Below are 56,361 nucleotides of genomic sequence, written 5' to 3' on the forward strand. Positions count from 1 at the left end.
CTCGTAGAATGAGATTGGCGCGGTCCCGGTGGGAGCGAGCAAGCTCGCTCCCACCGGGTTATTCGTGAAGCCAACCTAGAGGTACGTGGTGGTCAGGCGGATATCCGCCTCGGCCAGGTCCTTGGGTGGCGGGGTCGGTTCGATCCCGCACAGCCGGGCAATGTTGTTGCCCAGGTAATCCTCAAGGTGATCTTCATCGATCCCCAACCCCTGCGGCGCCGGTGAGCACAGCACCTCGAGTTCACGCAGCCACATGCCCGGTTCGTTCGGCGGCGAGTCGGTGCCGAACACGATCTTGTTGCGCGGCAGGTCCTTGGCGAACTCGACGATGCGCGACTGGAAACACCAGCCGGATTCGCAGTACACGTTTGGCGTGTCCATGGCCATCCAGAACGCCTCGAACGAGTAGTTGCCACCGGTCTGGATACCGAAGTGACCGATGATGAAATTGACCATCGGGAATTCGCGAATGATCGGGTAGAACATTGTCGGAATGGTGTACGGGCCGTCTCCGGTATGGATCAGCACCACAATGTTGTACTTGGCACAGACCTTCATCGCGGGGCGCAACCAGTCCAGTGCGCGGTCTGGGCGGTAGCCGTGCATGTTGGCGTGCAGCTTGAGCATCTTGAAACCGTATTCCTTGATATGGAATTCCAGCTCCGCCGCACCGTTTTCCGGTCCCCAGCGCGGGTTGAAGTTGAAGTTGCCGATGAAGCGGTCCGGGTATTTCACGCACAGTTCGGCGACATAGGACATGTAATCGCGCACGCCTTCACGGCCCCGGCGGTTGCCGTCGCGATAACCGGTATTTCCCGGTGGCGGCTGGATGAAGCCCATGTCGATGCGGCGTGGTTTGCCGTTGATCATGTACGGGCCGTCCATCAGCTTGAGCATGCGCTCGCCGGTGAACGGTTCGCCGGTGTGGCGCCACGCCTCGTCGACCAGGTTGGTGGGGTGCAGATGGGTATCGATAATCATCGGTTCAGCTCCTGGCCAGTTGGGTGGTGACGGGGCGCTTGAGTTGCGCCTCTGCTTCGGAAACGGAACGCGGTGGCGGCGTGGGTTTGAGGCCGATCATCCGTGCGGTGTTGTTGCCCAGGTACTCTTCGAGGGTGTCTTCGTCGAGGTTCAGGCCCTGTGGCGGCTCGTGGCAGAGCACTTCGAGCAGGCGCAGCCACATGCCCGGTTCGTTCGGCGGGGTGTCGGTGCCGAAGAGGATTTTGTGGGTCGGCAGGACCTTGGCGAATTCGACGATCCGCGATTGCAGGCACCAGCCCGATTCGCAGTAGACGTTGGGCAGCTCCATCGCCCACTGCATCGGTTCGAACACATACACGCCGCCGGTCTGTACGCCGAAGTGCGCCATGATGAAGTCGACGTTGGGGAATTCCTTGATCATCGGCACCCATTCCGAGGGGATGCTGTATGGCCCGTCGCCGGTGTGCAGCTTGACCGGGATGCCCAGCTCGGCGCATTTCTCGAAGCACGGACGTACCCAGTCCAGTGCGCGGTCAGGACGGTAGGCATGCATGTTGGCTTGCATTTGCACCATCTTGAAGCCGTGTTCCTTGACGTAGCGCTCGATCGCCTCGACGCCGTTTTCCACGCCGCAGCGCGGGTTGTAAACGAAGCAGCCGATGAAGCGGTCCGGGTAGGTCTGGACCATTTTCAGGGTGTAGGCCATGTAGGCGTCGATGGACTCGCGGCCGGTGAGGTCGCCGTCGGTCCAGGTGTAAATGGTGTTGCCTTGCGGTGGCTGGATGAAGGCTTTGTCGATGCGGCGAGGTTTGCCGTTGACCATGTACGGGCCATCCATCATCTCCAGCAGACGCTCGCCGGTGAACGGGTCACCGTCATGCCTCCAGGCGAGGTCCACCAGGTCGGTGGGATAGCAACTGATATCGATGATCATTGAAGTCGATCTCCTGATAGCGGGGAAGGGAACCTTGCGGTTCACAGCAGTCGCATCCCGGGCAATCGGCCATTTCTATGCGCAAAGACTCGCGCATTCCCTCGCCTGTTTGCATCCGGCCCGGGTGGGTGGCTGCTGGGGGGAAGTATTGGAAGGGGGGATCGGGTTCGTACAATATTAATTGGGCGAGGGGGTGATATGCGTTCGATATGGGGAGGTGGGCGGTGGATGTGCCGGCCCCTTCGCGAGCAAGCCCGCTCCCACATTCGATCGCGTTTCTCCAATTGGAATGCGGTCAAAATGTGGGAGCGGGCTTGCTCTCGAAGGCGTCAGGCCTGTGTACGCAAAGCCAACTGTTTGACCGCCTCAACCACCGGCGCCACCCGCTCGGCTTGCCCCGGTGGCCATACGGCATACAGGTTGTAATGTGCTGCAATCTGCGCTTCGTTCAACACCACCAGACGCCCGCTGCGCAACGCGTCCGCCGCCAACAACCCACGCACCAGTCCTGCACCGACACCCGCTTCCGCGGCGGCAATCAGATTGGCCGCATTGTCGAACACTACCCGCGCCGGTGGCTCGTTCGGAGGCAAACCCGCCGCATCCAGCCATGGAATCCACGACCGCCGCGTATAGCCCAGCAGCGGCAGTTCGAGGATTTGCGCCGGACTCAGCGGCCTCTGCAATGCATGCCGCTCAAGCAAGTCGGGAGAAGCCACCGCCATCACCCGATCCCCGCAAATCTGCGTCATCTCGCAGTCTTCCCAATCGCCATAACCGTAGCGCAAGGCCAGGTCGACGCGTTCGAACGCACTGCGGTCCGAGCGTGGCATCGACAGCAACACCACCTCATGCTCTGGCAACAGATCCAGCAACTGCGGCAGGCGCGGATTGAGCCAGCTCTGGGCCAGCTCACTGTCGACATCCAGGGTCAGCCTCTGCGCCACGCTGCGGTTTTTCACCGAGGACAGCGCGCGATCAATCTGCGCCAGACCGTCGGACAGCACACTGGCAAACAGCTGCCCGGCATCGGTCAGGTTGCTGCCGCCGCCTTCGCGCACGAACAGCGGTTGGCCGATGAAGTCTTCCAGGGCGCGGATCTGCTGGCTGATAGCGCTGTGGGTCAGGTCGAGTTTGCGCGCGGCGCTGGAGAAGCTGCCGCTGCGGGCCGCCTGGATAAATGCGCTCATGGACTGCACCGACGGGTATCGCTTGTACATGCTGTTAGTCCTCCTTACACAGGATGGCAGAAATCGTCGCTGGCCCGATTTTCTCAAGGCTCCCAATAATCGATCACCAGGCCTGCACAAAGACGGGCCGCTCTCTTGGAGCCTGACAATGATCGAATTCACGGTAAACGGCGAACGACGCGAGCTGGCAGAGACATCGCCCTCCATGCCCTTGTTATGGGTGTTGCGTGAACATCTGAAACTCACCGGCACCAAGTTCGGTTGTGGCATGGGGTTGTGCGGTGCCTGCACCGTGCACCTGGACGGCGTCGCGGTGCGTTCCTGCCAGCTGCCGGTCGCGGCGGTGGCGGGACATGCCATCACCACCATCGAAGGCTTGTCACCGACCGAACAGCATCCCTTGCAACTGGCGTGGGTTGCCGAAGATGTCCCGCAATGCGGTTACTGTCAATCCGGGCAGATTATGTCCGCCGCCGCGTTGCTCAATACCGGCGCGGCAGTCACCGACGATTCGATCCGCAATGCAATGTCGGGGAATCTGTGCCGTTGCGGCACTTACGGTCGCATCAATAAAGCCATCAAACGTGCGGCGAATGCGCCGAAGGAGGCGTGATGAGCCTTGATCAAATCGAACTGTCGCGCCGAGTCTTTCTCAAGCAGGCAGCGACCGTTACCGGTGGGTTGGCCGTGGCGTTTTACCTGCCGCCGGGTATGACCGCGACCGACCCCAAGGCGCCGGCGCCCGCCGCAGAATTCGAACCCAATGCGTGGGTGCGTATCCTGCCCGACGGCACCGTGAAACTGGTGGTGCACAAACACGACTCCGGCACCGGCACCCAGACAGCCCTGGCCGCGTGCGTGGCCGAGGAGTTGGACGTCAACCCGATGACGGTGCAGGTGATCACCCCGGAAAATCCGTTTTTTGATACCTACATTCATCCGGTCTGGAAAGTCTTCTCAACGGGTGGCAGCACCAGCGTTTCCCTGGAGTACGACCGTTTGCGCATGGCCGGTGCGACGGCGCGTGCATTGCTGATGACGGCGGCTGCCAAACAGTGGAAAGTCAGCCCGGACAGTTGCACCACCGAAGAGGGGCGCGTCGTGCACGTGGCCAGTAAACGTCATTTGGCATACGGCGAGTTGGTGAGCGTTGCCGCGCACTTGCCAGCCCCGGCCAAGGTCACGCTCAAGGACCCGGCGCAGTTCAAATACATCGGCAAGCTGCGACACAAACGCGACGCGGCCGCCAAGGTGTGCGGGCGCTTCAAGTACAGCATCGACGTGGTGCTGCCGCAGATGCTGGTGGCCGTGATTCAACGGGCGCCGGTGATTGGCGCAACCGTGTTATCGGTGGATTCGAATGCGGCGCTGCAAGTGCCGGGCGTGCGCAAAGTGATCCGCGTGCCAGGTCGGCCAGATGTGCTCGGCGGCAACGTCGAAGGCGTGGCCGTGCTGGCTGATAACTACTGGGCCGCCCATCAGGGCCGCGATCAGCTCCAGGTTCAATGGAGCGAATCGGCGCTATCAGGGTTCGACAGCGATCAACTGGCCGGCGCCCAAGCGGCGGCTATCGAGGACAAGCAAGCACAACGCGTCACCGCGATGGCGGCAGGTGATGTCGGTGCGCAATGGGCAACGGCTGCAAAGGTGCTCGAAGCCGACTATCGCATGCCCTACAAAGTGCAAAACCCGCTGGAGCCGATTTGCATCACCGCGCAGGTCAAAGACAACGCCATCACCTATTGGGGCGGTGTGCAGGTGCCGTCCTCGGCGCTGGAAGCCGCGCAAGCGGTGTGCAAGATCAGCCAGGACCACGTCACTATCAATGAACTCGTTTCCGGTGGCAGTTTTGGTGCGCGAGAGGCCAAGTACTGGCTGTTCGAAGTGGCGTATTTGGCGCAACAGGCCAAGGTCCCGGTGAAGTTGATGAACAGCCGTGAAGACGAAATGCGTGCGTTGTTCATGCATCCGGCCACCTTGCACCGGGCCAAAGGTGCACTGGACGCGCAAGGGCGACTGAGTGCGCTGCAACTTCAGGCTGTGTCACCGGCGTCGCCAGAACAATGGGAGCCGGGTTACTTCGAACGTCCCGACAAGATGGATTACAGCACCACCGAGGCCATTACCGCGTGGGACTTTGCTTATCGCCCGGCGAATCTGGACCTGGTCTGGGTCAAGCACGAAAGCAACGTCCCCAGCGGTTGGTATCGATCGGTCAGCTTCATTCCCAATGTGTTCGCCGTGGAAAGCTTCATGGATGAAATGGCGCATGCCGCCGGACAGGACCCGTTGGCGTTTCGCCTCGCCCACATGCAGGACCGGCCAAGGCATGTCGCGGTGCTGAAAAGTGCTGCCGAACGCGCCGGTTGGGGCCAGCCATTGCCGCCGGGTACGGCGCTGGGGATCGCTACCCATCAGGGTTACACCAGTTTTATCGCCGTGGTGGCGCAGGTGTCGAAAAAGGACGGTGTGACCACGGTCGATAAGCTCACCTGCGTGGTCGATTGTGGCCTGGCGGTATCGCCCGGTGGCGTCGAAGAACAACTCTACGGTGGCCTGATGTGGGGCTTGGGGCATGCCTTGTTTGATCGGCTGGACATCAAACAGGGCCGGGTGGTGCAAAGCAATTTTCATGATTACCGGGTGACACGCATGTCCGATATGCCGGCCGTGGACATCCTGGTGGTCGACGGCGAGCCGGGTAAACCGGGGGGCGTCGGTGAACTGGGCAGCCCCTCCGTGGCGCCGGCCATAGCCAATGCGCTGTTCAACCTGACGGGCGTGCGCCAGCGTTCGACACCGCTGACCCTGGGGTAACGGCCATGGACTTGCGTTTGCTGCGCTACTTCATGGCGCTGGCCGAGGAGCTGCATTTCGGCCGGGCGGCCGCGCGTTTACACATTTGCCAACCGCCGCTGAGCCAGCAGATTCGTCTGCTGGAGGAAGAACTCGGCACGCCGTTGTTCGAGCGCAGCCATCATCGGGTTGAACTGACAGCGGCGGGGCGGATGCTCAAGGAGCAGGCACCGCTGGTGTTTGAACAACTGAACCGCGCTCTGGACCTGACACGTCAGACCGGTCGCGGCCAGTTGGGGGAACTTGAAATCGGCATGATCAGTTCGGTGATGGTCGGCGTCTTGCCACGGGCCTTGCACCTGTTCCGCGAGCGCTATCCGCAGGTCAATTGGCGTCTGCATGAAATGACCCCGGCGGCGCAAGTTCAGGCACTCAAGGAAAAGCGCATCGATGCCTGCGTGTTCCGCGTCGGTTATGACGATCCGCAGTTGCGCAACGAACTGTTGATCTACGAGCCGATCCGGGTGGTTATGCCGGCGGAACATCCGCTGGCCAGACGCGAAACCCTGGCGCCAGCGGACCTGGCCAATGAGCCGTTTGTGGCGCTTGAACTCAAGCAGTCGCGGTTTGCTGATTTTCTCTACCAGTGTTGCGTCAAGGCCGGGTTTATCCCGCAGATTCGTCAGCAGGTGATCGAGGTGCAAACCTTGCTCAGCCTGGTGCGTGCCGGGTTTGGCGTGTCGCTGCTGCCGGCGTCCATCGAGCAGATGGCGCCCCCCGGCTTGGTGTTTCGCCGATTGACCCCGGCATTGCCGGAAGTGCCGCTGTACGCCACCTACCGCGCGGACGATGACTCGCCAGTGCTCAAACTTTTTCTCGATACCCTGCGCGAACTGGTCCTACAAAACGCCAACTGAACGCCAGACCCGCTGTCACAGGTCATCCGCACGATCCAATTCCTGCGCGGTCGTACTCTTCATATGAGCGCAACACTGTGGGGAACCCATGAGCCAGGACGTCCTGAGCACCGAAACCAATCGTCGTCAGTTGCAGCAGATTATTGCGGGCTTGTCCGACGGCGTGATTTTGCTGGAACCCGATCAGACGATCCTCTGGGCCAATGACGCGGCACTGGCCATGCATGGCGTCAGCCGGATAGGTGATCTGGGCGCCAATGCCCGGGAGTACGCCAAGCGCTTCAACTTGCGTTATCGCAATAATCATCCGGTGCCAAAGGAAAATTATCCGATCAGCCGCGTCGCCCAAGGTGAAACCTTCAGCGATGTGCTGGTTGAGGTGAGTCCGACCGACGATGAAGAGCGCCTGTGGGTGCACCGGGTGCGCAGCATGGTGCTGGCCGACAGCGCCGGTGAGCCGGAGTCGCTGGTGCTGATCATGGACGACGTCACCGAATGGGCCAGCGCCGAGCAGCGTTTCGAAAAGACCTTCAACGCCAACCCGGCTCCGGCCGTGATCTGTCGCCTCAGTGATTTGCGTTACATCAAGGTCAACGGCGGTTTTCTGGAGATGACCGGTTTTACCCGCGATCAGGTGATCGGGGTGTCGACCTATGAACTGGACATTCTTGAAGGTGCCGAAAAGAAAGACCTGGCCATCGAGCGTCTGCGCGAGCACGCCACGATTCCACAAATGCAGGCCGAGTTGCGCTTGGCTGACGGTAGCAGCAAACAAGTAATTGTTGCGGGTCAGCCGCTGGAATTGAACGAAGAAGACTGCATGCTTTTTTCGTTCGTCGACATGGAGCCCCGACACAAAGCCGAAATCGCCCTGCGCCAAAGCGAGGAACGTTTCGCCAAGGCCTTTCGACTGACACCGGTGCCGACGCTGGTGTGCAGTGCGCAAGATCAGGTGGTAGTCGACGTTAACGAAGCCTTTCTCGACACCCTCGCGTATCCCAGCGAGGAAGTGCTCGGCAAGACCCTTGCGGAGATCGACTTCATCGACGACAAGGCCGCACGCGCGCAGCTGTTTGCGGCACTGGAGAAGGCCGGGAGCCTGGACCGCGTCGATGTCAGGATCCGCAAGAAAGATACGGCCCTGATGGACTGCACGATCTCCGCCGACACGGTGAACATTCAGGACAGTCCTTGCTACCTGCTGGTGTTGATGGACATCACCGAACGCAAACGCACCGAGCTGGAACTGGTCGCGGCAATCGAGGAAGTGATGAAAGACGCCTCGTGGTTCAGCCGTACGCTGATTGAAAAACTCGCCAACGTGAAAAGTGTCAATTCGCCGAAGTTACCCAACGTGTCCTTCACCGACCTGACCGCTCGCGAGCGCGATGTACTCGGCCTGATCTGCGAAGGACTGGCCGACAAGGAAATCGCCGTGCGCCTGAAACTGGCGCTCAATACGGTGCGCAATCACGTGTCGACGGTGTATTCCAAACTGGACGTTCACAGTCGTAGCGAGGCGATTGTCTGGGCGCGCGAACGCGGATTGTTCTCCAGTGAACGGCGGCCCAAGGGCCAGCGCTAAGGAGCAAATGCACTAGCGCAGGTGGTGCAAATGGGGGTGTTGGTGCCAGATGCCAGTCCTTAGGCTGTCAGGGTGCGAAACGGGTCTTTGACCCGTTCGTGTCCTCTACGAAACAGCTCAAGGAATTGCTCTATGCGTCGCCCACTCAATATCGTTTCTATCGATGAGGTTACCAGTCAGCCGGAGGGGAAATCGCAATGATTTACCTGACGCAATTGCGTGTGCTGTTGGAGCAAAACTTTGCACCCCGCGCTTGCGAATGCAGTGTGTCGGGAGACAATTCGGTAACGGTGAAGCTATATCACCCGCAATCGGGTGAGGTCGATTTGGTGGTCAGCGGGTTGAAGGTGTCGAGCCTCAATTCGCCGCAAGCCGTGGCGTCACTGATAGAAGAGCTGCGTTACGAGTTGCAGAGCAATAGTTTGCATCGCCAAGGCGAGAATCAGTAAGAGCTGTCGTTTTTCGGGGTAAAAATCGGCTTGAGTGGCTTATTTGCTGGCATTGGCCGGTGACTGGGCTATAAGAAATGCGAGGGTAAAATTTTCTGTGACCAGTCCGCGGCTTCGCGGTGTTGTCGTCGAGTCACGGAAAACATCGATTACTTACCGCAGGTCAGCCTATGAACAGTCTTGGAAAACGCGCTTTTTCGCCGCTGTCGCTTGCCTTCTGCATTGCGATCCTCAGTGGTTGCTCCAGTCCACCGCCGCCACCACCCCCGCTACCCCCGGTAGAACGCCACTGCGAAAAAATCGACAGTACCGACGTGTTGGGCGAACCGAGAGCGGAGACCGGGCAAGTCACCCGGATGACTACGACTACGCGCTGCATTACCCAATAACCCCGAAACGCAGAACCTGTAGGAGCCGAGCTTGCTCGCGATGAGGGCGGTACATTCAGCATTGATGCTGACTGATCCACCGACATCGCGAGCAAGCTCGGCTCCTACAAGGTTTGTGGTGTGCCAGCCCTTAACAGGTTGCTGGCAAATCAAATCAGGACAAGAACCCACCGTCCACATTCAACGAAACACCAGTGGTGTAGCTCGACGCATCACTCGCCAGATACAACACCGCGCCCGCCATTTCACTCGGATCGGCAACACGTTTGAGCGGAATCTGTTGCAACGCGGTCTTCAGAATCGCGTCGTTCTTGACCAGTGCCGAAGCAAACTTGGTGTCGGTCAGGCCCGGCAGCAGGGCGTTGCAGCGGATGCCGAATTGCGCGCATTCCTTGGCGAACACTTTGGTCATGTTGATCACGGCGGCCTTGGTCACCGAGTAGATGCCCTGGAAAACGCCCGGCGAGACGCCGTTGATCGAGGCGACGTTGATGATGCTGCCGCCACCGTTTTCGCGCATGATTTTGCCGGCTTCCACCGACATGAAGAAGTAGCCGCGGATGTTGACGTCGACGGTTTTCTGGAACGCGCTGAGGTCGGTGTCCAGCACGTTGCAGAACTGCGGATTGGTCGCTGCGTTGTTGACCAGAATGTCGAGGCGGCCGAACTGTTCCTTGATGCCGGCGAAGACCTGACTGATCTGTTCCATTTCACCGATGTGGCAAGCGACGGCGGTGGCTTTGCCGCCGGCGGCGATGATCGCGTCGGCCACATGCTGGCATCCCTCGAGCTTGCGGCTCGAGACGATGACGTGGGCGCCTTGCTGGGCCAGGAGTTTGGCGATGGCTTCACCGATGCCACGGCTGGCGCCGGAAACGAAAGCGATCTTGCCATCGAGGTCGAACAACTGAGTCTTGGACATAGGGATCTCTTATAAAAGTCTTGTTATAGGGGCCAGGGGCGGGCGGATCAGAGGCTTGATTTCTGGATGACTTGCAGGCTCATTTGCTCCAGCAGTTTGTTCATGTGAATGAACTGCGCGAAGCGTTTGTCCTGGGTCTGGCCATGGAAGAAGCGGTAGTAAATCTGTTGCACGATGCCGGCGAGGCGGAACAGGCCATAGGTGTAATAGAAGTCGAAATTGTCGATCTGGATGCCCGAGCGCCCGGCGTAGTAATCGACGAACTCACGGCGGGTCAGCATGCCCGGTGCGTGGCTCGGCTGGCGGCGTATCAGTTGCACCGGTGCCGGGTCGCCGGCTTCGATCCAGTAGGCGAGGGTGTTGCCCAAATCCATCAGCGGGTCGCCGAGTGTGGTCAGTTCCCAGTCGAGCACACCGATGATCTGCATCGGGTTTTGCGGGTCAAGGATCACATTGTCGAAGCGATAGTCATTGTGGACGATGCTTGACGTCGGGTGGTCGGCCGGCATCTTGTCGTTGAGCCAGGCTTTGACCACGTCCCACTGTGGCGCGTCCGGGGTCAGGGCTTTCTCGTAACGATCGCTCCAGCCTTTGATCTGGCGGGCGACATAACCTTCGGGTTTGCCGAGATCACCCAGGCCGTAGGCGTTGTAGTCGACGCGGTGCAGTTCAACGAACTTGTCGATAAAGCTTTTGCACAAGGCTTCGGTTTTTGCCGAATCCAGACCCAGCTCCGGCGGAAGTTCGGAGCGTAGGATGATTCCGTTGACCCGTTCCATCACATAGAACTCGGCGCCGATCACCGATTCGTCGGTGCAGTGCACGTAGGCTTTGGGGCAATACGGGAAGCCGTCCTTAAGCTGATTGAGAATGCGGAATTCGCGGCCCATGTCATGGGCGGATTTGGCTTTGTGGCCAAATGGTGGCCGACGCAGGACGAATTCCTGCTCGGGGTATTCCAGCAGGTACGTGAGGTTCGACGCGCCGCCGGGAAACTGGCTGATCTGCGGCAAACCACTGAGGCCCGGAATGTGTGCCTTGAGGTACGGATCGATCAGGCTGGCATCAAGTTCTTCGCCAGAGCGGATACGGGTGGACTGGTCAGTAAGCGCCATGCTTATCCCTTCTGCTTATTTTGGAGGCCTGCGACTATTGGCTAATCTAATCCGCACACCCGGCACCCACAACCATCAACAGCCCTTATAGGTGAGCGTGTTGCCGGGCAATCATTGCTTTTGATACACCTGTTTGAATGAACCTCAAATCGCAGCGCTGCTCAGCGATGACGGCAGTTCGATGGGGGTCAACACCGGGTTGCCGGAGAAGAATGCCGTCAGGTTGCGCCCCACCAGTTCGACGGTGCCTTGAGTCGCTTCCGGGGACAAACCCGCCACATGAGGCGTCAAGATCACGTTGGCCAGCGACTTGAGCGCCTCCGGCACATGCGGTTCGGCATCGAACACGTCGAGCGCGGCACCGGCAATACGTCGTTGTTCAAGCGCGCTGATCAGGTCGGTGGAGACGATTACGCTGGCGCGGGCGATGTTGACGACAAACCCGTTAGGCCCCAAGGCATCGAGGACAGGTTTGTTGATCAAATGACGGGTGCCAATGCCGCCCGGGGTCGCGATGATCAGGAAGTCCGAGGTGCGCGCCAGTTCGGTGGGCGTTGAGCAGAAGGTGTAGGGCACATCGCTGCGATGCTGGCGGTTGTGGTAACTGACCGTCATGTCGAAGCCATTGGCGGCGCGTTTGGCAATGGCCATGCCGACGGCACCGAGCCCCAGGATGCCCAGGCGCTTGCCGGCCAGGGAAGGGCGCATGATCTTTGGCCATTCACCGCGACGCACCGCCGCATCACAGCGGGGGATGTCACGCACCAGCGCGAGCAGCATGGCCATGGCGTGGTCGGCGACCGATGAGGCATTCACACCGGCACCGTTGGTCACCGTGATGCCGCGGTCGGCGGCGGCTTGCAGGTCGACGTGTTCGTACCCGGCGCCTATGACGCAAATAATCTTGAGATTGGGCAGGGCGGCGATTTCATCGGCGTAAAGACCCAATGGACCGCGTGTCAGCACGGCATCGATCTGCGCACCGTGACGGCTGATGGCCGCTGCGCGCTCGGCGGGGGTGGGGGCAAGAATCAGGTGAAAACCCTGATGTTCGAGAATCGGCAAGTAATCATTGATGGTTTCAACCAGTACCAGAACGGTTGCAGGCATGCTGCGCTCCTGTGGGCATCGAAATTGTCGGGGCTCGAACGTTGCTTCAGATTGCGGGCTCCCGAACAGTTTAGCAACGGCCAACAGTCGCACACGCGGATGTTCAGTTTGATGAACTCTTTGAAGTCAGAAACGTGCGCGCAGCATCGAGAATTTCATCCGATACCGCCTCACCGCGGCTGGCGCGAGCAAGGGTCAGGGCGCCCACCATCAGCGAATACTCCACCAGCGCCTGCTGCCGATCAGCCTTGGCATCGCCTGAATCCAGCAGCGATCCATAGGCTTTCAGCAGTTGGTTGAGCCCCTCCATGAAGGTCCGACGCAAACCACTGTCGGCCGCTTCGTGGCACATGTCTCCAGCAAAAGCGGCCACCGGACAACTGTCACCGGGGTTGTCGCGGCTTTCCTGAGACAGGTAAGGCTCGATCAGCGTACGACGGGCGGCGTCTTTGTCGTCGACATGGGCGGCGATTCGTTCCCGCCAGCGTTCAGCCGACTGCTCGAACGCCCGGCCACTCGCCTCCTGCGCCAATGCCTCCTTGGACTCGAAATGCCCATAGAAGCCACCATGGGTGAGGCCTGCGGCGCCCATGACGTCGACGACACTGATGCCGTGCAGGCCCCGCTCGCGAAACAGCCGCGTGGCAGCCTCGACGATGATTTCGCGGTTGAAGTCGGCTTGCTTGCGGGAAACTCGGGGCATCAGTGGCTCACAGGTCTAAAGGTGGGTTTGGCGAATGTAGGGTCCTGGTGTTTTTTGATGTCGACACGAACCAGTGGCATGGGATGACTCCAGAGAAAAGGTCGGTGGGTAAAAAATACATGACAGCTGTCCTTTATCAAGAGGCTGCTGCTATTCGGCGATGAAACAACCTGTGGGACCGAGTCTGTTCTCGATTGCGATGGGGCATCCAGCAGGGCGGTCGACTGGCACACCGCAGTCGTCGGGCGGGACGTTAGTCAGGCAAGCATCAGACTCCTGCGTTACCTCCCGAACACTGATCCGCACAACCATTCTTCACCTAAGTCTTTGCTTCTGTTGATTAATCCCGGACAATCGCGCCCCTGTTTCGTCCAGGGCGCTGCCTGTCGGGTTTTTCCGACTCGTCCTGGCCGGGTAGCAACTGACCGGAATGCGGAGATCCCACCGGATGAATGATCAGGCCAATAGCGTCGACAAACGCTATGTAGCGGCGGCACCAGCGACTCTTTCGAGCTGGAATCGTCATGACACCACCTGGATGCTGGGCCTGTTTGGCACGGCCATCGGAGCCGGCACGCTGTTTTTGCCGATTAATGCAGGGCTGGGCGGTTTCTGGCCGTTGCTGGTCCTGGCAGTGTTGGCGTTCCCCATGACTTTCTACGCACACCGTGGCCTGACCCGCTTCGTGCTGTCCGGACGCGAAGGCGCGGACATCACCGAAGTGGTGGAAGAACACTTCGGCATCAAGGCCGGTGCGCTGATCACCTTGCTGTACTTCTTTGCGATCTTCCCGATCCTGCTGATTTACAGCGTGGCGCTGACCAACACCGTGGGCAGTTTCCTTGAGCATCAACTGCACATCATGCCGCCCCCGCGCGCGGTGCTGTCGTTCGTGCTGATTCTCGGCCTGCTGGCGGTGGTACGTTGCGGCGAACAGGCGATCGTCAAGGCCATGAGCCTGATGGTGTATCCGTTCATCGTTGCTCTGCTGTTTTTGGCGGTGTTCCTGATTCCGCACTGGAACGGCGGCATTCTGAGCACCGCCAGCACGCTGCCTGAACCATCGGCGCTGCTGCACACCTTGTGGCTGGCGATTCCGGTGATGGTGTTCTCGTTCAACCATTCGCCGATCATCTCGGCGTTTGCGGTCGACCAGAAGCGCCGTTACGGCGAACACGCCGAAGAGCGCAGCTCGCAGATCCTGTCCCGCGCCCACCTGTTGATGGTGGTAATGGTGCTGTTCTTCGTTTTCAGTTGCGTGCTGACCCTGTCGCCGGCACAACTGGCCGAAGCCAAGGCACAGAACCTGTCGATCCTGTCGTACCTGGCCAACCACTTCAGCAACCCGACCATCGCCTTCGCGGCACCGTTGATTGCCTTCGTGGCCATCTCCAAGTCGTTCCTGGGCCACTACATCGGTGCCAGCGAAGGCCTTAAAGGCCTGATCGTCAAAAGCGGCAAGCGCCCGGCGCCGAAGACCCTGGACCGCATGACCGCTGCGTTCATGCTGGTGGTGTGCTGGATTGTTGCGACACTGAACCCGAGCATTCTCGGGATGATTGAAACCCTGGGTGGTCCGGTCATCGCCTCGATTCTGTTCCTGATGCCGATGTACGCGATCCGCAAGGTGCCGGCGATGGCGCGTTATCGTGGGCAGGCGTCCAACGTCTTCGTGACGGCGGTGGGCCTGGTGGCGATTACAGCGTTGATCTACTCGCTGACCGCGTGATCGTTCGGCCTGCTCGCGCAGCGCCGGATTGACAGCTACAGTGGCCGCTGCACGTGATACGTGCAGCGGTTTTTTTTCGCCTGGAGACACCGGATTGCCCAGCGCCTCACCCCCAAATCTCACCGACCAACCCAATCGCTGGCAGGACCTGTTGGCCGGGTTGTCGATTGCCGGCCTGTTGCTGCCCGAAGCGGTCGCTTACTCCAGCATCGCCGCCGTAGCCCCGCAAGCCGGGGTGATCGCCTTGTTTGCCGGTTTGCTGTGTTTTGGGCTGTTCGGTACCAGCCGTTTCGCCATTGTCTCGGCGACATCCTCGTCGGCAGCGGTGTTGGCAGCCGCCACCGCAACGCTGGCCAACGGCGATCCGCAATTGCGCTCGACCCTGGCCATCGGCCTGGTGTTGGTGACCGGCGCGTTCTTTTTGTTGGCCGGGTTGTTCAAGTTGGGCAGCGTGACCTCGTTCATCGCAAAACCGGTGCTGCGTGGTTTTGCCTTTGGCCTGGCGCTGACCATCATCCTCAAGCAAGTCGCCAGTGTGGTCGGTGTGCACCTGAGCGACGGCAATCTGGTGCGTTTTCTGCCGCAACTGCTGGAGCAACTGCCGCAATGGAATTGGGTGGCGGCGAGTGTCGCCGCCGTGGCGTTGGCCTTGCTGGTGCTGTTTGCAAGGTTTCGGCGCTTGCCGGGCGGCTTGTTGGTGGTGGTGATCGGGATTGCGGCGAGTCAATGGCTGAACCTGCCGGCGTATGGCGTGAAGTTGATCGGCGTGATCGATCTGAGCCTGGAAGTGCCGAAGCTGCCGGTGTTGCCGTTTACTGACTGGTTGCGCCTGGGTGAATTGGCTTTTGCGATGGTGATGATCCTGTACGCGGAGTCTTACGGCTCGATCAGCGCCTACGCGCTCAAGCACGGCGACCGGATCTCGTCGAACCGCGATCTGCTGGCGCTGGGTGCGTCCAACTTGTTGTCCGGTTTGTTCCATGGGATGCCGGCGGGGGCAGGGTACTCGGCAACGTCGGCTAATGAAGCGGCGGGAGCTACTTCGCGACTGGCCGGAGGCGTGGCGGCGCTGGTGGTGTTGCTTATCGTTTTGACCGTGTTGCCCTTTATTGCCCTGACCCCGGAGCCGATTCTCGCCGCCATCGTCATCCATGCCCTGGCCCGAGGCTTGAGCCTGCAACCGCTGGGACGTTATTTCATCTGGCGGCGTGACCGGTTGCTGGTCATCTGCGCGGTGGCCGCCGTGTTGGTGCTGGGTGTGCTGGACGGGTTGCTGCTGTCGGTGGCAATCAGTGTGGTGTTGATGCTCAAGCAACTGTCGGCGGCGGACATTCAGATCCTCGGGCGCATCGATGGCGGCCACGACTTTGTGGATCTGCAACTCCATCCGACGGCGCAAGTGGTGCCTGGGGTGTTGATCGTCCGGCCGGGGGAGGCGTTGTTCTTTGCCAACGTCGAGCGGATTCTGGGCAGCACGCTGCACTTGATCCGCCATTCGCAGACGCCGATTCATTCGGTGGTTCTCAGCCTGGAGGAATCGCCGGATCTGGATGGCACCAGTATTGAAGCGTTGCAGGTGTTTTTTGTGCGGGTGCGGGGGGAGGGGAAGCAGTTGGTGTTGGCCCGCCTAAAGGATTCGGCGCAAATGGCATTGTCGGCGTTGCCGCAAGTGAAGGAGACACAGGTGATCCTCAGCGGCCTGAGCGTGGATGGTGCGGTGCAACAAGCCCTCAAGACCTACCCATAACCCTGTGGGAGCAGGCTTGCTCGCGAAGGCGGTGGATCAGTCAACAATGAGGCCGGCTGACACACCGCCTTCGCGAGCAAGCCCGCTCCCACAAGGGATTTGTGTAAGGGCATAGCCATGTAGCAGGCATAAAAAAACGCCCCTCATCTCGCGATGGGCGGCGTTTTTCATGGCGTTGCAGCGTTACGCTTGAACCACTGGAATGTTGGCGTTCGCAGCAGCTTCACGGAACTCGGCGATCTGGTCGAAGGACAGGTAGCGGTAGACATCGGCCGCCATGCTGTCGATCTTGCCAGCGTATTCCATGTACTCCTCGACGGTCGGCAGGCGACCCAGGATGGACGCCACGGACGCCAGCTCGGCCGAAGCCAGGTAGACGTTCGCGCCGTCACCCAGACGGTTCGGGAAGTTACGGGTCGACGTCGACACAACAGTCGAGTTCGGCTCTACACGTGCCTGGTTACCCATGCACAGCGAGCAGCCCGGCATTTCCATGCGCGCGCCGGCTTTGCCGTAGATGCCGTAGTAGCCTTCTTCGGTCAGTTGGTGAGCGTCCATTTTGGTCGGCGGCGACAGCCACAGACGGGTTGGAAGCTGACCCTTGACCTGATCCAGCAGCTTGCCGGCCGCGCGGAAGTGACCGATGTTGGTCATGCACGAACCGATGAACACTTCGTCGATCTTCTCGCCAGCAACGCTGGACAGCAGACGGGCGTCGTCCGGGTCGTTTGGCGCGCAGAGCACAGGCTCTTTGATGTCGGCCAGGTCGATTTCGATGATTTCAGCGTATTCGGCGTCAGCATCGGCAACCATCAGCTCAGGGTTGGCAACCCAGGCTTCCATCGCTTGGGCGCGACGTTCCAGAGTACGTGCATCGCCGTAGCCTTCGCCGATCATCCAGCGCAGCAGGGTGATGTTGGAGTTCAGGTACTCGGTGATGGAGTCTTTCGACAGCTTGATGGTGCAACCGGCAGCCGAACGTTCAGCCGAGGCGTCGGACAGCTCGAAAGCCTGTTCGATGCTCAGGTTGTCCAAGCCTTCGATTTCAAGGATGCGGCCGGAGAAGGCGTTCTTCTTGCCTTTCTTCTCAACGGTCAACAGGCCAGCCTGAATCGCGAAGTAAGGAATGGCGTGAACCAGGTCACGCAGGGTGACGCCCGGTTGCATCTTGCCTTTGAAACGCACCAGGATCGATTCCGGCATGTCCAGCGGCATAACGCCGGTGGCCGCAGCAAACGCAACCAGACCGGAACCGGCCGGGAACGAAATGCCCATTGGGAAACGGGTGTGCGAGTCACCACCGGTACCGACGGTGTCCGGCAGCAGCATGCGGTTCAGCCAGCTGTGGATGATGCCGTCGCCCGGACGCAGGGAAACGCCGCCGCGGGTCATGATGAAGTCTGGCAGGGTGTGGTGGGTGGTCACGTCGATCGGCTTGGGGTAAGCCGCGGTGTGGCAGAAGGACTGCATCACCAGATCGGTCGAGAAGCCCAGGCACGCCAGGTCTTTCAGTTCGTCACGGGTCATAGGACCGGTGGTGTCCTGAGAACCGACGGTGGTCATTTTCGGTTCGCAGTAGGTGCCAGGACGAACGCCTTTGCCTTCTGGCAGACCGCACGCCTTGCCGACCATTTTCTGTGCCAGGGTGAAACCCTTGCCGGTGTCGACAGGTGCTTCTGGCAGTTTGAACAGATCGGTTGGGCCCAGGCCCAGTTCAGCGCGCGCCTTGTCGGTCAGACCGCGACCGATGATCAGCGGGATACGGCCGCCAGCACGAACTTCGTCCAACAGCACCGGCGTCTTCATTTCGAAGGTGGTCAGGACTTCGTCGGTGCCGTGTTTGCAGACTTTGCCAGCATGCGGATACAGGTCGATCACGTCGCCCATGTGCATGTTGGAAACGTCGAACTCGATGGGCAGGGCGCCGGCATCTTCCATGGTGTTGTAGAAGATTGGAGCGATCTTGCTGCCGAAGCAGAAACCGCCAGCACGCTTGTTCGGAACGTGAGGAACGTCGTCACCGAAGAACCACAGTACCGAGTTGGTTGCCGATTTACGCGACGAACCAGTACCGACCACGTCACCGACGTAGGCGATCGGGAAGCCTTGACCGCGCATTTCTTCGATCTGCTTCATCGGGCCGGTCACGCCTTGGACGTCAGGCACGATGCCTTCACGGGCCATTTTCAGCATGGCCAGGGCGTGCAGCGGGATATCCGGGCGGGACCAGGCATCCGGGGCAGGGGACAGGTCGTCGGTGTTGGTTTCGCCGGTGACCTTGAACACACGCAGGCTGATCTTGTCGGCCAGGGTCGGACGGTTCTGGAACCACTCGCCGTCAGCCCAGGATTGCAGCACGCCCTTGGCGTGTTCGTTGCCGTTCTTGGCTTTTTCAGCGACGTCGTGGAACGCATCGAACATCAGCAGGGTGTGCTTGAGTTGAGCGGCAGCGACTGGAGCCAGTTCGGTGCTGTCGAGCAGGTCAACCAGGGTCACGATGTTGTAGCCGCCCTGCATGGTGCCGAGCAGTTCAACAGCGCGCTTCTTGTCGATCAGAGGGGAGGTTGCTTCGCCTTTGGCCAGGGCGGACAGGAAACCAGCCTTGACATAGGCTGCTTCGTCCACGCCAGGTGGAATGCGATTGGTGATCAGGTCAACGAGGAAAGCTTCTTCGCCAGCCGGGGGATTCTTCAGCAGCTCGACCAGGCCTGCAGTTTGTTCGGCGTTAAGCGGCTGGGGAACGATACCCAGTGCTGCACGCTCTTCGATATGTTTGCGGTAGGCTTCAAGCACAGTTATTACCCTCATCAGTGGTCCCAAATGGGTGTCCGGGACGCTCATCCCGAAATTGCCGTACTCATGCGCTGCGTGGCGTTGTGGGCCACTTAGCCAGAATTACCGACAATTCCTTACAGAAGCTGCTTTCAAAGTTTTACGCCTGCAGAACGGGAGCTGATGAGGGTTGGCGTTGGGCTTTTCCCCGCTGGAAAAACCCTTCGCCAACACCGCTCTGAAGGAACGACTGTGCTCGTGACGCTTTGAAAACAGCTTCTAACGGACATTGGCGCCTTAAAAGGCTGGCTGATTCTACGGCAAAAAAAAATTAAAGGTAAGTTAGCCCCTGAACTTTGAGGGGTGATGAATGTTAGACAAAGGGCTAACATGCCCGCCTGTTCTGCTTTCCCGTGTTTTGCCTACCTATGCCCAATCAGACCATCAAGACTCCCTGCGTCGGCCTCTGCTCCACTGTTTACGGTGACCTGGTGTGCCGTGGCTGCAAGCGTTTCCACCACGAAGTGATCAACTGGAATGGTTACAACGAGGAGGAGAAGCGCGCGGTATGGCTGCGTCTTGAGCAATTGTTGTCCCAGGTGATGGCCAGCAAGCTGGAGGTTTTCGACGCCCAGCGCCTGCGTCTGCAGCTGGAGCAACGCAAGATTCGCTTTGTGCCGCATCAGTCGGAGTATTGCTGGGCGTATCAGCTGATTGCCCGTGGGGCGCGGGTGATCAACAACCTGGAGGCGTACGGGATGGTGCTGATGCCGGAGTTTCGTGACTGGAACCTGCCGGAATTGCGTGATGCCATTGATCGGGAATTCTTTTTGCTGTCTGAGGCGCATTACCAACGGTACATCGCGCCGGGCTTTCTAAAAGACGCCTTCGGCGCCTGAAAGCTTCGCGAGCAAGCCCGCTCCCACATTTAACCGAGTTCCACCAGTGGAATGCGATCGAATGTGGGAGCGGGCTTGCTCGCGAAGGCGTCAGATCCGACACCGCCCATCTCAATGCTGAGCCAATTCCTCAAGGTGATCCTCAATCTCCTGCGGCTTGAGCACCAACACATCACTCTCCACCGAATCCAGCACCACTTCCGCCGTATTGCCGATCAACGCCCCCGACAACCCCGACCGTGCCACGGTGCCAATCACAGTCACCGCCGCCTGCAGCTTGTGCACCATGAACGGAATCAACACATCCGCCGGACCTTCCTCGATATGCAAATGCGCATCGTCGATGTCGAATTCCGCCTGGAATGCCTTGCACTGCTCGCGATAGCGTGCCTCGATGGTTTCCTTGAGCTGGAAGGTCGGGTCGGCCGACGACAGCATGGGCGACGGATGCGCACTGATTACGTGCAGATGCGCCTTGGCCAGAATGGCGATGTCATAGCCGTGATCGATGATGGTGTTGTGCAGGTGACGGTGTTCGCCGTCGCTGTTGCCTACATCGATGGCAGCCAGAATGACTTTGTCTTTCCAGGAACCGGCCGTTTTCACCAGCAGTACCGGCGTCGGGCATTCACGCAGCAGTTTCCAGTCATCCGGGGTCAGTAGCGCCTTTTTCAGCGGGCTGTCCGGGTAATGCTGCTTGACCACCAGCCCGCAGCCCTCGGCCTGCTGCACATCGATAATCGTTTGGTGCAGGCTTTCGTTCCAGGCCTGTTCGGTGGTGACGCTAAAGCCGTCCGCCAACAACGCTGCCTTGAGCACGCCCAACATAGCGCTATGGTCATGTTTGCGGTCACCGACCAGCAGGTGCAAGTGCGCCTGGGTCACTCCGGCAATCAATTTGGCCCGTTTGAGCGCCAGGCTCTCCGAGTGTTCGGGTTCGATGACCACCAGGATGCTGCGAATGGCTTGCATGATCGGGATCTCCATAAACGGCTAAAAAGCACGGCGTTGCACAACTATAGTTGCTGCTCGCCAACCGGGTACTTGATGCATATCAACGGTTGGCGACTGGTGGTCTGCCGGCAGGCCGGTATAATCGGCGCCCTTCGTTTTGACCATTTATCCGTGAGCCCCATGATCCTTCCCGAAATTCACGAGTTCCTCGGCTGCCGTACCCCTGACGGCTGGGTGCAGGCCGCATTGGCCGATCAGGAAACCTTGCTGATCGACCACAAGAACTGCGAATTCAAGGCCGCCAGCACGGCGCTGAGCCTGATTGCCAAGTATCACTCCCACGTCGACCTGATCAACCTGATGTCGCGTCTGGCCCGGGAAGAACTGGTGCACCACGAGCAAGTCATGCGCCTGATGAAAAAGCGCAAGATCGAGCTGCGCCAGTTGTCCGCCGGGCGCTACGCCTCGGGCCTGCGCAAAGTGGTGCGCAGCCATGAGCCGGTGAAACTGGTGGATACGCTGGTGGTGGGGGCTTTCATCGAAGCCCGCAGCTGCGAGCGTTTCGAGGCACTGGTGCCGCATCTGGACGAAGAACTGGGCAAGTTCTACTTCGGCCTGCTGAAAAGCGAGGCCCGGCATTTCCAGGGTTACCTGAAGCTGGCCTACCAGTACGGCGACGCAAAGGACATCGCCCAAGTGATCGACAAGGTGCGCGCGGCCGAGCAGGAACTGATCGAGTCACCGGACGTGGAGTTCCGTTTCCACAGCGGTGTGCCTGCTGCGGCCTGACGGTTAAAGCGCCTTAGCGGCTCAAGCCGAGGCGTTCATGCCAATCGGCAATGGACTCCTCGGGATACACCTCGAACTGCTGATCACCCGCATGCACCTCAATCTCCACCCACGGTGCTTTTGAACCGAGCATCAAATGCGTGTGCTCCGGTGGTACCGGCAGCGGCGTGTCGATGGCGGATGCGAACGGGTGGATCAGCTCCGGCCATTCAGGGCTGAACAGCCACAGTCCCGTGCCACACAGCGAGCAGAAATGCCGCTCGGCGCTGCTGCTGTGCGCACGTTTATCGCCTTCATCTTTCATGCGCGCATGGTAGATCGCGATGTGTTTGCGACCGCGAACCTTGAGGCTTCCGGCATCGCCGCCGAGGTTGATCGCAAACCCGCCGCCGCCCTGGGTCTTGCGACAAATCGAGCAGTAGCAACGCTGATAAGGGTAGGGGTGGGCGCTGTTCAAACTGAACGACACCGCACCGCAATGGCAGGAACCTTCGAGTTGCATGGCAACCTCCGATCGGACTGGGTTTTATCCAGACAGACTAGACCGGCACCAGAATCGCATCACCCGTCGCCACCAGTTTGAGTTGATCACCGCTCCGGGCAAACAGCTCGGCGCGGGCGAATACCTGCTTCTTCCCGGCCTTCACCACCCGACCGCGAGCGAAGAACACTTCACCAACGGCGGGCGCCAGGCAGTTGACCGAGAAGTGAGAGGCCAGCACGTTGCCGGCGACCGTGCCAGCGGCAAAACCGCACGCAGTCCCGCTAGACGCCCGCAAATGGCCAAGGCAGCATGGAGGCCTTAATCTTCAAGGCTGACTCATGCGACGACTACCCTCACTGGCCGCACTGCGAACTTTCGAATGCGCCGCCCGCCACGCGCATTTCGGCCGGGCCGCCGCCGAGTTGTGCGTCACCGACAGCGCCGTCAGCCATCAAATCCGCCAGCTCGAAGAACACCTCGGCGTTTCGCTGTTCATCCGCGAAGGCCGGCAGATTCGCCCGACCATGGCCGCCGGTCGACTGATGCAAAGCCTGCAGCAAGCCTTCGAACTGATCGGCGATGCCTGCGATGAGCTGCGCGATCCGTCATCGCTGGCGGTGTTGCGCCTGGCTGTTACCGCCGAGCTAGCGCAAAAGTGGCTGATGAGCCGCCTCACGGATTTCTACGCGCGCTATCCACACATCACCCTGCACCTGTACGAACAACCGATTGACGGCACGGCGCCGGGTGAAGACATCGACCTGGCGATCACCTACGGCACCGGTCCGGTGGACAGCAGCGCGTACTTCGTCAGGCCCTTGCCGGCGTTGCAGTTCTTCCCGGTGTGCAGCCCCGGCCTGTTCAATCAGGGCACGCTGAAAACTCCCAGGGATCTGGCCCGTCATTGCCTGCTGCACGACGATCAGGACGGCAAGACCTGGACCGCTTGGCTGACCAGCCATGCCGGTGATCAACGCCCCGAACGACAGCTGTATTTCGCTCACGCCGGCCTCGCGCTGGAAGCCGCGGCCCAAGGGCAGGGCGTGGCCATGGGCGATAACCTGACGGCGCAGGAGGATTTACTCAGCGGGCGCCTGGTCCGGCCTTTCACCTCGAGCATGACCGCCCTCGGCCAATACGCACTGGTGTGCGAGCGGGTGCGGCTGGAGCGTCCGGCGGTGGCGCAGATGCTGGAATGGTTCAACGATCAGTTGATCGTTTGATGAGTTGAATTCAACTATCCCGAAATAATCATCGTTGGCGAGGACGGCGCCAGCGACCTTAGCCTGTGGTCATTCCAATCCCCGCTGATGAGGTTTGACCATGGCACGTTTGCTCGATTCCACCCCCAAACAAGACGGTTTCCGTCTGCCCGGCGAATTCGAAACCAAGTCCGGTTGCTGGCTCGGCTGGCCGGAGCGCACCGACGTCTGGCGCAACGGCGCCAAGCCGGCGCAGAAAGTCTGGGTGCAAATCGTCACCGCCATCTCGCACAGCGAACCGGTCACCGTCTGCGCCTCGGCCGCGCAGTTCGCCACCGCCCGCCGGCAGTTGCCGCCGCAAGTGCGCGTGGTGGAAATGACCTGCAACGACACCTGGTTTCGCGACAGCGGGCCGTGCTTTGTGGTCAACGACGATAGCGGCGAAGTGCGTGGCGTCGACTTCGAGTTCAACGCCTATGGCGGTCTCGACGGTGGTTTGTACTACCCGTGGGACAAAGACGATCAGATCGCCAGCAAAATCCTCGAAATCGAACGTTTCGACCGCTATCGCGCACCGCTGATCGCCGAACTGGGCGGCATCCAGAGCGACGGCCAAGGCAGCATCCTCACCACAGAACAATGCCTGCTCAACCGTAATCGCAACCAGCATCTGGGCAAAGCGGAAGTCACGCGGCGCCTGACCGATTACCTCGGTGCCGAGCAAGTTATCTGGCTGCCACGGGGCTGCAAGTTCGACGAAACCGACGGCCATGTCGATGACCTCGCGTGCTTCGTGCGCCCCGGTGAAGTGGTGCTGCAATGGACCGACAACCGCGATGACCCGCAATGGGAAATCTATCAAGAGGCCTACGACATCCTGCGCAGCACCCGCGACAGCCGTGGCCGCGAGTTGATCGTGCACAAACTTCCGCAGCCCGACGTGCTGGAGTGGACTGCTGAAGAAGCCGAGGGCCTGGATCAGCAGGACAGCACGCACACGCGGCAGGCCGGGACACAGATCTGCGCGTCGTACATCAACTACTACGCCGGCAACACCTCGATCGTGGTGCCGCTGTTTGGTGATCGCAACGATCAGGCTGCGATGGCGACCCTCGCCGAGTTGTTCCCGCAGCACAAAATCGTCGGTATCGAAAACTCTCGGGAAATCCTGTTGGGTGGCGGCAACGTGGCTTGCATCACCATGCCTCAGTACGCCGCGCCTGCCAGCAACAAAAAGGGAGTATGAACATGGGCCTGCACAAACTGACTCAAGCGTTAATGCTGGTGCTTGCACCCCTGTGTGTGCAGGCCGCCGACACCGCCAAACCGGTGGTCAACCTGTACATCTGGGGCGAGTACCTGGCACCGGATACGCTGACCAATTTCGAGAAACAGACCGGCATCCATGTGGTCGCCGATCACTTTGACTCACTGGAAACCGTCGAGACCAAATTGCTCACCGGTCGAAGTGGCTATGACCTGGTGCTGACAGCGGGTCAACATCTGTCCCGAGCGATCCAGAGCGGCGCGATCCAGACGCTGGACCGCAAGCAAACGCCGCACTTCCAAGGCGTCGGCGAGGAGTTCCGCCAGCACATGGCGGTGTTCGATCCGGGCAATCGTTACGCCGGCATTTATGCCTGGGGCACCACCGGCGTCGGTTACCAGGAAGAAGCGGTGAAGCAGCGCCTGCCCGACGCGCCACGGGACAGTTGGGCGATGCTGTTCGACCCGGCCGTGGTGTCGAAATTTGCCGATTGCGGGGTCAGCCTGCTCAACGATCCCAACGAAGTATTCGCGGCGGTCATGAAGTACATGGGCCTGGACATCAACCGCCAAAGCCTCGATGACCTGAAACTGGCCGAACAGCAATTGGCGAAGATCCGGCCGTACATTCGCTATTTCGACAATGACCTGAACATCAGCGACCTGGCCAACGGCAACACCTGCGTGGCGATGTCGTGGAACGGCAACGTGGCCATCGCGGCGGGGCAGGCCGAAGCGGCGAAGAAACCGTTTACGCTGAAGTACCAGATCCCCAAGGAAGGCACGTTGATCTGGTTTGATGCCATGGTCATTCCCAAGGACGCGCCGCACCCCGAGGCGGGGCTGGCGTTGATGGATTACTTGATGACACCTGAAGTGATCGCGCCGATCACGGACACCATTCACTACGCCAATGCGATTACGGCGGCGGACGGGTTGGTTGATCCGGCGATTCGCGATGATCCGGGGACGTACCCGTCGGCGCAGGTGAGGGCTTCGTTGTATAGCAAGAATGACAATGGGAAGGCGTTTAACCGGGCGTTGATTCGGGCGTTTAGCCGGTTGAAGTCGGGGTTGTGATTGGCCCTTAGTGATGGGGTGAGTTAGCCGGCCCCTTCGCGAGCAAGCCCGCTCCCACATTTGACCGCATTCTTCTGGGAGAACTCGGTTAAATGCCTTCGCGAGCAAGCCCGCTCCCACATTTGACCGCATTCTTCTGGGAGAACTCGGTTAAATGTGGGAGCGGGCTTGCTCGCGAAGAACGATGACTCGGTCTATCGGGTAGGCACTCGCCACAAATACCACGCCGCCACTGTCCGATACGGGCTCCACCCCAACCCGATCTCCACCATCTGCTTGCGCGTCGGCTGCACCTCGAGCCCCTTCAGCCGCCGATAGCCCTCACGCACGCCAAAATCATCGGCCGGCAAGATATCCGGCCGCTCAAGGCTGTAGATCAGCAACATCTCAACCGTCCAGCGCCCAACCCCACGCAAGATGATCAGACGCTCGATCAACGCCTCATCGTCCATGGCCAGCGCCGTCGCATAGTCGGGCACCACGCCATCCAGCGTCGCTTGGGCAATCCCCTGAATGGTCGCGATCTTGCCCGCCGAAAACCCGCAACTGCGCAATTGATCAAACCCGGTCGCCAGGATCTGCTCCGGCCGTGGAAACGTCACTGACGGAAACAACGCCAGCAACCGCCCGACAATCGCATCCCCGGCCTTGGCGTGCAGTTGCTGATAGGCAATCGCCCGCACCAGCGACTCATACGGATCGCGAGCCGCATGCGGTTGATGCAGGCATGGGCCAACAGCGGCGATGTGGCGCGCCCAGTCTGCGTCGAGGGCCGCCAGAAATTCGGTTGCGGGCCGATAAGGATCGGGCATGGCGATCAAGCGTTCCCGGCCGTTTTGAGCAGGGCGTTCACTTCACCGTATGTCAAAGCCTTGAGGTGACTGCTGTCGAGTTTGCCGGTTTCCAGAAAACCCTTGGCCAGCCCAGCCATGGCGCCATACAGAAATTCGGCGATGCCCGAACCGGCGCTCAAACGCCGCACGCCCAACGCTTTCAGCGCTTCAGGTGAAGGCAGGCTCGCAAGCCCCAGCACGTTCACCGGCAGCGTGGTGCCTTGGCACAATGCAGCGATCTCGTACTCCGCCGAAACACCCGCCGCGAACAACCCGTCGGCACCTGCTGCTTGGTACAGCGCGGCACGCTTGAGGGTTTCGGCGACGCGATCTTCGGCCGGCACCAATCCCTTGAGGTACACATCGGTGCGCGCATTGATGAACAGCTTCACATTGCGTTGATCAGCCACTCTGCGCGCCACGTCAATCTTGCGCACCAGCAACTCGGGCGAGGACGCGCCGTCCTCGATATTGATCCCGACCGCCCCGGCAGCAATCACCGCCTCAATCACCTGCGCGACACGCGTCAGGTCATCGGAATAGCCGGCCTCTACGTCCACGGTCAACGGCACGGAAATCACCCGGGCGATGGACTCGACGGTCGAGACCAGACGTTCAAGGGGCAGGGCGTTGCCGTCCGCATAACCATGGGCCCACGCCACCGCCGCGCTGCTGGTGGCGACGGCTTTGCAGCCCAGTTGCTCGACGATGCGCGCCCCGGTGGCGTCGGCGACGTTGGTGAGGATCAACAAGCCTTCGTGGTGCAGTTGGTGGAATTGCTTGTCCATCGAAGTCCTTCCTTATGACGATTGAGGCAATCAGAACGCCAGTTGCTGGGTCATCTGCATCGCGGCGTTTTCCAGCCGGAGCAGAAACGCCTTGCGCGGTTGTCCTCCACCATAGCCGGTCAACGAGCCGTCTGCACCGATCACCCGGTGGCAGGGCACCACGATGGACAGTCGATTGTGTCCGTTGGCCAGGCCCACCGCACGACTGGCGCCGGGCTTGCCCAGTAGTCTGGCGATGCTGCCGTAGGTGCTGGTCTGGCCGTACGGGATGTGTGCCAGTGCAGCCCAGACCTGCCGGGCGAACTCGCTGCCGGGCGTGTGCAGCGCAACGGTGAATTCGCTGAGTTTGCCGGCGAAGTACTGCGCCAGTTCGGCTTCGATTTGTTGCAAATGCGCGTTATGCCCCGGCGCGACCGCGTAGCCATAACGGTTCTGCAGTTCTTCGACTTCACGGGTCAATGCCGGGCGGTCGAGGAATTCCAGTAACACCAGCCCACGCCGCTCGGCCATGGCAATCATCGGCCCCAGTGGTGTGGTCAGGCGGGTGAAGAGCAGTGGCTCACTCTGCGCCGCCCGGCCCGGGGTGATGTGGAACGACTTCTGGAACGCGTCACGAAAACCGCTGAGGGATTCATAACCCGAATCGAAGGCCGCGCTGTCGATGGAATCGCCCTGTTTGATCCCGCCCAGCGCCATGCCGAGGCGGCGGGTGCGCAGCCAGGCGTGGAAGGTCATGCCGAAATGCTGCTTGAACCAGCGCCGCAACTTCAGCGGCTCGATGCCCTCGGCCAGCAACTGGGCATCGGTCCAGCGCTGCTCGGGATCGGCGTCCACCGACTTCAGCAGCGTCTGCACCCAGCTTGGCGCGATGGCCGCTGCGTCCAGCGGTTTGCAGCGCAGACACGCGCGATAACCCGCCGCCATGCATTCATCGGCGTGCGCAAAGAACTCAACGTTCTCCGGTTTTGGCGAGCGCGCCGTGCAGCCGGGGCGGCAGAAGATCCCGGTGGTTTTCACCGCCGTGAAGAACACGCCTTCGTAGGCAGTGTCGCGTTCGAGCATGGCGCGAACCATTTCGGCGTGGGGCGGCAGCAAAGCGGTTTGTATGTTCATGGGCTGAGCATAAAACCCTGGGGGCGGTGACTCCACCGGAAAATCGACAGTGAATTTTTGAGGCCCTAGGCTACAGTGTTCGGGTTACCGGTCATGTAGCCCTTCAGGAACCGATTTCATGCCACCGTTCACGATTCAACACATTGATCACATCGTGCTGCGCGTTCAGGACCTGGAGCGCAGTATCACGTTTTACGCGCAGGTATTCGGCGCTGAACTGGTCAAGCGCCGCGACGATCTGGGGCTGGTGCACTTGCGCGCCGGGACCTCCATGATCGACCTCGTCAGCCTGGACGGTGAACTCGGGCGCAAGGGCGGGGCTGCCGCGGGTCAGGAAGGGCGTAACCTCGACCATGTCTGCCTGCGCATCGAACCCTTTGATGAGGTGGCACTGGTCAGTCACTTGCAATTGTTTGGTCTGACAGCGGCGAAGGCGGCTAAGCGCTTTGGTGCTGAGGGTTATGGCTTGTCGCTGTATTGCTTTGACCCGGATGGCAATCAGGTTGAGCTCAAAGGGCCGTCGACTGATCAGCCTTAAGTATCCTCAAGCCGCTCAGGTAGGAACTCCATTCGGGGTCAAGCGAACTTCAAGGCATCAAACCGGCCACTCGATAGGATTCGATCATTTTCTGAAAAATGTCGGACGTTTCTTTGTTTTTTTTTAAGCTTTTCACGCGTTTAACGAAGCGCGTTTAAAAACACTTGGTGTTACGTCCCAAAGGCTACAAAACCTTGCGCCGTTACCTACGGTTCAGAGAGAATCCGCCGGCTTGTGCGTCTGTGGCTCGGGGCTTATCGTTTCCGTGTCGCTGAATATCAGTGACCGGGTTTGGTAGCCCGTTTGTCCACATGACGCATAGCGTCACCTTATGCAGATGCTGCTTTTTGGCATGCGTTTTAATGGTGGCCATGCGCAGGGCGTCTTCGGGCGCGCCGGATTTTCCATGTGGGCCGGTCTACCAACCTTCGTATGGCCACCACCCTTCGTTTGGTAGCGAGGGAGATGGCTCCGACAATCCCACATGGAGTTTCATCAATGTTCAAGGTCACACCCAACCCGCCGGACACCGATTCGCCAGATACCGATCCGCCAACCGCCGATTCAGTGTCCCCGTACGAATCCCTCGACCCCAAAAAACTCCACGACGCCGCCGAACGCGCGCTCAACTTCTATCTCAACCCGGCTGCGCTCATGAACAACACCCCTCGTAAACCCAGCACCATTTACATGATTGCCCCAGACGTCGACCATGAAACCTTGCTGGTTCAAACGTGCGAGAACATGGCGTCGGCCAGTGTCATGGCCAGCAACGTGGCGGCATCGCTAGAGGGGACTCATCGCAGTAACGTGCTGGCGTTGCAGCAGGTCATCATGTTGGGGGAGCTGGCGGTGAATCGAATGCTGGATAACTTCGTTCCGCCTAAGTAATCGCTGCATCACGTTGGCGGGGGAGCTTGCTTCCTCGCCAACACCGCTAGGCGTCTGCCAGCGCATTGATCCGAGCCGTTATCCACTCACGGCCATACGCAAGCACGCTATCTGCCAGGGCGGTCGGAAAATGAATAAACCCGTGTGGACATGACGCCAACACATGCACCTCAACCGGTGCCGATTTCATCCACCGAGCGGCTAATTCGAGTGTGTCGTCTCTCAGGGGATCCATCTCACCGGCAAACATCAGCGCAGGCGGGAAACCCGTAAAGTCGCCATACAGCGGTGACAAGGGAGGCTGCCGGCGTTGCTGGTCATTCAGGTCCGGCGTCAGCCTGCGCAACGCTTCAACCATGCCGGGGCCGTCCAACACCAGCGTTTCAGGAGGCGCCGCACGCACGCTCGCCGTTCCCGTCAAATCGTAGACGCCGTAATACAACAACGCACCGCTCACCCGTTGAAGCAAGTCGGGTGATAGCGCCAGCAACGTTGTCGCAGCCAAATGAGCCCCCGCCGATTCACCGACGACGATAACGGGCAGGCCGGTAAATTCTTCACAGCTGTCATTCAGTAGCCAGCGCGCGGCACGCAGGCAATCCTCCATCAAGCCCTCAATCGGCGTCGTTACGGCAAGCCGATAATCGACCGAGACGACCGTGACGTTGCACGACTTCACCATGGCCACGTTGAAGTTGTCATTCATCTGCGCATTGCCAATCACCCAACCGCCGCCATGGAAATCCAGCACGACGCCCTTTGCTTTGCCTTTTGGCCGGATGATCCGAACGGGCACTGAAGCGTCGTCCACCTCAATCACCTTTCTTTGCGCCTTGAGTCCATGCTTGAGCAATTGACTGGCACCGCCGATTTGACTGGCGCGCAGCAAGGTCTGGATCAATCGAGGCATGAGGCGATTGCGGATACGAAAGCGTGGCAACCAGGCGAGCTTCTTGTTGAAATCGCACACTTGCGCCAACGCACGCTCGTCAGCAGGCCAAGGCGATTTGATCCCCTCGCTGAAATTCGTCATCAGCGGTTATTGCGCAAGATGGAAAAATTCAACGCGGCGGCGACGCAAAGCCACAGAAGGTAAGGCAGCAGAATCAAGCCAGTGATCACATCCAGCTGCAACGCCATCACCACCATCACCGCGACCGCCAGCCAGAGCAGCGTCAGGATCACCATGCCGGCGAAAATGCGCTGCGCGCCGAAGAACACCGGCGTCCACAACGTATTCAACGCAATCTGCGCCGCCCATAACGCCAACACCTCCTGACTGCCAGGTATCAGGGTCAACCGGTACCCGGCCCAGGCGAGCAAAAGGTAGATCGTCGACCAGGCGACTGGAAACACCCAGTTGGGCGGGGTAAAACCGGGTTTGACCAGCGATTCGTACCACTGGCCCGGTTTGAAAAAGAAGCCTGTGCTTGCGGCGGCACCGCAGGCGAGAAGAAAAATGAGAAAGGTCATCGGCGATCCTTGGCTGAGGTCATTTGTCGGGGCTGCAAGGCCATGTCGGCAGCGTTAAAGAGATGACGCCCAGCGAAGCGAAAAGTTTGGATGGGGGAATAACATTTCTCAGATGCAAAGGCGGGAAGGGGGCGATGTCGTGCTTAAAGAACCATCGTCCCGCGGTTGTTCACGACCGCTTCGCCATCAACAACACCGAAGCCGCCGCCGACAACAACCCCGCGCAGCACCGGTTGAAAATCCGCTTGCCCCGCGGCTCGGCGAACCAGCGACGCATGTGCAGCCCCATGTAGGCGTACGCACAGATCGCAATCCATTCCAGCATCAGAAACAGCGCGCCCAGCAGCGCAAACTGCGGCGTCACCGCGCGGGTCGGGTCGACAAACTGGGGCAGGAACGCGGTGAAGATCAAAATGGCCTTGGGGTTGCCGGCCGCCACCAGAAACTCCTGTCGCGCCAAGGCCAGCACGCCGACGGGGGGCCGGGTGTCAGCGCGCTCGGCACCAGGGTCGGCGCGCCACAATTGCCAGGCAAGGTAAAACAGGTACGCCGCGCCGACGATCTTGATCCCGTAGAACAGCATTTCGGAGGTTTGCAGCACCACGGCCAATCCCGCAGAGGCGAGGGCGATCATGCCGGCGAACGCCAGTAATCGACCGATCCCGGCCACGCAGGACGTGCGGTAGCCGTAGCGCGTCGAGTTGCTGACCGACAGCAGGTTATTCGGGCCGGGCGCCATGTTCAGGGCAAAGCAGGCAGGCAGGAAAAGGGTGAGGGTGGCGAGGTCCATGGCGAGTCTCCGGGAACGAGAGCGCTATTTTTATCATGGCCGCTGTGCGGCTCGCCCCGTACAGCCGTGATCGCAAGCCGCAGTACACTTTTATTTGGCGAACTTTCTCGCGCCTGCCACGCAGAAGATTACTGCCACCGTCACCCCGAGCATGCCGAGGCTGACCTGTTCGTGCAGCAGCGTCGCCGCCAGCGCCAGGCCAAAAAACGGCTGCAGCAGTTGAAGCTGACCCACCGCCGCAATCCCGCCCTGCGCCAGCCCGCGATACCAGAACACGAAACCGATTAGCATGCTGAACAGCGACACATACGCCAGGCTTAGCCAGGCAGACATCGTGATTCCGGAAAATGAAACGGGCATCCGCCACACCGTCAGCGCGGCCATCAGCGGTAGCGACAACACCAACGCCCAGCAAATCACCTGCCAGCCGCCCAATTTTCTGGACAGTTTGGCGCCTTCGGCATAACCCAAACCGCACGCCAGAATCGCCAACAGCATCAGCAAATCACCGACAGGCGACGCGGTCAGCCCCTGGGAAACGGCGAAGCCGATCACCAGCAAACTGCCCAGCACCGAGAAAAACCAGAACGCCGGTCGAGGACGCTCACCACCACGCAACACGCCAAACGCGGCCGTGGCGAGCGGCAGCAGGCCGACGAAGACGATGGAATGCGCAGACGTCACGTATTGCAACGCCAGTGCCGTCAGCAACGGAAAGCCGACTACAACTCCCAACGCCACGATGAACAAAGGCAAGATTTGACTACGCGCCGGGCGCTTTTCCTTGAACAGCCCCAGCATGCACAGCGCCAGCACGCCGGCGATGGTGGCCCGGGCCACGGTCAGGAACACCGGGTCGAATTCGAGCACGGCCACGCGGGTGGCGGGCAGCGAGCCGCTGAAAATCAGCACGCCGATGAAGCCATTGATCAGCCCGCTGGCGTGCTTGTCCAGCGTCGGTCTGTTGAGCGTTGAGGTCCTTTCCATGTGGCGTCTCCGTGTCAGGTTGCGTGAACGGCATCCTATGAGCCAGGATTAAGAACAATCAAAAAATTGTCATGGATACATCCCACGATGCCACGCTCCCGATACAAGTCCCTGGTGGACACCCTGGCCGCCGATATTCACTCGGGGCGCTTGCAGCCCGGCACACGCTTGCCGACGCACCGTCAGTTGGCCGCCAGCGAAGGCCTGGCACTGGTCACGGCCAGCCGGGTGTATGCCGAGCTGGAAGCGATGGGGCTGGTCAGCGGTGAAACCGGGCGCGGGACCTTTGTCCGGGAGACCTCGTTGCCGCCCAGCCACGGCATCGATCAACCGGACGTTGCGCCGGGGGTGATCGACCTCAACTTCAACTATCCCGCGCTGCCGGGGCAGGCCGACCTGTTGCGCAATGCCTTGCGCCAACTCGCGTTGTCCGGCGACCTGGAATCGCACCTGCGCTACCAGCCCCATTGCGGACGTGCGCATGAGCGCGCCTCCATCGCCCGACATTTGCGCAGCCGTGGCCTGACGGTCGAAGCCGACAACGTGTTAATTGTCAGCGGCGCTCAACATGGTCTGGCGGTGACGCTGATGGCGTTGTTGCGACCCGGTGACGTAATCGCTGCGGACGCGCTGACCTATTCGGGTTTCAAAGTGCTGGCCGCCACGCTGCACCTTGAAATCGTGCCCATTCCCGTCACGGAACACGGTCCGGATCTGCAGGCGCTGGAGGACCTGTGCCGCCGGCGGACAGTGCGCGCGGTCTACACCATGCCGACCCTGCATAACCCGATGGGCTGGGTGATGGCGGCTGAGCAGCGCGAACACCTGGTGTCGATTGCTCGCAAGCACGACTTGCACATCATCGAAGACGGCGCCTATGCATTTCTCGCCGAAGACGCGCCGCCGCCCATCGCGGAGCTGGCCCCGGAGCGGACGATTTACGTGTCCGGTTTTTCCAAAAACGTCGCCACCGGCCTGCGCGTTGGCTTCATCGCGGCCCCTGCGCAAAAGGTCGCCGAACTCGAACGCACAATCAGGGCGACCACCTGGAACACCCCGGGTGTCATGACGGCCATCGCCTGCGCCTGGCTCGACGACGGCACCGTCACGCGGCTCGAAGCGCAAAAGCGCGAAGACGCACAGGCGCGACAGAAGCTGGCCGATGAGGCGCTGAGCGGACTGGCGGTGATTCGCCACCCGTCGTCCTACTTTCTGTGGCTACCCTTGTCGGAAGACGCTCGGGCGGACCAGATTGCTGTGGCTCTGATGCGCGAGCAGGTCTCGGTGTCCACCGCCGAACCCTTTGCGATTTCGCTCCATGTGCCGCACGCCCTGCGATTGGCGCTGGGCTCGGTGGACATGAATACGCTTGGGCAAGCGCTGGTGAAAGTGAAGTGGGTGGTGGAGGCTTATACGTAAGCAGCCCATGGTAGAGGGCTATCTGGGCAACAAGACGTCCTCAATCAAAACCATGGCCTACGCTTGTTCACAGACGCATGTTCAGTGAGTAGGGGTTGCTCCTGAGCGAGATTCAACCGACACCGACAAAAACAAGATCAGGAGACCGCTCATGTTCGCTTTGTTCCGTCGCTTCAATTACGCCGCTGCCGTGGCAATTACCGCTGCCGCACTCTCGACACCCGCGCTGGCGCTGGACACCGTCAAGTTCATGGCCCCGGGCTCCGTCGGTGGCGGCTACGACCAGACCGCCCGCGAGTTGGGCAAAGCCATGATCGAGGCCAAAGTCGCCAAATCCGCCACCTTCGAAAACAAGGGCGGGGCTGGCGGAACGCTGGGGTTGGCGCAGTTTGCCAACAGCACCAAGGGCGATGTGGATGCGTTGCTGGTGGTGGGCGCAATCATGGTCGCGGGCATTGAACAGAACAAACCGCAAATCACCTTGAAGGACGTGACACCGATTGCCCGATTGTTCACGGAGTACAACGTGATTGCGGTGCGCAAGGAATCCGAGTTCAAAAGCCTTGAGGACTTGCTCAAGGCCTTCAAAGAAAAGCCGACCAGCATCACGTGGGGCGGTGGCTCCAAAGGCTCGGTCGATCACATCGGCATCGCCGAACTGGCCGGCAAAATGGACATCCCGGTGAACAAGGTGAACTACGTTGCTTTCGCCGGTGGCGGCGAAGTGGTTGCCCAGGCGCTGGGCGGCCAGATCAAGGTGATCACCGGCGGTTATGCCGAACTGGGTCAATACATCAAAAACGGCCAGTTCCGCGTGCTCGCCATCGGCGCGCCGGAGCGTGTGCCCGGCATTGATGCACCGACCCTCAAAGAGAAAGGTTATGACGTGATCATTGGCAACTGGCGCGGTGTGTACGGTGCCGCAGGCCTGAGTCCGGAGCAACGTAAAGAATTGACCGACGCCGTCGTCGCGGCATCCAACAGCCAATCCTGGAAGGACAACATTCAAACCAACGCGTGGTCGCCGTCCGTGTTAACCGGCGATGAGTTCGGCAAGTTTGTCGACGAAGAACACGTGCGGTTGCACGCGATGCTTGTCAAAGTCGGGCTGCTTTGACATGGCGGGGCTGCGCAACGTTGTGCCGGCACAGTTGGCGATCGGCCTTGGCCTGATCGCCATCAGTGCCGTTCTCGCGGTCGGGGCCTTCCGGTTTCCACCGGAAATGGGCTTCGTCATTTTGGGCGCACATGTTTATCCCTACGGGCTGGCGGTGTTCCTGGGCGTGGTCGGATTGCTGCTGAGTTACCAAGCGGTTACCGGTGGTTTTCGCGAGTTGGCGGATCACGATGACGAATCGGCCAAAGCATTGCCCGATGGCAAACTGGGTGCGGCGTGGGTGACGGCGGGACTGGTGGGGGTGGCGGTGCTGATTAACCTGATCGGCTTCGTCCTCGCCGCCGGGCTGTTGTTTGTCTGTTCAGCACGCGGGTTTGGCAGTCGCCATCCACTGCGCGACCTGGCCATCGGCATCGCCCTGACGCTGCCGATTTACTGGCTGTTCAACGCCGGGCTCGGGGTTTCCCTGCCGCCCCTTGTCAACGCCTGGATCTGATCCGGGCCGCAGGAGATCAACCCGGTGGATATTCTTGCAAGTCTGGCGATGGGGTTTTCCGCCGCGTTGTCGCCGATCAATTTGATGTGGGGCTTTATCGGTTGTCTGCTCGGCACGGCGATTGGCGTGTTGCCCGGAATCGGACCGGCGCTGACCGTGGCCCTGCTGTTGCCGATCACCGCCAAGGTCGATCCTACCGGAGCGCTGATCATGTTCGCCGGTATCTACTACGGCGCGCAGTTTGGCGGTTCGACCACCTCCATTTTGCTCAATACGCCGGGGGAGTCGTCCTCCATGGTCACGGCCCTGGAGGGCAACCTGATGGCTCGCAATGGCCGGGCGGGGCCGGCGCTTGCCACGGCAGCTATTGGTTCATTTGTGGCGGGGACGATTGCCACGATCCTGTTGACCCTGTTCGCCCCGGTGGTTGCCACGCTGGCGCTGAAGTTTGGTCCGGCGGAGTATTTTGCGATTCTGGTGTTGTCGTTCACCACCGTGTCGGCGGTACTCGGCGCGTCGATGCTGCGCGGTTTCGCCTCGTTGGGGGTTGGCCTGGCTATCGGTTTGATCGGGCTGGATTCGACCTCGGGCATCGCCCGCTACACGCTGGGGGTGCCGGAGTTGGTGGACGGCATTGAAGTGGTGTTGGTAGCGGTGGGTTTGTTTGCGGTGGGGGAGGCGTTATACAGCCTGTTGTACCAAAAGGAAGAAGCCGGCAACCGACACCGGTTGACCTCGTTGTGGATGACTCGCGCCGACTGGAAACGCTCGGTTCCGGCCTGGCTGCGAGGCACGCTGATCGGCTTCCCGTTCGGTTCGATTCCGGCGGGCGGGGCGGAGATTCCGACGTTTCTGTCCTATTCGGCCGAACGCAAACTGAGCAAGTACCCGAAAGAGTTTGCCGGCAACAAAGGCGAGGGCGCGATTGAAGGCGTTGCCGGGCCCGAGGCGGCCAACAACGCCAGCGCGACCGGTTCGTTGGTGCCGCTGCTGACGCTGGGCATTCCGACCTCCGCCACGGCTGCCATCCTGTTGGCCGCGTTCCAGAACTACAACCTGCAACCCGGCCCGATGTTGTTCCAGACGTCGGGGGATCTGGTCTGGACCCTCGTTGCCTCGCTGTACATCGGTAACGTTATCCTGCTGGTGCTGAACCTGCCGCTGGTGGGGTTGTGGGTCAAGCTGCTGCAGATCCCGCGGCCTTACCTGAATGCCGGCATTCTGGTGTTCGCGACCATCGGTGTGTACGGCATGCGTCACTCCTCGTTCGATCTTTTGCTGATGCTCGGCATCGGCTGGGGCGGGGTGTTGATGCGGCGTTTTGACTTCCCCGTGGCGCCGGTCATCGTGGGCATGCTGTTGGGGCCGATGGCTGAAAAGCAGCTGCGTAATGCCCTGTCCATCAGCGAGGGCGACTGGACCACCTTTCTCACCCAACCCATCGCCGCGTCGTTCCTCGCACTGACGCTGCTGGTGCTGATCGTCCCGCATTTGCTCCACGCCCGGGGCATCAAGTTGCACGAGGACGATTGAGCCCAAACGTGTCGGAATGCTTTGGGCAGTTTTCTTCAATACGCAGGGCAGGGCGCTCAGTAACTTGAGCGCTGATTTCCTTGAATTGAAGAAGGTGTGTGATGAGTCTGCTGATTTCCATGGCAACGTTTGCGCTGGTGGCGTCCATCACGCCGGGGCCGGTGAACATTGTGGCGTTGAGCTCGGGTGCGCAGTTCGGCTTTCGCGCCAGTCAACGGCACGTCGCCGGGGCAACGCTAGGGTTCGTTTTGTTGCTGGTGTTGATGGGCCTGGGGCTGCATGAAGTCTTGCGGTTGTGGCCGGCGCTGACGCGGGTGGTGCAATTGGCGGGCGTGGCGTTTCTGTTGTTCATGGCCTGGAAACTGGCCGCGGACGATGGTCGTCTCAATGAAAAAGCGTCGGGCCGGGCGCCGTCGATGTTGTACGGCGCGGTCATGCAGTGGCTCAACCCTAAAGCCTGGCTGGCTTGCGTGGCGGGGATGGGCGCCTTCGTCGCGGACGGCGAGGCGCGGTTGGTGTGGCAGTTTGCGGCGGTGTATCTGGTGATCTGTTATCTGTCCGTCGGCTGCTGGGCTTACGCCGGGACGTTTCTGCGCGGCTATTTGGCCAACCCGGCGGGCATGCGGTGGTTCAACCGGATCATGGCGTTGCTGTTGGCAGTCAGTGCGGTTTACCTCTTGTTGCCCTGATCAGCCGCGATACTGCCCCGGCGTCGCCGCGAGATGTTGTTTGAACGCCCGTTGAAAATGCGCCTGATCCGCAAATCCCGCTTCCAGTGCGACATCGGCAATCAACTTGCCAATGCGCAATTGATCACGGGCGAACTGGATACGCCGGTTAACCAGAAAGGCATGGGGCGTCATGCCGTAATGTTGCTTGAAGGCGCGAATCAGGTAGGACGGCGACAGTTGAGCCGCGTCGCAAATGTCTTCGAGCTTGAGTGGGTGTGTGCAGTTGTCACGAATGTAGTCGGCAGCCCGCTCCAGCTTGAAATTGGGTTCGCGCAGTGCTTGATCGACCGGGTTGAGCCGCTGTTGTACCTCGGTAAAAAACTCTACCGCCGCGCTGTGTTTGCACAACACATCCTGCAGAGGATCAACCAGTATTTCGTACAAGTCGTTGAGGCCGGCGAACAGGTTGCCGTCGCGGGTGTGGGTGATGGAAAACCGTCTGAAGGCCGAGTCCTGGCTGAAACCGAGCTGATGTTGCAGATCGGTCAGCCAAGGCGTCTCGACGTACAGCATCAGGTACGACCACGGCTGGTCGTCGATCGGATTGCAGGCATGCACATCATCAGGGTTCATCAACACCACGGTGCCGGTACTGACCTCGAACTGCGCTTGCTCGTGAAGGTAGGTGCTGCGCCCGGCGGTGATCGCACCGATGGAAAAGTGCTCATGGGCATGCCGGGTGTAGCAGACGTCGCGACCGTCCGCGATGGAACGGGCCTCGATGAAGGGCAGGGCGTCATCACGCCAGAAGCGCGGGGCTTTGTCGGCGTTTTTGGCAGCAGCGTGCTTCATCGTCAGCGTCCTCGGCAGGTCAGCACTGGAGTGTATTAGCTCTCGCCGTCAAAGGCTCGTTGCAAGGCTGCGATGTCGAGCTTCCTCATCTGCATCATGGCCTGCATGGCGCGCTGGGACTTGGTCGTGTCCGGGCTTTTCAGCATGTCCATGAACGGGATCGGCACGATTTGCCAGGACAGGCCGAATTTGTCCTTGAGCCAGCCACACTGCTGGGCCCGAGGGTCGCCTCCGGCGGACAGCGTGCCCCAGTAATGGTCGATTTCTTCCTGGGTTTGGCAATTGACCTGAAAGGACACCGCTTCATTGAACTTGAATTGGGGGCCGCCATTGAGGCCGGTAAAAGGTTGCCCGTCCAGTTCGAAGCTGATGGTGAGCACCATGCCTTCAGGCATGGCGTGAATCTCCTGGCCTGCCTTGCCGTAATGGGTGGTGTCGGTGATTTTTGAATGATCGAAGATCGAACAGTAAAACTTCACCGCCTCTTCGGCCTGAGTGTCGAACCAGAGACAGGGAGTCAGTTTTTGCACGCGTTGCATGGTGGCGCTCCTCTACGGGTTACTCATGCTGGACTATCAGCGTAGTCAGGCTGGCGCCGATCAGTGAGTCCGCAGATCGATAATCTGATAAAAAAATAAAGGTCAAAATGACTGCGTGGTTGGTCCTATAGACTATTTATATGCGTGGTCTAAATGACTGCTTTGATTTCAAATGCCTGATTTAAAAGGGACTAATACCTGGCACGACACTTGATACTTAAAACGTACAACTGACCCGCTTCAGGAGTACGACAAAATGTTCGATTTTTTCAATAACCCTCTGAACGTTCTCCATCTGTCGAGCAAAGTGCTAGGCGCTGGCCTGGTCATGCTGTTTGCCGGCATCTACGGCGCCTACCTCTACGACGGTCATATGCCGATTGCTTTGTTGGTAACGATGCATGCCATGACCATCATCGGCCCTACTTTGCTCAAGATCGGCTACGTCATGCGCCTGCTGGCCCAATACCGGTTGGCTAAAGCCCTGATCCCTGTGGTGGCTTAAAATGAAAAAACTCGCCGCCGCACCGGTGTTCAGCCTCGGGTTTCGACCGTTTTTTTTCGCCGGTGCGGTGTTTGCGCTGGTGGCAGTGGCGATCTGGGCGCTGTGGTTGTACGGCCGATTACCCGGTGCGCAGCCCATTGGCGGCATGTTGAGCTGGCATCGGCATGAGATGCCGTTCGGATTTGCCACGGCCATCATTGCCGGGTTTCTGTTGACGGCGGTGCCGAACTGGACCGGGCGTCCCGGCTTGAGCGGCTGGCCTCTGATCGGGTTGTTGCTGGTGTGGCTGGTGGCGCGATTGGCTTGGTTGCTGCCGGTCCCTGCGTCCATTCTGATTGCTGCGCAGACGCCGTTTCTACCGTTCCTGGCCTGGATGCTGGGTCGGGACCTGGTCGCGGCCGGCAAGCGTGAGAACTATCCGATTTTGTTGGTGGTTGCCTTTATGGCGGGTTGCCAGGCGTTGACGCTGTGGGGCATCGCCACCGATGACGCCGGGTTGCAGCGACACGGTGTGCTGGCGGCCCTGTGGCTGGTGGCAGCGCTGATGACGGTCATTGGCGGGCGGGTCATTCCGTTTTTCATCCAGCGTGGCTTGAATCGCCCCGCCACACCTGCGACTCATCCGTTGCCCACTAAAATGCTGCTGGTGAGTTCATTGCTGGCGGCAGTGTCCTTCGCCTGCGGGTTGAATGACAGCCCGAGGGCGTGGTTGTCCGCGTTGTTTCTGCTGATAGGCACTCTGCATCTACAGCGCTTGTGGCGTTGGCATGATCGAGGTACCTGGCGGGTACCGCTGCTGTGGTCGCTGTACCTGGCGTATGCCTGGTTGGTGATAGCTGCGCTGGGAATGGCGCTGTGGCATGCGGGCCTGATGCCACAACAGAGTCTGGCGACCCACGCGCTGGCGGTGGGCGGCATCGGCGGGTTGATCCTGGCGATGATTGCCCGCGTCAGCCTTGGCCATACCGGTCGACTGTTGCAGCCGTCAAAAACCGTGGTGCTGGGTTTTGCCTTGCTGATCGTCGCGGGTGTGTGCCGGGTGTTGCTGGTTCCATTTTCCGGGGCCGGGCTGGGACTCTCGGCGCTGCTGTGGTGCGCGGCGTTTGGTCTGTTCCTTTCGCGCTACACGATGATCCTGTTCAAGCCACGGGTCTAACCTGATAGTCGATCCACGTCAGCCGTGCAGTCCTGCCGCAGCAAGCCCATTCACTACAAAAGCTGCACACAACGGCCGCCCATTTGAGGCGGCCTTTGTGTGACCGGTGGTCGATGAACCGGTCTCGCCCGGCATTTTGCGCTTAGCTGAAGGGATAACCCAAGGCGCGCACAGGTATTTGATTGTCATGGCGACGCCCTTCAGAACACCGTGAGTCTGAGGAAATTCGCAATGCTGACCCTCAACATCAATGGCAAGGATCAGGAGTTGGATGTCCCCGCGGACATGCCGCTGCTTTGGGTCTTGCGCGATGTCGCGCACCTCACCGGCACCAAATTCGGGTGCGGCATGGCCCAGTGTGGCGCCTGCACCGTGCACGTCGATGGCGCGCCATTACGCGCCTGTATCACGCCCGCGACCGCCGTGGCCAATGGGCAAAAAATCCTCACCATCGAAGGCCTGTCCACCGACGGTTCGCACCCGGTCCAGCAAGCCTGGGCCGAACTCGATGTGGTGCAGTGCGGCTACTGCCAATCCGGACAAATCATGTCCGCCGCCGCGTTGCTGGCGAAAATTCCCAAACCCACCGACAGCGACATCGATCAGGCGCTCTCCGGCAACATCTGCCGTTGCGGCACTTACCCAAGGATTCGTGAAGCCGTCAAACGCGCCGCCGAGATCGGTTGATGCCATGTGGAAGGAATCAGAACTATGAACAGCATCCTGGACGTCTCGCGACGCGGATTTCTCAAGGGCAGTGCCGTGTTGGGCGCAGGACTGGTGGTGGCGTTCGTCATCCCCGGCGCCCATCGTTTTGCCGTGGGCGCGGAGAATGAGGGCAATATTTTTGCGCCCAATGCTTTCCTGCGCATCGGCAACGACAACAGCGTCACCGTGCTGCTCGGCCATTCGGAAATGGGCCAGGGCATCTGGACCGGCCTGACCATGTTGATCGCCGAAGAGCTGGACGCCGACTGGTCGACCATTCGCGTCGAGCACTCACCGGCATCGGCCGCCGAGTACGGGTTGCCCGGGTTTGGCGGGATGCAGATCACCGGCGGCTCGACGTCGACCTGGATGGAGTTTGACCGCTACCGGCAGGCCGGTGCGGCGGCGCGTTTGATGCTGATCGATGCAGCGGCCAAGCGCTTCGACGTTGCGCCTTCGCAGATCCGCACCGAGTCGGGCGTGGTGATTGCCGGCGACAAGCGCGCCACCTATGGCGAACTGGCGGACGACGCCGGCAAGTTGCCGGTGCCGGATCCAGCCTCCATCAAATTCAAGGAGGCCAAGGACTGGAAGGTCATCGGCAAACCCACCAAGCGCCTGGACACGCCGGAGAAAATCACCGGCCGGGCCAAGTTCGGCATGGACGTGCAGTTCGACGGCTTGATGACCGCCATGGTCGCCCGGCCGCCGGTGTTCGGTGGCAGCGTCAAATCCTTCGAGGGCGCCGAGGCATTGGCTGTGCCGGGCGTGCATAAAGTCGTGCAGGTGCCCACGGGCGTGGCGGTGATTGCCGATCATTACTGGGCCGCGAAGCTGGGGCGTGATGCGCTGAAAGTCGACTGGGACCTGGGGCCGAACACCGGGCTAGACAGCCATAAACTGTTGGAGAGTTTCCGCAAACTGGCTGCCACGCCCGGAATTTCCGCGAGCAAGGCGGGCGATGCAACGGTCGCACTGGGCAAGGCGACGAAGAAGATTGACGTCGAATACAGCGTGCCGTACCTGGCCCATGCGCCGATGGAGCCGCTCAATTGCACGGTGAAAATCAGCAAGGACACATGCGAAATCTGGACCGGCACGCAGTTTCAGACGCTGGATCAAATGATTGCGGGCAAGATCACCGGGCTCAAGCCCGAACAGGTCGAAATCCACACTGAATTCCTCGGTGGCGGCTTCGGTCGTCGGGCCAATCCGACCTCGGATTTTGTCGCCGAAGCCGTCCAGGTCGCCAAAGCCGCCGGCGCTCCGGTGAAAACCGTGTGGTCACGCGAAGACGACATTCGCGGCGGTTACTATCGCTCGATGTTCCTGCATCAGGCCAATATCGGTCTGGATGCCGGCGGCATGCCGATCGCCTGGAAACATGTGATGGTCGGACAGTCGATCATGGACGGCACCGCGTTTGCGGCCATGATGGTCAAGGATGGCGTCGACAAGACTTCGGTCGAAGGTGTCGTCGACAGCCCCTACCTGGAAGACCTGGCCGATCACCAAGTGGAACTGCATTCGCCGAAAACCGGCATCAGCGTGTTGTGGCTGCGTTCGGTCGGGCACAGCCACACAGCGTTCGTCATGGAATCGTTGATCGATGAACTGGCCGAGGCGGCCGGCAAGGACCCGGTTGAATACCGACGAGCCTTGCTAAAGAACCATCCGAGGCACTTGGGCGTGCTCAATCTGGCGGTCGAGAAAGCCAACTGGACCGCGCCGTTACCCGATGGTCATGCGCTGGGCGTGGCGGTGCATGAGTCGTTCGGCAGCTACGTGGCGCACGTCGCCGAAGTGTCCCAGGACAACCTGAAAATCCGCGTGCACCGGGTAGTGTGCGCGGTGGACTGCGGGATTGCGGTCAACCCGATGAGCATCGCGGCGCAAATGGAATCGTGCATCACGTTTGGCCTCGGCTTCGCCTTGCACAGCAAACTGACCGTCAAGGACGGGCAGGTGATGCAATCCAACTTTCACGATTATCAGGTGTTGCGGCTCAACGAAATGCCGGTGGTTGAAGTGCATATCGTGCCCAGCACCGAACGGTCCGGCGGCATCGGTGAGGCCGGCGTTCCACCCACCGCGCCGGCCGTTGCCAATGCAGTGTTCGCCCTGACCGGGCAGCGCTTGCGTGAGCTGCCGCTGCAACTGTCGGGGGTATGACATGAAACGACATTTGATGTTGGGTGCGGTGCTGTTGATTGGCCTGGCTGGCTACACCGAAGACCTGTTCGCCGACGACAAGGAAGCGATCAAGGCATTCGATACGGTGCAGAAAGTCTTCCAGAGTCCGCGTTGCCAGAACTGCCACATTCCGGGGGATTCGCCGCTGCAGTTCGATGCCGCAACCCCGCATGCCATGAACGTGGTGCGCGGGATGGACGGCAAGGGCGCGGCGGGGTTGCCCTGCGCAACCTGTCACGCCGAGACCAATCCGCCGGCCAGTTACGGGCCGCACGCGCCACCGGGAGCGCCGCACTGGAGCCTGCCGCCGGCGTCGCACAAGATGGCCTGGATCGGCCTGCCGGCAGACAAGTTGTGCGCGATGATCAAAGACCGCGCCAGCAATGGCGACCGTGATTTTGCTGCACTGATCAAGCATGTCAGCGACGACAAACTGGTGCTGTGGGGCTGGAATCCCGGCGAGGGCAGGGCGCCGGTGCCGGTGCCGCACGACATTTTTGTCACGCAATTCAAGCTGTGGGCCGAGGCGGGTGGGCCGTGTCCGGTGCTGGGTAGCTGACCGGCGGTCCGTTAACAGGGAGTCAATGCAGGTATGGCCGACTCTAAAGACCATATCCGCCAACGGAGTGAGTCATGTTGATCCCAGGCAAACCGGTGAAAAACGGCGTTCGCGCTGATCCATTGCGTTCGCCACAACAGGAACGTCAATTGCTGCGCGACCTGGCCCGCAAGGCTGAGCAAGAGCTGATGGGCGTGCAGATGGCGAGCATGGACGAGTTGACGCTGCTGCCCAACCGTCACGGTTTCACCGTCTTGGCGCAACAGGGGCTGGACGCCTGTCAGCAACTCGACAAGCCGACGACGCTGTTGCTTTTCAAGCTCGATGACCTCAAGCACATCAACTACTTGTATGGCCGCGCCGAGGGCGACCGTGCGCTGAAAACTTTCGCCGATGTGCTGCGAATCGCGTTTCGCGAAAGCGATGTGATCGGCCGGCTCGGCAGCGACAAATTCGTTGCCTTGCTGCTGGGTTCAAGCGTCGTGGATATCGCCGCTGTCCGGGCGCGACTCGAAGAAATACTGGCCGAGCGTAACGCCACGGTGCATCGCCGTTCTGACCTGCACTTCAGTCTCGGACAGATCGAATATGACCCGCAGTTGCATCAGTCAGTGGAAGAGCTGCTGACCGTGGTCGATGAGCGCTACGCGCTGAAAAACCGCTGATGATTCAGCGTTGAACGATCCCTTGCAAGTCCACTGCAATGTGCTCGGCGGTACGCAATAAGTGTCCATCGTCCCTGAACCGTCCGATCAGCTGTAACCCGATCGGTAGATCGCCTTCGGCGCGAATCAGCGGAAGATTGACCTGCGGCCAGCCAAACGCTCCCCAGAACTTGATGAAGTCTGATGGTCCAGTGCTTTCAAGGCCAAGAGGCGCGACCATCCCGCAAGAGGCACCGAGCATGGCGTCGAAGGGTTGGCAATGTTCGTGAAGTTGTGGGGCGAGTCGGGCAAGACGCGCCTTGGCAGCTGACTCCTGTTCCCAGGTTGTCGCCGCCGCTCGCTCGAACATGGCCAGTGTCGAAGGGCTCAATTGAGTCCGGTGCCGTTGAAATTCCTTTGCCAGCGAACGGGCGCCTTCGCAGTCGTTGATCAGCTGATGGTCGTCGAACACACCGGCAAATTCATCGGGTAGCCGGACATCGCTCACTTGATGGCCGGCGTTCCTTAGTTGATCCGCCGCGTGTTCCAGAGATCGAGCCACTTGCGGGTCCACCTGATCCCAGCGTGACGTGCGGCAGAAACCCAGTCGCAGTGGCCGCCGTTCGACCTCAGGCACGACGAAACCAGGAATCAGCACTCGCGCCACCAACTGCAGATCGCGCACCGATCGACCATACCAACCCACGGTGTCGAAGCTCGGCGCCAGCGGTTTTACCCCCTCCAGTGACACCAGCCCCAATGACGGCTTAAAGGCAAAGAGGCCGCAGTAGGACGCTGGCTTGAGCAATGAGCCAGCGGTCTGGGTGCCCAGCGCCAACGCAAAGAAACCCGCTGCCATCCCGGCTGCCGAGCCCGCGCTGGAACTGCCGGGCGTGCGAGTGAGGTCATGCGGGTTGCGGGTTGGACCGGTCTGCATATACGCAAACTCGGTGGTGTGGGTCTTGCCCATGATCAGCGCGCCGGCCTGGCGCAGCAGAGTGACGACGTGGGCATCGCGGGACGGTTGATGGCCGGTATAAATGGGCGAGTGGAATTGCGTGGGGTAGTCAGCGGTGTCGAAGATGTCCTTGATGCCCACGGGAACGCCGGCCAGCAGACCTTGGCCCTTGTTCTGCGCCGCATCGGCGCGAACCTGTCGGGCATCGAACGAGACGAAGGCCTGGATATCCGGTTCCTGCGCAAAAATGCGCTCAATCATCGTTTCTGCGACGGCGACGGGCGTCGTCTCACCATTGATCACCGACTCGCTGATATGTGTGGCGTCCGGGGCAGGGCGGATCATTTGGCAAACAACTGACTGATGTCCCTGAACGCCTTGAACTCCAGCGCATTACCGCAAGGGTCGTACAGGAACAGGGTGGCTTGTTCGCCCACCTGACCCTGAAAGCGAATGCCCGGTTCGATCACGAACGACGTGCCCAGTGCGGTCAGCCGCTGCGCCAGCGCCTCCCATTCATTCATGCCCAGCACCACACCGAAATGCGGGACAGGCACGTTATGGCCGTCCACGGCATTGGTGTGCGCGTCTTCCTGAGAAGCGTTTTTTGGCGCGAGGTGAATCACCAGTTGATGGCCGAAAAAATTGAAATCGACCCAGTGATCGCTGGAACGACCCTCTTCCAGGCCGAACACCTCGCCGTAGAAGTTTCGTGCGGCGGTCAGGTCATACACCGGGATCGCCAAGTGGAAAGGGGACAGTTGCATGGGGCAGGCCTCGAGTGGTCGTTGTGTGACGCTGAGTTTAGCGCTGTGCTTTTTGATTAAAAGACGATAGTTTTTGCGTCGAGCTCAAATTATTTCGATCAATCGGAGGCGGTCATGCTGCGCGAACTCAAAACGTTCATTGCCGTGACGCGGTACGGCACTTTCGCGGCAGCGGGGATGCACATTGGTCTCACGCAATCGGCGGTCAGTGCGCAAATGCGCAATTTGGAGCAGGCGCTGGGTATTCGCCTGTTCGACCGTACGGGGCGCCAGGCGATTCTCAACGCCGCAGGGCAACGGGCGTTGCCGATGGCCAGGGAGATGCTGGAAACGTTCAGCCGCATGGCGGTCAGTGATGACGTCAGCGAGTATCGCGGCGAGTTGAAGATTGGTGCTGTGGCCACGGTTCAGACCGGGTTGCTGCCCCAGGCGTTGTTGCGGTTGAGGCAGCAGGCACCGTTGCTGGAGCCGAAACTGGTGCCGGGCGTGTCGCTGAATCTGTTGAGCCAGGTGGACACCGGGGAGGTGGATTTGGCGATTCTGATCAAGCCACCGTTTGAACTGCCCAAGGAGTTGTTGGCGCAGGTGATTCGCCGGGAGCCGTTCGTGCTGATCGTTCCAATGGACCTTGAAGGCGATGACCCGTTACAGATCCTCGCCAATCATCCGCATGTGCGCTATGACCGCAACTCGTTCGGCGGACGTCTGGTGACACGGTTTCTGCGTGAGCAACAGATAGACGTGCACGTCGCGCTAGAACTGGATGAACTGGAAGCCATTGTGAAAATGGTTGAGTGTGGGTTGGGTGTTTCGCTGCTGCCCGAGGCGGGGTTGTGGCTGGAGTATGGGGCGAAGGTCAGGATTATCCCGTTGGGTGAGTTGACGTTTTATCGGGAGATTGTGCTGTTGCAGCGCTACAGCCAGCGGACACAGCCGATTCAGCAGCTGTTCGCCAGGTGCCTCACCCAGCCCAATGGCTAAACACAAATTCCCTATGGGAGCGGGCTTGCTCGCGAATGCGGTAGATCATTCAACACTTGTATCGACTGACACACTGCCTTCGCGAGCAAGCCCGCTCCCACATTTGACCGTGTCGATCCTGACGATTATTTCAGGCATAAAAAAACCCGCCAGTAACGGCGGGTTTTTTATTGGCTAGCTGAAGATCACTCTTCCAGGCTACCCATCGCAGTGGTGTTGAAGCCACCGTCCACGTACATGATTTCGCCGCTGATGCCGGACGCCAGGTCCGAGCACAGGAAGGCGCCGGCGTTGCCGACTTCGTCGATGGTGACGTTGCGACGCAGCGGGGTTTGCGCTTCGTTGGCAGCCAGCATCTTGCGGAAGTTCTTGATGCCGGACGCAGCGAGGGTGCGGATCGGGCCAGCCGATACGCAGTTGACGCGGGTGCCGTCCGGGCCCAGGGAGCCGGCCAGGTAACGCACGCCAGCTTCCAGCGAAGCCTTGGCCATGCCCATGACGTTGTAGTTAGGCATGGTGCGCTCGGCGCCCAGGTACGACAGGGTCAGCAGGCTGCCGTTGCGGCCTTTCATCATTTCGCGACCGGCTTTAGCCAGGGCCACGAAGCTGTAGGCGCTGATGTCGTGAGCGATGCGGAAACCTTCACGGGTGGTGGCTTCGGTGAAGTCGCCGTCCAGTTGGTCGCCCGGGGCGAAGCCGACGGAGTGCACGATGCAATCCAGGCCGTCCCACTTCTTGCCCAGCTCAACGAAGACCTTGGCGATTTCTTCATCGCTGGCCACGTCGCACGGGAAGCACAGGTCAGGGTTGGAACCCCAGCTCTGGGCGAACTCTTCGACACGACCCTTGAGTTTGTCGTTCTGATAAGTGAAGGCAAGCTCAGCGCCCTCGCGATGCATGGCGGCAGCGATGCCGGATGCGATGGACAGCTTGCTGGCGACACCGACGATCAGTACGCGCTTACCGGCGAGAAAACCCATGTGTTGCTCCTCTCTTTCAGGTTATTACGCAGTGGCCGGTGCCAGGAAAGCGGCTTCCAGCAACTGCTGTGTATACGGATGTTGGGGGGCGGCAAAGATACTTTGCGCGTCTCCCTGTTCGACCACTTGGCCATGCTTGACCACCATCAACTGGTGGCTCAGCGCTTTGACGACAGCCAGGTCATGGCTGATAAACAAATACGTCAGGTTGTACTTGGTTTGCAGTGAACGCAGCAGCTCCACCACTTGGCGTTGTACGGTGCGGTCGAGGGCCGAGGTCGGCTCGTCCAGCAAAATCAACGCCGGTTTTAGCACTAATGCCCGGGCAATGGCGATTCTCTGCCGTTGCCCGCCGGAAAATTCGTGGGGGTAGCGGTGCCGGGTTTCCGGATCCAGACCTACCTCCTTCAATGCTGCAATGATCGCTTGTTCCTGTTCCGCCTCGGTGCCCATCTTGTGGATCCGCAGGCCTTCGCCAACGATCTGGCTCACGCACATCCGTGGGCTCAGGCTGCCAAACGGGTCCTGAAACACCACCTGCATCTCGCGGCGCAACGGTCGAACTTCGTTCTGCGTCAGGCAGTCTAGCTGCTTGCCTTCAAAACGGATCGCGCCTTTGCTGCCGATCAACCGCAAAATCGCCAGGCCGAGCGTCGATTTTCCCGAACCGCTTTCACCGACAATCCCCAGGGTCTGCCCCTGGGGCAGGCTGAAATTGATCCCGTCCACCGCTTTGATGTGGTCAACGGTCTTTTTCAGCAGGCCTTTCTTGATCGGGAACCAGACTTTCAAGTCCTCGACTTGCAGCAATGGCGGCCCCACTGCATTGGTCGCCGGCGTGCCGCTGGGCTCCGCTGCCAACAGTAACCGAGTGTACGGATGCTGCGGCGCGCGGAACAACTCTTCGCACGATGCCTGTTCGACGATGCAACCGCGCTGCATGACACATACGCGATGCGCAATTCTTCGCACAAGGTTCAAATCGTGGCTGATCAGCAGCAGCGCCATGCCTAGGCGGGCCTGTAATTCCTTGAGCAATTCGAGGATTTTCAGCTGAACGGTCACGTCCAGCGCGGTGGTCGGCTCGTCGGCGATCAGCAATTCCGGCTCATTGGCCAGGGCCATGGCGATCATCACCCGCTGGCGCTGGCCGCCGGACAATTCATGGGGCAAGGCTTTAAGGCGTTTTTCCGGCTCGGGAATCCCGACCATTTCCAGCAGTTCCAGGGTGCGCTTGGTCGCCACTTTGCCGATCAGGCCCTTGTGGATGCCCAACACCTCGTTGATCTGCTTTTCGATGGAATGCAGCGGGTTCAGCGAGGTCATCGGTTCCTGGAAGATCATCGCGATCCGGTTGCCGCGGATGTGACGGATGGTCTTCTCTTTCAGGTCCAGCAGGTTGTGCCCCGCGTACTCGATGGTGCCGGACGGGTGCCGGGCGATCGGGTAGGGCAGTAGCCGCAGGATCGAGTGGGCCGTGACCGATTTGCCGGAACCGCTTTCACCGACCAGCGCCAGGGTTTCGCCACGGCGGATATCAAAACTCACGCCTTCGACCACGCGCTGAGCACGATCGCCGATACCAAACTCAACGGACAGGTCGCGCACTTCGATCAGATTGTCCTGATTCATTTCACTTCCTCGGGTCGAAGGCATCGCGAGCGGACTCGCCGATAAACACCAGCAAACTCAACATCAATGCCAGCACTGCAAACGCACTGATGCCGAGCCATGGGGCTTGCAGGTTGGATTTGCCCTGAGCCACCAGCTCGCCCAGCGACGGCGCGCCGGGCGGCAAACCGAAGCCCAGGAAGTCCAGAGCGGTCAGGGTGCCGATGGCGCCGGTCAGGATGAACGGCATGAAGGTCATGGTCGAGACCATCGCGTTGGGCAGAATGTGGCGGAACATGATTGCACCGTTCTGCATCCCCAATGCCCGCGCCGCGCGCACGTATTCGAGGTTGCGCCCGCGCAGGAACTCGGCGCGCACCACGTCCACCAGGCTCATCCACGAAAACAGCAGCATGATCCCCAGCAACCACCAGAAGTTCGGCTGCACAAAACTGGCGAGGATGATCAGCAAATACAGCACCGGCAACCCGGACCAGATTTCCAGGAAACGCTGCCCGGCCAGGTCGACCCAGCCGCCATAGAAGCCCTGCAAGGCCCCGGCAATCACGCCGATGATCGAACTGAGAATGGTCAGGGTCAGGGCGAACAACACCGAAATCCGGAAGCCGTAGATCACCCGCGCCAACACATCACGGCCCTGATCGTCGGTGCCCAGCAGGTTATCCGTCGACGGTGGCGCCGGGGCCGGGACTTTCAGGTCGTAGTTGATGCTTTGATAGCTGAACGGAATCGGCGCCCACAGCACCCAGGCATCCTTGGCCTTGAGCAGTTCGCGGATGTAGGGGCTCTTGTAGTTGGCTTCCAGCGGGAACTCACCGCCGAAGGTGGTCTCCGGGTAGCGCTTGAGCGCCGGGAAGTACCAGCTGTTGTCGTAATGCACCACCAGCGGTTTGTCGTTGGCAATCAGCTCGGCACCCAGGCTCAGGCCGAACAACACCAGAAACAGCCACAGCGACCACCAGCCACGCTTGTTGGCCTTGAACAATTCAAACCGGCGTCGATTGAGCGGAGACAGGTTCATCTCAATGCTCCCGGCTTTCGAAGTCGATGCGCGGATCGACAAAGGTGTAGGTGAGGTCACCGATCAATTTCACCACCAGGCCAAGCAAGGTGAAGATAAACAGCGTGCCAAACACCACCGGGTAATCGCGGTTGATCGCCGCTTCAAAACTCATCAGCCCGAGGCCGTCGAGGGAGAAGATCACTTCCACCAGCAACGAGCCGGTAAAGAAAATCCCGATGAACGCCGACGGGAATCCGGCGATCACCAGCAACATGGCGTTGCGGAATACATGGCCGTACAGCACACGGTGGCGAGTCAGGCCCTTGGCCTTGGCGGTGACCACGTACTGTTTGTTGATCTCGTCGAGAAAACTGTTTTTGGTCAGCAGGGTCATGGTCGCGAAGTTGCCGATCACCAGCGCCGTCACGGGCAAGGCCAGGTGCCAGAAGTAGTCGAGGATTTTGCCGCCCATGCTCAGTTCTGAAAAATTATTCGAGGTCAGTCCACGCAACGGGAACCAGTCGAAATAGCTGCCGCCGGCGAACACCACGATCAGCAGGATCGCAAACAGGAACGCCGGGATCGCGTAGCCGACGATGATCGCCGAACTGGTCCAGACATCGAAATGGCTGCCGTGTCGAGTGGCCTTGGCGATCCCCAGCGGGATCGACACCAGGTACATGATCAGCGTGCTCCACAGCCCGAGGGAGATCGACACCGGCATTTTTTCCTTGATCAGGTCGATCACCTTGGCATCGCGAAAGAAGCTGTCGCCGAAGTCCAGCGACGCATAGTTCTTCACCATGATCCACAAGCGTTCTGGCGCTGATTTGTCGAAGCCGTACATGTGCTCGATTTCTTTCACCAAGGCGGGGTCCAGGCCCTGGGCGCCGCGATAGGAGGAACCGGCCACCGACACTTCGGCACCGCCACCGGCAATGCGGCTGGTGGCGCCTTCAAAGCCTTCGAGCTTGGCGATCATCTGCTCAACGGGGCCGCCGGGTGCGGCCTGGATGATCACGAAATTGATCAGCAAAATGCCGAACAAGGTCGGAATGATCAGCAGCAGTCGCCTAAAAATATACGCCAGCATCTGATTACTCCGTGCCCGCAGGGGCGACTTGCAGTTTGGTCTCGACTTCTAGCGCCGGTTTGGCATCGGGCTTGATCCACCAGGTGTTAATCCCGATGTCGTACTTGGGTGAGATTTTCGGATGCCCGATGTGATTCCAGTACGCCACGCGCCACGTCTTGATGTGCCAGTTGGGGATCACGTAATAACCCCATTGCAGCACGCGGTCCAGTGCGCGGGCATGGGCCACCAGACTTTTACGCGAATCGGCGTTGATCAGTTGCTCGACCAGTTGGTCCACCGCCGGGTCCTTGAGGCCCATGGAGTTGCGGCTGCCGGGTTTGTCAGCAGCGGCAGACATCCAGAATTCGCGCTGCTCGTTACCCGGTGAGCTGGACTGCGGGAAGCTGCCGACGATCATGTCGAAGTCCCGTGAACGCACGCGGTTGATGTATTGCGAGACGTCGACGCGGCGGATCACCAGGTCGATCCCGAGGTCGCTGAGGTTGCGCTTGAACGGCAGCAGCACGCGCTCGAATTCGGTCTGGGCCAGCAGGAACTCGAGTTTCACCGGTTTGCCGGTGGCGTCGACCATTTTGTCATCGACGATCCGCCAGCCGGCCTCTTGCAGCAGTTGATAGGCTTTGCGCTGGTGGTCGCGAATCATGCCGCTGGCGTCGGTCACCGGGTTCTGGAACGCCTCGCTGAAAGCTTGCTCGGGGATCTTGCCGCGAAACGGATCGAGGATCGCCAGTTGATCGGCATCCGGCAGGCCGGTGGCGGCCATTTCCGAGTTCTCGAAATAGCTGCGGGTGCGCGCATAGGCGCTGTTGAACAATTGCTTGTTGGTCCATTCAAAGTCCAGCAGCAATGTCAGGGCCTGGCGCACGCGCACGTCCTGGAACAGCGGGCGGCGCAGGTTGAACACGAAACCCTGCATGCCGGTGGGGTTGCCGTTGGGGATCTGTTCCTTGATCAAGCGGCCTTCGGTGACGGCCGGGACGTTGTAGGCATTGGCCCAATTCTTCGCGGTCATCTCCAGCCAGTAATCGAACTGCCCGGCTTTGAGCGCTTCGAGCGCCACGGTGTTGTCGCGGTAGTAATCGGTGGACATCACGTCGAAGTTGTAGAAACCGCGATTGACCGGCAAGTCCTTGCCCCAGTAATCCTTGACCCGCTCATAGCGAATCGAACGCCCGGCCTTCACTTCGCTGACTTTGTAGGGGCCGCTGCCCAGCGGTATTTCCAGGTTGCCCTTGTTGAAGTCGCGGTTGGCCCACCAGTGTTTTGGCAGAACCGGCAATTGGCCGAGGATCAGTGGCAACTCTCGGTTGTTGGAGTGCTTGAACTTGAACAGTACGGTCAGCGGGTCTTCGGCGACCGCTTCCTCGACGTCGTTGTAGTAACCGCGATAGAGCGGCGCGCCGTCCTTGGTCAGCATCTGGAAACTGAACACCACGTCTTCGGCGCGGATCGGATGGCCATCGTGGAAGCGCGCTTCAGGGCGCAGGTAGAAACGTACCCAACTGTTGTCCGGGGCTTTCTCGATCTGGCCGGCGACCAGGCCGTATTCGGTGAACGGTTCGTCCAGGCCCTGTTTGGCGAGGGTGTCGTAGATCATGCCGATGTCGTCAGCCGGCACACCTTTGCTGATAAACGGGTTGAGGCTGTCGAAGCCGCCGAAACCGGCCTGGCGGAAGATCCCGCCCTTGGGCGCGTCCGGGTTCACGTAATCGAAATACTTGAAATCCGCCGGGTACTTTGGCGGCTCGTTGTAGAGGGTCACCGCATGTTGCGGGGCGGCACAGGCCAGCCCGGCGAACAGCAGACCGCTGGCCTGCAACAGCAGGGTGCGTACGGGTTTCATTGATCTTTCTCCGAAGACTTCAGCCACCACGCGCTCAGGCCCAGGGTATAGGGCGGCGTGGTCACAAAGGCGAACCGGTTGCGGTAGGCCAGGCGGTGATAATTGAGGTACCAGTTGGGAATGCTGTAGTGCTGCCACAGCAGCACGCGGTCAAGCGCTTTGCCGGCGGCGACCTGTTCGTCGCGGCTCTGGGCGGCGAGCAGTTGTTCGAGCAAGTGATCGACCACCGGGTTGGCGATGCCGGCATAGTTTTTACTGCCCTTGACCCCGACCTGGCTCGAATGGAAATACTGCCACTGCTCCAGACCCGGGCTGAGGGTCTGGTTGAGGGTCATCAGAATCATGTCGAAGTCGAACTGATCGAGGCGCTGTTTATACTGGGCCCGGTCGACGGTACGCAGTCGCGCGTTGATGCCAATGCTCGCGAGGTTTTCTACGTAGGGCTGGAGGATGCGCTCCAGGTTCGGGTTGACCAGCAGGATCTCGAATCGCAGGGGTTGCCCTGCAGCGTTCTGCAATCGCTGGCCATTGAGCTTCCAGCCGGCCTCGGCAAGCAGCGCAAGGGTTTTGCGCAGGGTTTCCCGGGGGATGCCGCGGCCGTCGGTGTGCGGCAGGCTGAACGGCTCGGTAAAGAGCTTGACGGGCAACTGCTCGCGATAGGGCTTGAGCATCAGCCATTCGTGACCGACCGGGAGCCCGGTGGCTTCGAACTCACTGTTGGGGTAGTAACTCATTGCGCGCTTGTAGGCGCCGCTGAACAACGTGCGATTGGTCCACTCGAAATCGAACATCAGCCCCAGGGCTTCGCGGACGTTGGTCTCGGCGAAAGTCGGGCGTCGGGTGTTCATGAACAGGCCCTGGCTCTGGGTCGGGATCTGATGCGGGATCTGCGCCTTGATCACGTCGCCGCGGCGTACTGCCGGGAAGTTGTAGCCGTTGTCCCAGTTCTTCGCCTGATGCTCAATGTAAACGTCGAACTCGCCGGCCTTGAACGCTTCGAAGGCGACATCGCTGTCGCGGTAGAACTCGACTTCCATCCGATCGAAGTTGTACTTGCCGCGATTGACCGCCAGGTCCTTGCCCCAGTAATCCTTGACCCTTTCGAAAACGATCTGCCGTCCAGGCGTCACCGAGGTGATGCGATACGGTCCGCTGCCCAGCGGCGGCTCGAAGGTGGTCGCCTTGAAATCGCGACCTTTCCAGTAGTGCCGGGACAGGACCGGCAATTCGCCAAGGCGCAGGATCTGCAGTGGATTGCCGGCTCGCTTGAACACAAAACGAAT

General features: G+C 60.2%; 54 protein-coding genes (1 of these 54 running past the window's edge). 26 read left to right on the plus strand and 28 right to left on the minus strand.

Annotated elements, in window-relative coordinates; genetic code table 11:
- Positions 1 to 75: 75 nt before the first annotated feature.
- From EAH78_RS25075 to EAH78_RS25085, 3 genes are all read right to left on the minus strand, one after another.
- A complete protein-coding gene (locus EAH78_RS25075; RefSeq protein ID WP_008059304.1) occupies positions 76 to 981 on the minus strand; it encodes an amidohydrolase family protein in 906 nt (301 codons plus the stop codon).
- Between the two features lie 4 nt (positions 982 to 985).
- Positions 986 to 1,915 carry an amidohydrolase family protein gene (locus tag EAH78_RS25080; protein WP_140670001.1) on the minus strand — a complete coding sequence of 310 codons (930 nt, stop codon included), beginning with the start codon at positions 1,913 to 1,915 and terminating at the stop codon, positions 986 to 988.
- Positions 1,916 to 2,244: 329 nt separating this feature from the next.
- Positions 2,245 to 3,135, minus strand: coding sequence for a LysR substrate-binding domain-containing protein (locus EAH78_RS25085; protein WP_140670003.1), 891 nt, complete (start codon positions 3,133 to 3,135; stop codon positions 2,245 to 2,247).
- A gap of 118 nt (positions 3,136 to 3,253) precedes the next feature.
- On the opposite strand from EAH78_RS25085, the gene EAH78_RS25090 reads away from it, so the two are divergent.
- The 5 genes from EAH78_RS25090 (at position 3,254) to EAH78_RS25110 (ending at position 8,852) form a co-directional block, all read left to right on the plus strand.
- Positions 3,254 to 3,718: a (2Fe-2S)-binding protein gene (locus tag EAH78_RS25090; protein ID WP_140670005.1), complete on the plus strand. Its 465-nt coding sequence runs from the start codon at positions 3,254 to 3,256 to the stop codon at positions 3,716 to 3,718.
- Complete coding sequence (locus EAH78_RS25095) at positions 3,718 to 5,922, plus strand: xanthine dehydrogenase family protein molybdopterin-binding subunit (protein WP_140670007.1); 2,205 nt, start codon at positions 3,718 to 3,720, stop codon at positions 5,920 to 5,922. The genes EAH78_RS25090 and EAH78_RS25095 overlap by 1 nt, the downstream gene beginning before the upstream one ends.
- A 5-nt stretch (positions 5,923 to 5,927) precedes the next feature.
- Positions 5,928 to 6,818, plus strand: coding sequence for a LysR substrate-binding domain-containing protein (locus EAH78_RS25100; protein ID WP_140670010.1), 891 nt, complete (start codon positions 5,928 to 5,930; stop codon positions 6,816 to 6,818).
- Between the two features lie 88 nt (positions 6,819 to 6,906).
- A complete protein-coding gene (locus EAH78_RS25105; protein ID WP_140670012.1) occupies positions 6,907 to 8,403 on the plus strand; it encodes a helix-turn-helix transcriptional regulator in 1,497 nt (498 codons plus the stop codon).
- A gap of 197 nt (positions 8,404 to 8,600) precedes the next feature.
- A complete protein-coding gene (locus EAH78_RS25110) occupies positions 8,601 to 8,852 on the plus strand; it encodes a DUF1652 domain-containing protein (protein ID WP_140670014.1) in 252 nt (83 codons plus the stop codon).
- Positions 8,853 to 9,395: 543 nt separating this feature from the next.
- On the opposite strand, the gene EAH78_RS25120 is transcribed toward EAH78_RS25110, so the two are convergent.
- The 4 genes from EAH78_RS25120 to EAH78_RS25135 form a co-directional block, all read right to left on the minus strand.
- Positions 9,396 to 10,163 carry an SDR family oxidoreductase gene (locus EAH78_RS25120; RefSeq protein ID WP_140670018.1) on the minus strand — a complete coding sequence of 256 codons (768 nt, stop codon included), beginning with the start codon at positions 10,161 to 10,163 and terminating at the stop codon, positions 9,396 to 9,398.
- A 47-nt stretch (positions 10,164 to 10,210) separates the two neighbouring features.
- Positions 10,211 to 11,278 (minus strand): phosphotransferase family protein, encoded by a 1,068-nt coding sequence (locus EAH78_RS25125; RefSeq protein WP_140670021.1) that lies wholly within the window; start codon positions 11,276 to 11,278, stop codon positions 10,211 to 10,213.
- A 144-nt stretch (positions 11,279 to 11,422) separates the two neighbouring features.
- The gene (locus tag EAH78_RS25130; RefSeq protein WP_140670023.1) at positions 11,423 to 12,388 is read right to left on the minus strand and encodes a 2-hydroxyacid dehydrogenase; all 966 of its coding nucleotides are present in this window, start codon (positions 12,386 to 12,388) and stop codon (positions 11,423 to 11,425) included.
- 103 nt (positions 12,389 to 12,491) lie between these two features.
- On the minus strand, positions 12,492 to 13,091 hold the full coding sequence (locus EAH78_RS25135; RefSeq protein WP_140670025.1) for a TetR/AcrR family transcriptional regulator: 600 nt from the start codon (positions 13,089 to 13,091) through the stop codon (positions 12,492 to 12,494).
- A 448-nt stretch (positions 13,092 to 13,539) separates the two neighbouring features.
- Here EAH78_RS25135 and EAH78_RS25140 point away from each other — a divergent pair, with 448 nt between their 5' ends.
- The gene (locus tag EAH78_RS25140; protein WP_027923347.1) at positions 13,540 to 14,820 is read left to right on the plus strand and encodes an HAAAP family serine/threonine permease; all 1,281 of its coding nucleotides are present in this window, start codon (positions 13,540 to 13,542) and stop codon (positions 14,818 to 14,820) included.
- A gap of 94 nt (positions 14,821 to 14,914) precedes the next feature.
- Entirely contained in the window at positions 14,915 to 16,567 is a 1,653-nt protein-coding gene (locus tag EAH78_RS25145) for a SulP family inorganic anion transporter (protein WP_140670027.1), read from the plus strand.
- A 183-nt stretch (positions 16,568 to 16,750) separates the two neighbouring features.
- On the opposite strand, the gene acnB is transcribed toward EAH78_RS25145, so the two are convergent.
- Positions 16,751 to 19,360 carry a bifunctional aconitate hydratase 2/2-methylisocitrate dehydratase gene (acnB, locus tag EAH78_RS25150; RefSeq protein ID WP_140670147.1) on the minus strand — a complete coding sequence of 870 codons (2,610 nt, stop codon included), beginning with the start codon at positions 19,358 to 19,360 and terminating at the stop codon, positions 16,751 to 16,753.
- 407 nt (positions 19,361 to 19,767) lie between these two features.
- On the opposite strand from acnB, the gene EAH78_RS25155 reads away from it, so the two are divergent.
- The gene (locus tag EAH78_RS25155) at positions 19,768 to 20,238 is read left to right on the plus strand and encodes a DUF1289 domain-containing protein (RefSeq protein WP_123435652.1); all 471 of its coding nucleotides are present in this window, start codon (positions 19,768 to 19,770) and stop codon (positions 20,236 to 20,238) included.
- Between the two features lie 111 nt (positions 20,239 to 20,349).
- On the opposite strand, the gene EAH78_RS25160 is transcribed toward EAH78_RS25155, so the two are convergent.
- Positions 20,350 to 21,210, minus strand: a complete 861-nt coding sequence (locus EAH78_RS25160; RefSeq protein ID WP_140670029.1) for a universal stress protein — start codon at positions 21,208 to 21,210, stop codon at positions 20,350 to 20,352.
- Positions 21,211 to 21,372: 162 nt separating this feature from the next.
- Here EAH78_RS25160 and EAH78_RS25165 point away from each other — a divergent pair, with 162 nt between their 5' ends.
- A complete protein-coding gene (locus EAH78_RS25165) occupies positions 21,373 to 21,981 on the plus strand; it encodes a tRNA-(ms[2]io[6]A)-hydroxylase (RefSeq protein WP_046032069.1) in 609 nt (202 codons plus the stop codon).
- Between the two features lie 13 nt (positions 21,982 to 21,994).
- Here the strand turns inward: EAH78_RS25165 and EAH78_RS25170 are convergent, their stop codons facing one another.
- Both EAH78_RS25170 and EAH78_RS25175 read right to left on the minus strand, forming a co-directional pair.
- Entirely contained in the window at positions 21,995 to 22,483 is a 489-nt protein-coding gene (locus tag EAH78_RS25170; RefSeq protein WP_140670031.1) for a GFA family protein, read from the minus strand.
- Between the two features lie 37 nt (positions 22,484 to 22,520).
- A complete protein-coding gene (locus tag EAH78_RS25175; protein ID WP_240051939.1) occupies positions 22,521 to 22,703 on the minus strand; it encodes a hotdog domain-containing protein in 183 nt (60 codons plus the stop codon).
- A 100-nt stretch (positions 22,704 to 22,803) separates the two neighbouring features.
- Between EAH78_RS25175 and EAH78_RS25180 the strand changes: the two genes are divergently transcribed.
- The 3 genes from EAH78_RS25180 to EAH78_RS25190 all read left to right on the plus strand — a co-directional run bounded on the left by EAH78_RS25180 (position 22,804) and on the right by EAH78_RS25190 (position 26,013).
- Positions 22,804 to 23,688: a LysR substrate-binding domain-containing protein gene (locus EAH78_RS25180; protein WP_140670033.1), complete on the plus strand. Its 885-nt coding sequence runs from the start codon at positions 22,804 to 22,806 to the stop codon at positions 23,686 to 23,688.
- A gap of 100 nt (positions 23,689 to 23,788) precedes the next feature.
- Entirely contained in the window at positions 23,789 to 24,913 is a 1,125-nt protein-coding gene (gene aguA, locus EAH78_RS25185) for an agmatine deiminase (RefSeq protein ID WP_140670035.1), read from the plus strand.
- A gap of 2 nt (positions 24,914 to 24,915) precedes the next feature.
- Positions 24,916 to 26,013, plus strand: coding sequence for an extracellular solute-binding protein (locus EAH78_RS25190; protein ID WP_140670037.1), 1,098 nt, complete (start codon positions 24,916 to 24,918; stop codon positions 26,011 to 26,013).
- A 194-nt stretch (positions 26,014 to 26,207) separates the two neighbouring features.
- On the opposite strand, the gene EAH78_RS25195 is transcribed toward EAH78_RS25190, so the two are convergent.
- From EAH78_RS25195 to EAH78_RS25205, 3 genes are read right to left on the minus strand one after another with little or no spacing between them, the layout of a single operon-like run.
- Complete coding sequence (locus EAH78_RS25195) at positions 26,208 to 26,825, minus strand: DNA-3-methyladenine glycosylase family protein (protein ID WP_140670039.1); 618 nt, start codon at positions 26,823 to 26,825, stop codon at positions 26,208 to 26,210.
- 5 nt (positions 26,826 to 26,830) lie between these two features.
- Positions 26,831 to 27,634, minus strand: a complete 804-nt coding sequence (locus tag EAH78_RS25200) for an isocitrate lyase/PEP mutase family protein (RefSeq protein ID WP_140670041.1) — start codon at positions 27,632 to 27,634, stop codon at positions 26,831 to 26,833.
- Between the two features lie 30 nt (positions 27,635 to 27,664).
- Positions 27,665 to 28,747, minus strand: coding sequence for a bifunctional transcriptional activator/DNA repair enzyme AdaA (locus tag EAH78_RS25205; RefSeq protein WP_140670043.1), 1,083 nt, complete (start codon positions 28,745 to 28,747; stop codon positions 27,665 to 27,667).
- Between the two features lie 118 nt (positions 28,748 to 28,865).
- Here EAH78_RS25205 and EAH78_RS25210 point away from each other — a divergent pair, with 118 nt between their 5' ends.
- Together EAH78_RS25210 and EAH78_RS25215 are read left to right on the plus strand one after the other, a co-directional pair.
- Positions 28,866 to 29,285 (plus strand): VOC family protein, encoded by a 420-nt coding sequence (locus EAH78_RS25210; protein ID WP_140670045.1) that lies wholly within the window; start codon positions 28,866 to 28,868, stop codon positions 29,283 to 29,285.
- 498 nt (positions 29,286 to 29,783) lie between these two features.
- Positions 29,784 to 30,176: a DUF6124 family protein gene (locus tag EAH78_RS25215; RefSeq protein WP_140670047.1), complete on the plus strand. Its 393-nt coding sequence runs from the start codon at positions 29,784 to 29,786 to the stop codon at positions 30,174 to 30,176.
- Between the two features lie 46 nt (positions 30,177 to 30,222).
- On the opposite strand, the gene EAH78_RS25220 is transcribed toward EAH78_RS25215, so the two are convergent.
- The 4 genes from EAH78_RS25220 to EAH78_RS25235 form a co-directional block, all read right to left on the minus strand.
- Positions 30,223 to 31,209: an alpha/beta hydrolase gene (locus EAH78_RS25220; RefSeq protein WP_140670049.1), complete on the minus strand. Its 987-nt coding sequence runs from the start codon at positions 31,207 to 31,209 to the stop codon at positions 30,223 to 30,225.
- Complete coding sequence (gene tspO, locus EAH78_RS25225) at positions 31,209 to 31,649, minus strand: tryptophan-rich sensory protein TspO (protein ID WP_140670051.1); 441 nt, start codon at positions 31,647 to 31,649, stop codon at positions 31,209 to 31,211. The genes EAH78_RS25220 and tspO overlap by 1 nt, the downstream gene beginning before the upstream one ends.
- A 169-nt stretch (positions 31,650 to 31,818) precedes the next feature.
- On the minus strand, positions 31,819 to 32,439 hold the full coding sequence (locus tag EAH78_RS25230) for a LysE family translocator (protein ID WP_140670053.1): 621 nt from the start codon (positions 32,437 to 32,439) through the stop codon (positions 31,819 to 31,821).
- 90 nt (positions 32,440 to 32,529) lie between these two features.
- A complete protein-coding gene (locus EAH78_RS25235; RefSeq protein ID WP_140670055.1) occupies positions 32,530 to 33,426 on the minus strand; it encodes a DMT family transporter in 897 nt (298 codons plus the stop codon).
- Between the two features lie 87 nt (positions 33,427 to 33,513).
- On the opposite strand from EAH78_RS25235, the gene EAH78_RS25240 reads away from it, so the two are divergent.
- The 5 genes from EAH78_RS25240 to EAH78_RS25260 all read left to right on the plus strand — a co-directional run bounded on the left by EAH78_RS25240 (position 33,514) and on the right by EAH78_RS25260 (position 38,680).
- Positions 33,514 to 34,845: a PLP-dependent aminotransferase family protein gene (locus tag EAH78_RS25240; protein WP_140670057.1), complete on the plus strand. Its 1,332-nt coding sequence runs from the start codon at positions 33,514 to 33,516 to the stop codon at positions 34,843 to 34,845.
- Positions 34,846 to 34,996: 151 nt separating this feature from the next.
- Positions 34,997 to 35,962, plus strand: coding sequence for a tripartite tricarboxylate transporter substrate binding protein (locus tag EAH78_RS25245; protein ID WP_140670059.1), 966 nt, complete (start codon positions 34,997 to 34,999; stop codon positions 35,960 to 35,962).
- Position 35,963: 1 nt separating this feature from the next.
- On the plus strand, positions 35,964 to 36,458 hold the full coding sequence (locus EAH78_RS25250; protein ID WP_140670061.1) for a tripartite tricarboxylate transporter TctB family protein: 495 nt from the start codon (positions 35,964 to 35,966) through the stop codon (positions 36,456 to 36,458).
- A gap of 24 nt (positions 36,459 to 36,482) precedes the next feature.
- Entirely contained in the window at positions 36,483 to 37,991 is a 1,509-nt protein-coding gene (locus tag EAH78_RS25255) for a tripartite tricarboxylate transporter permease (protein ID WP_140670063.1), read from the plus strand.
- Between the two features lie 101 nt (positions 37,992 to 38,092).
- Complete coding sequence (locus tag EAH78_RS25260) at positions 38,093 to 38,680, plus strand: LysE family translocator (protein WP_140670065.1); 588 nt, start codon at positions 38,093 to 38,095, stop codon at positions 38,678 to 38,680.
- Here the strand turns inward: EAH78_RS25260 and EAH78_RS25265 are convergent, their stop codons facing one another.
- Both EAH78_RS25265 and EAH78_RS25270 read right to left on the minus strand, forming a co-directional pair.
- A complete protein-coding gene (locus tag EAH78_RS25265; protein ID WP_140670067.1) occupies positions 38,681 to 39,514 on the minus strand; it encodes an AraC family transcriptional regulator in 834 nt (277 codons plus the stop codon).
- A 35-nt stretch (positions 39,515 to 39,549) separates the two neighbouring features.
- Positions 39,550 to 40,053, minus strand: a complete 504-nt coding sequence (locus tag EAH78_RS25270; protein WP_140670069.1) for a VOC family protein — start codon at positions 40,051 to 40,053, stop codon at positions 39,550 to 39,552.
- Positions 40,054 to 40,309: 256 nt separating this feature from the next.
- Between EAH78_RS25270 and EAH78_RS25275 the strand changes: the two genes are divergently transcribed.
- The 6 genes from EAH78_RS25275 to EAH78_RS25300 all read left to right on the plus strand — a co-directional run bounded on the left by EAH78_RS25275 (position 40,310) and on the right by EAH78_RS25300 (position 45,839).
- Positions 40,310 to 40,558, plus strand: a complete 249-nt coding sequence (locus EAH78_RS25275) for a transmembrane sensor/regulator PpyR (protein WP_140670072.1) — start codon at positions 40,310 to 40,312, stop codon at positions 40,556 to 40,558.
- A gap of 1 nt (position 40,559) precedes the next feature.
- Positions 40,560 to 41,714, plus strand: coding sequence for an NnrS family protein (locus tag EAH78_RS25280; RefSeq protein ID WP_140670074.1), 1,155 nt, complete (start codon positions 40,560 to 40,562; stop codon positions 41,712 to 41,714).
- Positions 41,715 to 41,945: 231 nt separating this feature from the next.
- Complete coding sequence (locus EAH78_RS25285; protein WP_140670076.1) at positions 41,946 to 42,401, plus strand: (2Fe-2S)-binding protein; 456 nt, start codon at positions 41,946 to 41,948, stop codon at positions 42,399 to 42,401.
- Positions 42,402 to 42,425: 24 nt separating this feature from the next.
- Complete coding sequence (locus EAH78_RS25290; protein WP_140670078.1) at positions 42,426 to 44,594, plus strand: xanthine dehydrogenase family protein molybdopterin-binding subunit; 2,169 nt, start codon at positions 42,426 to 42,428, stop codon at positions 44,592 to 44,594.
- Between the two features lies 1 nt (position 44,595).
- Entirely contained in the window at positions 44,596 to 45,174 is a 579-nt protein-coding gene (locus EAH78_RS25295; protein WP_140670080.1) for a hypothetical protein, read from the plus strand.
- Positions 45,175 to 45,248: 74 nt separating this feature from the next.
- Positions 45,249 to 45,839: a diguanylate cyclase domain-containing protein gene (locus tag EAH78_RS25300; protein ID WP_140670082.1), complete on the plus strand. Its 591-nt coding sequence runs from the start codon at positions 45,249 to 45,251 to the stop codon at positions 45,837 to 45,839.
- Positions 45,840 to 45,843: 4 nt separating this feature from the next.
- Here the strand turns inward: EAH78_RS25300 and EAH78_RS25305 are convergent, their stop codons facing one another.
- Both EAH78_RS25305 and EAH78_RS25310 read right to left on the minus strand, forming a co-directional pair.
- Entirely contained in the window at positions 45,844 to 47,121 is a 1,278-nt protein-coding gene (locus tag EAH78_RS25305; RefSeq protein ID WP_140670084.1) for an amidase, read from the minus strand.
- Positions 47,118 to 47,543: a VOC family protein gene (locus EAH78_RS25310; RefSeq protein WP_140670086.1), complete on the minus strand. Its 426-nt coding sequence runs from the start codon at positions 47,541 to 47,543 to the stop codon at positions 47,118 to 47,120. Before EAH78_RS25310 ends, EAH78_RS25305 begins: the two co-directional genes overlap by 4 nt.
- A 114-nt stretch (positions 47,544 to 47,657) precedes the next feature.
- Here EAH78_RS25310 and EAH78_RS25315 point away from each other — a divergent pair, with 114 nt between their 5' ends.
- A complete protein-coding gene (locus tag EAH78_RS25315; RefSeq protein ID WP_140670088.1) occupies positions 47,658 to 48,524 on the plus strand; it encodes a LysR family transcriptional regulator in 867 nt (288 codons plus the stop codon).
- 185 nt (positions 48,525 to 48,709) lie between these two features.
- On the opposite strand, the gene fabI is transcribed toward EAH78_RS25315, so the two are convergent.
- The 6 genes in view from fabI to EAH78_RS25350 are tightly spaced (at most 24 nt apart) and all read right to left on the minus strand, a layout consistent with a single transcriptional unit that may run on beyond the window.
- Positions 48,710 to 49,504, minus strand: coding sequence for an enoyl-ACP reductase FabI (gene fabI / locus EAH78_RS25325; RefSeq protein WP_008152082.1), 795 nt, complete (start codon positions 49,502 to 49,504; stop codon positions 48,710 to 48,712).
- 24 nt (positions 49,505 to 49,528) lie between these two features.
- The gene (locus tag EAH78_RS25330) at positions 49,529 to 51,136 is read right to left on the minus strand and encodes an ABC transporter ATP-binding protein (RefSeq protein WP_140670090.1); all 1,608 of its coding nucleotides are present in this window, start codon (positions 51,134 to 51,136) and stop codon (positions 49,529 to 49,531) included.
- Between the two features lies 1 nt (position 51,137).
- Positions 51,138 to 52,157 (minus strand): ABC transporter permease, encoded by a 1,020-nt coding sequence (locus EAH78_RS25335; RefSeq protein WP_140670092.1) that lies wholly within the window; start codon positions 52,155 to 52,157, stop codon positions 51,138 to 51,140.
- A 1-nt stretch (position 52,158) separates the two neighbouring features.
- Positions 52,159 to 53,232, minus strand: a complete 1,074-nt coding sequence (locus EAH78_RS25340) for a microcin C ABC transporter permease YejB (RefSeq protein ID WP_140670094.1) — start codon at positions 53,230 to 53,232, stop codon at positions 52,159 to 52,161.
- A gap of 4 nt (positions 53,233 to 53,236) precedes the next feature.
- Entirely contained in the window at positions 53,237 to 55,078 is a 1,842-nt protein-coding gene (locus EAH78_RS25345) for an extracellular solute-binding protein (protein WP_140670096.1), read from the minus strand.
- Positions 55,075 to 56,361, minus strand: partial view of an extracellular solute-binding protein gene (locus EAH78_RS25350; RefSeq protein ID WP_140670098.1) — the 3' portion only. Its footprint extends 546 nt past the window's final position; 1,287 of the gene's 1,833 nt are visible here — the last part of the coding sequence; its start codon lies beyond the right edge, outside the window; it ends in the stop codon at positions 55,075 to 55,077. The genes EAH78_RS25345 and EAH78_RS25350 overlap by 4 nt, the downstream gene beginning before the upstream one ends.

It is taken from the genome of Pseudomonas arsenicoxydans, from assembly GCF_006438915.1.
Lineage (GTDB): Bacteria > Pseudomonadota > Gammaproteobacteria > Pseudomonadales > Pseudomonadaceae > Aquipseudomonas > Aquipseudomonas arsenicoxydans_A.

Coding starts and splice junctions, on each gene's coding strand:
- EAH78_RS25075 (WP_008059304.1), bottom strand. CDS start 981: ATGATTATCGATACCCATCTGCACCCCACCAACCTGGTCGACGAGGCG.
- EAH78_RS25080 (WP_140670001.1), bottom strand. CDS start 1,915: ATGATCATCGATATCAGTTGCTATCCCACCGACCTGGTGGACCTCGCC.
- EAH78_RS25085 (WP_140670003.1), bottom strand. CDS start 3,135: ATGTACAAGCGATACCCGTCGGTGCAGTCCATGAGCGCATTTATCCAG.
- EAH78_RS25090 (WP_140670005.1), top strand. CDS start 3,254: ATGATCGAATTCACGGTAAACGGCGAACGACGCGAGCTGGCAGAGACA.
- EAH78_RS25095 (WP_140670007.1), top strand. CDS start 3,718: ATGAGCCTTGATCAAATCGAACTGTCGCGCCGAGTCTTTCTCAAGCAG.
- EAH78_RS25100 (WP_140670010.1), top strand. CDS start 5,928: ATGGACTTGCGTTTGCTGCGCTACTTCATGGCGCTGGCCGAGGAGCTG.
- EAH78_RS25105 (WP_140670012.1), top strand. CDS start 6,907: ATGAGCCAGGACGTCCTGAGCACCGAAACCAATCGTCGTCAGTTGCAG.
- EAH78_RS25110 (WP_140670014.1), top strand. CDS start 8,601: ATGATTTACCTGACGCAATTGCGTGTGCTGTTGGAGCAAAACTTTGCA.
- EAH78_RS25120 (WP_140670018.1), bottom strand. CDS start 10,163: ATGTCCAAGACTCAGTTGTTCGACCTCGATGGCAAGATCGCTTTCGTT.
- EAH78_RS25125 (WP_140670021.1), bottom strand. CDS start 11,278: ATGGCGCTTACTGACCAGTCCACCCGTATCCGCTCTGGCGAAGAACTT.
- EAH78_RS25130 (WP_140670023.1), bottom strand. CDS start 12,388: ATGCCTGCAACCGTTCTGGTACTGGTTGAAACCATCAATGATTACTTG.
- EAH78_RS25135 (WP_140670025.1), bottom strand. CDS start 13,091: ATGCCCCGAGTTTCCCGCAAGCAAGCCGACTTCAACCGCGAAATCATC.
- EAH78_RS25140 (WP_027923347.1), top strand. CDS start 13,540: ATGAATGATCAGGCCAATAGCGTCGACAAACGCTATGTAGCGGCGGCA.
- EAH78_RS25155 (WP_123435652.1), top strand. CDS start 19,768: ATGCCCAATCAGACCATCAAGACTCCCTGCGTCGGCCTCTGCTCCACT.
- EAH78_RS25160 (WP_140670029.1), bottom strand. CDS start 21,210: ATGCAAGCCATTCGCAGCATCCTGGTGGTCATCGAACCCGAACACTCG.
- EAH78_RS25165 (WP_046032069.1), top strand. CDS start 21,373: ATGATCCTTCCCGAAATTCACGAGTTCCTCGGCTGCCGTACCCCTGAC.
- EAH78_RS25170 (WP_140670031.1), bottom strand. CDS start 22,483: ATGCAACTCGAAGGTTCCTGCCATTGCGGTGCGGTGTCGTTCAGTTTG.
- EAH78_RS25180 (WP_140670033.1), top strand. CDS start 22,804: ATGCGACGACTACCCTCACTGGCCGCACTGCGAACTTTCGAATGCGCC.
- aguA (WP_140670035.1), top strand. CDS start 23,789: ATGGCACGTTTGCTCGATTCCACCCCCAAACAAGACGGTTTCCGTCTG.
- EAH78_RS25190 (WP_140670037.1), top strand. CDS start 24,916: ATGGGCCTGCACAAACTGACTCAAGCGTTAATGCTGGTGCTTGCACCC.
- EAH78_RS25195 (WP_140670039.1), bottom strand. CDS start 26,825: ATGCCCGATCCTTATCGGCCCGCAACCGAATTTCTGGCGGCCCTCGAC.
- EAH78_RS25200 (WP_140670041.1), bottom strand. CDS start 27,634: ATGGACAAGCAATTCCACCAACTGCACCACGAAGGCTTGTTGATCCTC.
- EAH78_RS25205 (WP_140670043.1), bottom strand. CDS start 28,747: ATGAACATACAAACCGCTTTGCTGCCGCCCCACGCCGAAATGGTTCGC.
- EAH78_RS25210 (WP_140670045.1), top strand. CDS start 28,866: ATGCCACCGTTCACGATTCAACACATTGATCACATCGTGCTGCGCGTT.
- EAH78_RS25215 (WP_140670047.1), top strand. CDS start 29,784: ATGTTCAAGGTCACACCCAACCCGCCGGACACCGATTCGCCAGATACC.
- EAH78_RS25220 (WP_140670049.1), bottom strand. CDS start 31,209: ATGACGAATTTCAGCGAGGGGATCAAATCGCCTTGGCCTGCTGACGAG.
- tspO (WP_140670051.1), bottom strand. CDS start 31,649: ATGACCTTTCTCATTTTTCTTCTCGCCTGCGGTGCCGCCGCAAGCACA.
- EAH78_RS25230 (WP_140670053.1), bottom strand. CDS start 32,439: ATGGACCTCGCCACCCTCACCCTTTTCCTGCCTGCCTGCTTTGCCCTG.
- EAH78_RS25235 (WP_140670055.1), bottom strand. CDS start 33,426: ATGGAAAGGACCTCAACGCTCAACAGACCGACGCTGGACAAGCACGCC.
- EAH78_RS25240 (WP_140670057.1), top strand. CDS start 33,514: ATGCCACGCTCCCGATACAAGTCCCTGGTGGACACCCTGGCCGCCGAT.
- EAH78_RS25245 (WP_140670059.1), top strand. CDS start 34,997: ATGTTCGCTTTGTTCCGTCGCTTCAATTACGCCGCTGCCGTGGCAATT.
- EAH78_RS25250 (WP_140670061.1), top strand. CDS start 35,964: ATGGCGGGGCTGCGCAACGTTGTGCCGGCACAGTTGGCGATCGGCCTT.
- EAH78_RS25260 (WP_140670065.1), top strand. CDS start 38,093: ATGAGTCTGCTGATTTCCATGGCAACGTTTGCGCTGGTGGCGTCCATC.
- EAH78_RS25265 (WP_140670067.1), bottom strand. CDS start 39,514: ATGAAGCACGCTGCTGCCAAAAACGCCGACAAAGCCCCGCGCTTCTGG.
- EAH78_RS25270 (WP_140670069.1), bottom strand. CDS start 40,053: ATGCAACGCGTGCAAAAACTGACTCCCTGTCTCTGGTTCGACACTCAG.
- EAH78_RS25275 (WP_140670072.1), top strand. CDS start 40,310: ATGTTCGATTTTTTCAATAACCCTCTGAACGTTCTCCATCTGTCGAGC.
- EAH78_RS25280 (WP_140670074.1), top strand. CDS start 40,560: ATGAAAAAACTCGCCGCCGCACCGGTGTTCAGCCTCGGGTTTCGACCG.
- EAH78_RS25285 (WP_140670076.1), top strand. CDS start 41,946: ATGCTGACCCTCAACATCAATGGCAAGGATCAGGAGTTGGATGTCCCC.
- EAH78_RS25290 (WP_140670078.1), top strand. CDS start 42,426: ATGAACAGCATCCTGGACGTCTCGCGACGCGGATTTCTCAAGGGCAGT.
- EAH78_RS25295 (WP_140670080.1), top strand. CDS start 44,596: ATGAAACGACATTTGATGTTGGGTGCGGTGCTGTTGATTGGCCTGGCT.
- EAH78_RS25300 (WP_140670082.1), top strand. CDS start 45,249: ATGTTGATCCCAGGCAAACCGGTGAAAAACGGCGTTCGCGCTGATCCA.
- EAH78_RS25305 (WP_140670084.1), bottom strand. CDS start 47,121: ATGATCCGCCCTGCCCCGGACGCCACACATATCAGCGAGTCGGTGATC.
- EAH78_RS25310 (WP_140670086.1), bottom strand. CDS start 47,543: ATGCAACTGTCCCCTTTCCACTTGGCGATCCCGGTGTATGACCTGACC.
- EAH78_RS25315 (WP_140670088.1), top strand. CDS start 47,658: ATGCTGCGCGAACTCAAAACGTTCATTGCCGTGACGCGGTACGGCACT.
- fabI (WP_008152082.1), bottom strand. CDS start 49,504: ATGGGTTTTCTCGCCGGTAAGCGCGTACTGATCGTCGGTGTCGCCAGC.
- EAH78_RS25330 (WP_140670090.1), bottom strand. CDS start 51,136: ATGAATCAGGACAATCTGATCGAAGTGCGCGACCTGTCCGTTGAGTTT.
- EAH78_RS25335 (WP_140670092.1), bottom strand. CDS start 52,157: ATGAACCTGTCTCCGCTCAATCGACGCCGGTTTGAATTGTTCAAGGCC.
- EAH78_RS25340 (WP_140670094.1), bottom strand. CDS start 53,232: ATGCTGGCGTATATTTTTAGGCGACTGCTGCTGATCATTCCGACCTTG.
- EAH78_RS25345 (WP_140670096.1), bottom strand. CDS start 55,078: ATGAAACCCGTACGCACCCTGCTGTTGCAGGCCAGCGGTCTGCTGTTC.